This window comes from Actinacidiphila acidipaludis (genome assembly GCF_019890725.1).
GTDB lineage: Bacteria > Actinomycetota > Actinomycetes > Streptomycetales > Streptomycetaceae > Actinacidiphila > Actinacidiphila acidipaludis.
In genome coordinates this window covers 1-57,011 of the sequence record NZ_JAINZZ010000020.1, presented here as the reverse complement: position 1 = coordinate 57,011, position 57,011 = coordinate 1, and the positions used below count along the sequence as shown (strand labels likewise).

At 72.4% G+C, this 57,011-nt stretch carries 50 protein-coding genes, 2 pseudogenes and 1 riboswitch (1 of these 53 running past the window's edge); of the genes and pseudogenes, 11 read left to right on the top strand and 41 right to left on the bottom strand.

Features of this window, described 5'->3' with window-relative positions; translation table 11 throughout:
• A protein-coding gene (locus tag K7862_RS17830) for a gamma-aminobutyraldehyde dehydrogenase (protein ID WP_222963610.1) crosses the window boundary here: on the bottom strand, positions 1-186 show its beginning. 1,251 nt of this gene lie to the left of the window's left edge; the window shows 186 of its 1,437 coding nt (coding positions 1-186); its start codon is at positions 184-186; the stop codon falls past the left edge of the window.
• Positions 187-391: 205 nt separating this feature from the next.
• Between K7862_RS17830 and K7862_RS17825 the strand changes: the two genes are divergently transcribed.
• The 5 genes from K7862_RS17825 (at position 392) to K7862_RS17805 (ending at position 5,610) form a co-directional block, all read left to right on the top strand.
• Positions 392-853 (top strand): Lrp/AsnC family transcriptional regulator, encoded by a 462-nt coding sequence (locus K7862_RS17825; protein WP_222963662.1) that lies wholly within the window; start codon positions 392-394, stop codon positions 851-853.
• Positions 854-855: 2 nt separating this feature from the next.
• A complete protein-coding gene (locus tag K7862_RS17820) occupies positions 856-2,226 on the top strand; it encodes an aspartate aminotransferase family protein (protein WP_222963609.1) in 1,371 nt (456 codons plus the stop codon).
• A 163-nt stretch (positions 2,227-2,389) separates the two neighbouring features.
• The gene (locus K7862_RS17815; protein WP_222963608.1) at positions 2,390-3,118 is read left to right on the top strand and encodes an ABC transporter ATP-binding protein; all 729 of its coding nucleotides are present in this window, start codon (positions 2,390-2,392) and stop codon (positions 3,116-3,118) included.
• A gap of 67 nt (positions 3,119-3,185) precedes the next feature.
• Entirely contained in the window at positions 3,186-4,298 is a 1,113-nt protein-coding gene (locus K7862_RS17810) for a hypothetical protein (protein ID WP_222963607.1), read from the top strand.
• A 169-nt stretch (positions 4,299-4,467) separates the two neighbouring features.
• Positions 4,468-5,610 (top strand): LOG family protein, encoded by a 1,143-nt coding sequence (locus K7862_RS17805; protein WP_222963606.1) that lies wholly within the window; start codon positions 4,468-4,470, stop codon positions 5,608-5,610.
• 144 nt (positions 5,611-5,754) lie between these two features.
• Here the strand turns inward: K7862_RS17805 and K7862_RS17800 are convergent, their stop codons facing one another.
• The 9 genes from K7862_RS17800 to rpsB all read right to left on the bottom strand — a co-directional run bounded on the left by K7862_RS17800 (position 5,755) and on the right by rpsB (position 15,686).
• On the bottom strand, positions 5,755-6,792 hold the full coding sequence (locus K7862_RS17800; RefSeq protein ID WP_222963605.1) for an ABC transporter ATP-binding protein: 1,038 nt from the start codon (positions 6,790-6,792) through the stop codon (positions 5,755-5,757).
• Positions 6,793-8,436 carry an ABC transporter permease gene (locus K7862_RS17795; RefSeq protein WP_262413357.1) on the bottom strand — a complete coding sequence of 548 codons (1,644 nt, stop codon included), beginning with the start codon at positions 8,434-8,436 and terminating at the stop codon, positions 6,793-6,795.
• A gap of 116 nt (positions 8,437-8,552) precedes the next feature.
• Positions 8,553-9,662, bottom strand: a complete 1,110-nt coding sequence (locus K7862_RS17790; RefSeq protein WP_222963603.1) for a thiamine ABC transporter substrate-binding protein — start codon at positions 9,660-9,662, stop codon at positions 8,553-8,555.
• Positions 9,652-9,770, bottom strand: a riboswitch (TPP riboswitch). (Overlaps the previous gene by 11 nt.)
• Before the next feature lie 114 nt (positions 9,771-9,884).
• Positions 9,885-10,991 (bottom strand): dual-specificity RNA methyltransferase RlmN, encoded by a 1,107-nt coding sequence (gene rlmN, locus K7862_RS17785; RefSeq protein ID WP_222963602.1) that lies wholly within the window; start codon positions 10,989-10,991, stop codon positions 9,885-9,887.
• Positions 10,992-11,192: 201 nt separating this feature from the next.
• On the bottom strand, positions 11,193-12,170 hold the full coding sequence (locus K7862_RS17780; RefSeq protein ID WP_372461584.1) for a phosphatidate cytidylyltransferase: 978 nt from the start codon (positions 12,168-12,170) through the stop codon (positions 11,193-11,195).
• Positions 12,171-12,254: 84 nt separating this feature from the next.
• A complete protein-coding gene (frr, locus tag K7862_RS17775) occupies positions 12,255-12,812 on the bottom strand; it encodes a ribosome recycling factor (protein WP_222963661.1) in 558 nt (185 codons plus the stop codon).
• Between the two features lie 94 nt (positions 12,813-12,906).
• The gene (pyrH, locus tag K7862_RS17770) at positions 12,907-13,698 is read right to left on the bottom strand and encodes a UMP kinase (RefSeq protein ID WP_262413346.1); all 792 of its coding nucleotides are present in this window, start codon (positions 13,696-13,698) and stop codon (positions 12,907-12,909) included.
• Positions 13,699-13,857: 159 nt separating this feature from the next.
• Positions 13,858-14,694 (bottom strand): translation elongation factor Ts, encoded by an 837-nt coding sequence (gene tsf / locus K7862_RS17765; RefSeq protein WP_222963600.1) that lies wholly within the window; start codon positions 14,692-14,694, stop codon positions 13,858-13,860.
• A gap of 95 nt (positions 14,695-14,789) precedes the next feature.
• Positions 14,790-15,686 (bottom strand): 30S ribosomal protein S2, encoded by an 897-nt coding sequence (rpsB, locus tag K7862_RS17760; RefSeq protein WP_222963599.1) that lies wholly within the window; start codon positions 15,684-15,686, stop codon positions 14,790-14,792.
• 267 nt (positions 15,687-15,953) lie between these two features.
• Here rpsB and K7862_RS17755 point away from each other — a divergent pair, with 267 nt between their 5' ends.
• Entirely contained in the window at positions 15,954-16,673 is a 720-nt protein-coding gene (locus K7862_RS17755) for a murein hydrolase activator EnvC family protein (RefSeq protein ID WP_222963598.1), read from the top strand.
• 75 nt (positions 16,674-16,748) lie between these two features.
• Here the strand turns inward: K7862_RS17755 and K7862_RS17750 are convergent, their stop codons facing one another.
• The 3 genes and pseudogenes from K7862_RS17750 to K7862_RS37655 form a co-directional block, all read right to left on the bottom strand.
• Positions 16,749-17,330: a TetR/AcrR family transcriptional regulator gene (locus K7862_RS17750; protein ID WP_222963659.1), complete on the bottom strand. Its 582-nt coding sequence runs from the start codon at positions 17,328-17,330 to the stop codon at positions 16,749-16,751.
• Between the two features lie 55 nt (positions 17,331-17,385).
• Positions 17,386-18,222, bottom strand: coding sequence for an RNA polymerase sigma factor WhiG (gene whiG, locus K7862_RS17745; protein ID WP_222963597.1), 837 nt, complete (start codon positions 18,220-18,222; stop codon positions 17,386-17,388).
• Between the two features lie 314 nt (positions 18,223-18,536).
• Positions 18,537-19,037, bottom strand: a pseudogene (locus tag K7862_RS37655) (DNA-processing protein DprA); the annotation flags it as partial.
• A gap of 147 nt (positions 19,038-19,184) precedes the next feature.
• On the opposite strand from K7862_RS37655, the gene K7862_RS37650 reads away from it, so the two are divergent.
• A complete protein-coding gene (locus K7862_RS37650) occupies positions 19,185-20,186 on the top strand; it encodes a hypothetical protein (protein ID WP_262413343.1) in 1,002 nt (333 codons plus the stop codon).
• A gap of 110 nt (positions 20,187-20,296) precedes the next feature.
• Here the strand turns inward: K7862_RS37650 and K7862_RS17730 are convergent, their stop codons facing one another.
• The 17 genes and pseudogenes from K7862_RS17730 to proS form a co-directional block, all read right to left on the bottom strand.
• A complete protein-coding gene (locus K7862_RS17730; protein ID WP_308012043.1) occupies positions 20,297-22,780 on the bottom strand; it encodes a tyrosine-type recombinase/integrase in 2,484 nt (827 codons plus the stop codon).
• Positions 22,773-23,969 carry a tyrosine-type recombinase/integrase gene (locus K7862_RS17725; protein ID WP_262413342.1) on the bottom strand — a complete coding sequence of 399 codons (1,197 nt, stop codon included), beginning with the start codon at positions 23,967-23,969 and terminating at the stop codon, positions 22,773-22,775. Before K7862_RS17725 ends, K7862_RS17730 begins: the two co-directional genes overlap by 8 nt.
• A 59-nt stretch (positions 23,970-24,028) precedes the next feature.
• Positions 24,029-24,733 (bottom strand): annotated as a pseudogene (locus tag K7862_RS17720) (DNA-processing protein DprA); the annotation flags it as partial.
• Positions 24,734-24,942: 209 nt separating this feature from the next.
• Positions 24,943-26,568 carry a YifB family Mg chelatase-like AAA ATPase gene (locus tag K7862_RS17715; protein ID WP_222963594.1) on the bottom strand — a complete coding sequence of 542 codons (1,626 nt, stop codon included), beginning with the start codon at positions 26,566-26,568 and terminating at the stop codon, positions 24,943-24,945.
• Positions 26,568-26,930, bottom strand: coding sequence for a YraN family protein (locus K7862_RS17710; protein ID WP_222963593.1), 363 nt, complete (start codon positions 26,928-26,930; stop codon positions 26,568-26,570). The genes K7862_RS17715 and K7862_RS17710 overlap by 1 nt, the downstream gene beginning before the upstream one ends.
• A 198-nt stretch (positions 26,931-27,128) precedes the next feature.
• A complete protein-coding gene (locus K7862_RS17705) occupies positions 27,129-27,455 on the bottom strand; it encodes a DUF2469 domain-containing protein (protein WP_136723187.1) in 327 nt (108 codons plus the stop codon).
• Positions 27,456-27,555: 100 nt separating this feature from the next.
• Positions 27,556-28,296, bottom strand: a complete 741-nt coding sequence (gene lepB, locus K7862_RS17700) for a signal peptidase I (RefSeq protein ID WP_222963592.1) — start codon at positions 28,294-28,296, stop codon at positions 27,556-27,558.
• Positions 28,297-28,330: 34 nt separating this feature from the next.
• On the bottom strand, positions 28,331-29,200 hold the full coding sequence (gene lepB, locus K7862_RS17695) for a signal peptidase I (protein WP_222963655.1): 870 nt from the start codon (positions 29,198-29,200) through the stop codon (positions 28,331-28,333).
• Positions 29,201-29,429: 229 nt separating this feature from the next.
• Complete coding sequence (gene lepB, locus K7862_RS17690) at positions 29,430-30,599, bottom strand: signal peptidase I (RefSeq protein WP_222963591.1); 1,170 nt, start codon at positions 30,597-30,599, stop codon at positions 29,430-29,432.
• Positions 30,592-31,389 carry a signal peptidase I gene (gene lepB, locus K7862_RS17685; RefSeq protein ID WP_222963590.1) on the bottom strand — a complete coding sequence of 266 codons (798 nt, stop codon included), beginning with the start codon at positions 31,387-31,389 and terminating at the stop codon, positions 30,592-30,594. Before lepB (K7862_RS17685) ends, lepB (K7862_RS17690) begins: the two co-directional genes overlap by 8 nt.
• 45 nt (positions 31,390-31,434) lie before the next feature.
• Positions 31,435-31,785: a 50S ribosomal protein L19 gene (gene rplS, locus K7862_RS17680; RefSeq protein ID WP_222963589.1), complete on the bottom strand. Its 351-nt coding sequence runs from the start codon at positions 31,783-31,785 to the stop codon at positions 31,435-31,437.
• A gap of 131 nt (positions 31,786-31,916) precedes the next feature.
• The gene (trmD, locus tag K7862_RS17675) at positions 31,917-32,738 is read right to left on the bottom strand and encodes a tRNA (guanosine(37)-N1)-methyltransferase TrmD (RefSeq protein WP_222963654.1); all 822 of its coding nucleotides are present in this window, start codon (positions 32,736-32,738) and stop codon (positions 31,917-31,919) included.
• Position 32,739: 1 nt separating this feature from the next.
• On the bottom strand, positions 32,740-33,381 hold the full coding sequence (rimM, locus tag K7862_RS17670) for a ribosome maturation factor RimM (RefSeq protein WP_222963588.1): 642 nt from the start codon (positions 33,379-33,381) through the stop codon (positions 32,740-32,742).
• Between the two features lie 193 nt (positions 33,382-33,574).
• Positions 33,575-33,814: an RNA-binding protein gene (locus K7862_RS17665; protein WP_222963587.1), complete on the bottom strand. Its 240-nt coding sequence runs from the start codon at positions 33,812-33,814 to the stop codon at positions 33,575-33,577.
• 2 nt (positions 33,815-33,816) lie between these two features.
• On the bottom strand, positions 33,817-34,266 hold the full coding sequence (gene rpsP / locus K7862_RS17660; protein WP_222963586.1) for a 30S ribosomal protein S16: 450 nt from the start codon (positions 34,264-34,266) through the stop codon (positions 33,817-33,819).
• Positions 34,267-34,498: 232 nt separating this feature from the next.
• Positions 34,499-35,089 carry a hypothetical protein gene (locus K7862_RS17655; RefSeq protein ID WP_222963585.1) on the bottom strand — a complete coding sequence of 197 codons (591 nt, stop codon included), beginning with the start codon at positions 35,087-35,089 and terminating at the stop codon, positions 34,499-34,501.
• A gap of 233 nt (positions 35,090-35,322) precedes the next feature.
• Entirely contained in the window at positions 35,323-36,735 is a 1,413-nt protein-coding gene (gene proS / locus K7862_RS17650) for a proline--tRNA ligase (RefSeq protein ID WP_222963584.1), read from the bottom strand.
• A gap of 228 nt (positions 36,736-36,963) precedes the next feature.
• Here proS and K7862_RS17645 point away from each other — a divergent pair, with 228 nt between their 5' ends.
• A complete protein-coding gene (locus K7862_RS17645) occupies positions 36,964-37,794 on the top strand; it encodes an SAM-dependent methyltransferase (RefSeq protein WP_372461583.1) in 831 nt (276 codons plus the stop codon).
• 194 nt (positions 37,795-37,988) lie between these two features.
• A complete protein-coding gene (locus K7862_RS17640; protein ID WP_308012042.1) occupies positions 37,989-38,471 on the top strand; it encodes a ribonuclease FAU-1 family protein in 483 nt (160 codons plus the stop codon).
• A 95-nt stretch (positions 38,472-38,566) separates the two neighbouring features.
• Here the strand turns inward: K7862_RS17640 and K7862_RS17635 are convergent, their stop codons facing one another.
• From K7862_RS17635 to nsdA, 6 genes are all read right to left on the bottom strand, one after another.
• Entirely contained in the window at positions 38,567-39,082 is a 516-nt protein-coding gene (locus K7862_RS17635) for a GNAT family N-acetyltransferase (RefSeq protein ID WP_222963582.1), read from the bottom strand.
• Positions 39,082-40,632, bottom strand: coding sequence for a signal recognition particle protein (gene ffh, locus K7862_RS17630; RefSeq protein ID WP_222963581.1), 1,551 nt, complete (start codon positions 40,630-40,632; stop codon positions 39,082-39,084). Before ffh ends, K7862_RS17635 begins: the two co-directional genes overlap by 1 nt.
• Before the next feature lie 127 nt (positions 40,633-40,759).
• Positions 40,760-43,198, bottom strand: a complete 2,439-nt coding sequence (locus K7862_RS17625) for a [protein-PII] uridylyltransferase (RefSeq protein WP_222963580.1) — start codon at positions 43,196-43,198, stop codon at positions 40,760-40,762.
• Between the two features lie 64 nt (positions 43,199-43,262).
• On the bottom strand, positions 43,263-43,601 hold the full coding sequence (locus K7862_RS17620) for a P-II family nitrogen regulator (protein ID WP_222963579.1): 339 nt from the start codon (positions 43,599-43,601) through the stop codon (positions 43,263-43,265).
• Positions 43,598-44,941 carry an ammonium transporter gene (locus tag K7862_RS17615; RefSeq protein ID WP_222963578.1) on the bottom strand — a complete coding sequence of 448 codons (1,344 nt, stop codon included), beginning with the start codon at positions 44,939-44,941 and terminating at the stop codon, positions 43,598-43,600. The genes K7862_RS17620 and K7862_RS17615 overlap by 4 nt, the downstream gene beginning before the upstream one ends.
• Before the next feature lie 200 nt (positions 44,942-45,141).
• Entirely contained in the window at positions 45,142-46,599 is a 1,458-nt protein-coding gene (gene nsdA / locus K7862_RS17610) for a transcriptional repressor NsdA (RefSeq protein WP_443611931.1), read from the bottom strand.
• Positions 46,600-46,940: 341 nt separating this feature from the next.
• Between nsdA and K7862_RS17605 the strand changes: the two genes are divergently transcribed.
• Complete coding sequence (locus K7862_RS17605) at positions 46,941-47,672, top strand: bifunctional DNA primase/polymerase (RefSeq protein WP_222963576.1); 732 nt, start codon at positions 46,941-46,943, stop codon at positions 47,670-47,672.
• 89 nt (positions 47,673-47,761) lie between these two features.
• On the opposite strand, the gene ftsY is transcribed toward K7862_RS17605, so the two are convergent.
• The 5 genes from ftsY to K7862_RS17580 form a co-directional block, all read right to left on the bottom strand.
• Positions 47,762-48,979 carry a signal recognition particle-docking protein FtsY gene (gene ftsY, locus K7862_RS17600; RefSeq protein ID WP_222963575.1) on the bottom strand — a complete coding sequence of 406 codons (1,218 nt, stop codon included), beginning with the start codon at positions 48,977-48,979 and terminating at the stop codon, positions 47,762-47,764.
• Positions 48,980-49,072: 93 nt separating this feature from the next.
• On the bottom strand, positions 49,073-50,488 hold the full coding sequence (locus K7862_RS17595; protein WP_222963574.1) for a sugar porter family MFS transporter: 1,416 nt from the start codon (positions 50,486-50,488) through the stop codon (positions 49,073-49,075).
• Positions 50,489-50,729: 241 nt separating this feature from the next.
• On the bottom strand, positions 50,730-54,566 hold the full coding sequence (locus K7862_RS17590) for an AAA family ATPase (protein ID WP_222963573.1): 3,837 nt from the start codon (positions 54,564-54,566) through the stop codon (positions 50,730-50,732).
• A gap of 231 nt (positions 54,567-54,797) precedes the next feature.
• On the bottom strand, positions 54,798-55,001 hold the full coding sequence (locus K7862_RS17585) for a hypothetical protein (RefSeq protein ID WP_222963572.1): 204 nt from the start codon (positions 54,999-55,001) through the stop codon (positions 54,798-54,800).
• A 302-nt stretch (positions 55,002-55,303) separates the two neighbouring features.
• Positions 55,304-55,585 carry an acylphosphatase gene (locus tag K7862_RS17580; protein ID WP_222963571.1) on the bottom strand — a complete coding sequence of 94 codons (282 nt, stop codon included), beginning with the start codon at positions 55,583-55,585 and terminating at the stop codon, positions 55,304-55,306.
• A gap of 223 nt (positions 55,586-55,808) precedes the next feature.
• Here K7862_RS17580 and K7862_RS17575 point away from each other — a divergent pair, with 223 nt between their 5' ends.
• A complete protein-coding gene (locus K7862_RS17575) occupies positions 55,809-56,582 on the top strand; it encodes a CAP domain-containing protein (RefSeq protein WP_262413338.1) in 774 nt (257 codons plus the stop codon).
• Positions 56,583-57,011: the final 429 nt, after the last annotated feature.

Sequence of the window (57,011 nt, the reverse complement as noted above, 5' to 3'; positions counted from 1 at the left end):
GTCGCGCCAGCCGGGGAAGGCGGCGGCGGCCGCGGCCATCGCCGCGTCCACGTCTGCCTGCCCGGACAGCGGCGCCTTCGCGTACGCCTGGCCGGTCACCGGGCTGATCACCTCGGTGGTCCGGCCGTCGGCGGCGTCGCGGAATTCTCCGTCGATGTAGTTGCGCAGAGTACGGAGTTCGGTCACGGCGCTTGCTCCCTGGTCCTACGAGTCGTGTCCATGTACTGAGACGCAGCCCAGCCTACCCGGATGACTACGGTATTCGACACACCCACCTCGCCGAAACAACCGATTCAGTGTTACGGGAAGGCTACGGCAACGGATTTCATCGTTGAGGGCTTGCGTGACCGTCGACCTCTCCTGCACAGTGGTGCGCGTGGCCACTCGAGACATGAACACCGCGTCGAGCTCGATAGACGCGGTGTCGAAGGCGATCATCGAACAGCTCCAGGAGGACGGACGCCGCCCGTACGCGGCGATCGGCAAGGCCGTGGGCCTCTCCGAGGCCGCCGTGCGCCAGCGCGTGCAGAAGCTCCTCGACCAGGGCGTCATGCAGATCGTCGCCGTCACCGACCCGCTCACCGTGGGCTTCCGGCGGCAGGCGATGGTCGGCATCAACGTCGAGGGCGACATCGACCCCGTCGCCGAGTCGCTCGCCGCGCTCGACGAGGTCGAGTACGTGGTGATCACCGCGGGCTCCTTCGACCTGCTCGTCGAGATCGTCTGCGAGGACGACGACCACCTGCTGGAGATGATCAACAAGCGGATCCGCGCCCTGCCCGGCGTGCGCTCCACCGAGAGCTTCGTCTACCTCAAGCTCCGCAAGCAGACCTACACCTGGGGAACCAGATAGCCATGGACACCAGCCCGGCAGACCTCTCCACGACCGCGTACGACCACCTGTGGATGCACTTCACCCGCATGTCCTCGTACGAGAACGCCCCCGTGCCCACCATCGTGCGCGGCGAGGGCGCGTACATCTACGACGACCGCGGCAAGCGGTACGTCGACGGCCTGTCCGGGCTGTTCGTGGTCAACGCCGGGCACGGCCGGCACGAACTGGCCGAGACCGCCTACAAGCAGGCCCAGGAGCTGGCGTTCTTCCCGGTGTGGAGCTACGCCCACCCCAAGGCCGTCGAGCTGGCCGAGCGGCTGGCGCAGTACGCGCCCGGCGACCTGAACAAGGTCTTCTTCACCACCGGCGGCGGCGAGGCGGTCGAGACCGCCTGGAAGCTGGCCAAGCAGTACCACAAGCTGACCGGCAACCCGACCAAGTACAAGGTCATCTCACGGGCCGTCGCCTACCACGGCACCCCGCAGGGCGCGCTGTCCATCACCGGCCTGCCCGCGCTCAAGGCGCCCTTCGAGCCGCTGGTGCCCGGCGCGCACAAGGTGCCGAACACCAACATCTACCGCGCCCCCCTCCACGGCGACGACCCGGTGGCGTTCGGCCGCTGGGCCGCGGACCAGATCGAGCAGGAGATCCTCTTCGAGGGGCCGGAGACCGTCGCCGCGGTCTTCCTGGAGCCGGTGCAGAACGCCGGCGGCTGCTTCCCGCCGCCGCCCGGCTACTTCCAGCGGGTCCGCGAGATCTGCGACCGCTACGACGTGCTGCTCGTCTCGGACGAGGTGATCTGCGCGTTCGGCCGGCTGGGCACGATGTTCGCCTGCGACAAGTTCGGCTACGTGCCGGACATGATCACCTGCGCCAAGGGCATGACCTCCGGCTACTCGCCGATAGGCGCGTGCATCGTCTCGGACCGGCTGGCCGAGCCGTTCTACCGCGGCGACAACGTCTTCCTGCACGGCTACACCTTCGGCGGTCACCCGGTGTCGGCCGCGGTCGCCCTGGCCAACCTCGACATCTTCGAGCGCGAGGGCCTCAACCAGCACGTGCTGGACCACGAGGACGCCTTCTTCGGCACCCTGAAGAAGCTGCACGACCTGCCGATAGTCGGCGACGTCCGCGGCAACGGCTTCTTCTACGGCATCGAGCTGGTGAAGGACAAGGCCACCAAGGAGACCTTCACCGACGAGGAGACCGAGCGCGTCCTGTACGGCTTCCTCTCCAAGAAGCTCTACGACAGCGGCCTGTACTGCCGGGCCGACGACCGCGGCGACCCGGTGGTGCAGCTCGCGCCGCCGCTGATCTCCGACCAGGCCCTGTTCGACGAGATCGAGGGGATCCTGCGCGCGGTGCTGACGGAGGCGTGGACCAAGCTCTGACCGGGCGGCCGTCGATCGTCCGTACGGACGATCCGGGACTGCCCCGCCGTCGCGCCTGCGCGCCCGGCCACCCGTCGCCCGCCTAACGTGCCGGGGAGTGACCGCCCACTCCCCGGCTCGTTTTTCTGTACACGCGCCTGGGAACGAACCCGCGGAGGTACGGATGGTGGCCCCGCCCGACAACGACGTGCTCTGGGCCCGCGCCCTGCGGCACTCCCACCGGGGCGACCCCGCCCTGATCGGCGTCTCCGTGAACGTGCGGGCCGGCGAGATCCTGGCCGTCCTCGGCCCCCGCGGCAGCGGGAAGACGACCCTGCTGCACTGCCTGTCCGGCCAGCTCGTCCCCGACGAGGGCGAGGTCTGGTTCAACAGCGCGCCCGTCCACACCCTGGCCGAGCCGGCCCGCGAGCGGCTGCGCCGGGACCGGTTCGGCTGGATCGGCGGGGACGCCCAGCTCATGCCCGAGCTGAACGCCTGGGAGAACGCCGCCCTGCCGATGCTGCTGCGCGGCGACGGTCACCGCAGGTCCCGCCGCACCGCGCAGGAGTGGCTGGAGCGCCTCGACATCGGCGACGTCGCCCGCAAGCGGCCCGCCGATCTCACGCAGGCGCAGCGCCAGCGGGTCGCGGTGGCCCGCTCCCTGGTGACCGCCCCCGCGGTGGTCTTCGCCGACGAGCCGACGGCCGCGCTGCACCGGCCCGACCGTGCGCACGTGCTGCGCACGCTCACCAGCGCAGCCCGCTCGCACGACATCACCGTGGTCCTGACCACCAGCGACCCCGAGATCGCCCGGCACGCCGACCGCACGATGACCCTGGTCGACGGCCGCCCGGGTGCGCCCATGCCGGTCCGCGACCGCGAGTCCGCCAGCCCGTGGCCGGCCTCGGTATGACCGCACGCCGGGCGGAACACGCACGTGCCGGACGGCACACGGGACTTCAGGGAAGGGTGACGGCGCCGTGCTGAGCCTGCGGGTGCTGCGCGGGGCGGGGCCCGCGGTCCTCGGCCGGTGGGCGCTGGCCGCCGCCGCCTCGGCCGGCACCGGTCTGCTGCTGCTGTCCACGCTGGGCTGGGCGCTGGCCCACCCCGGCGGCGACGCCTCGCACGCCGCCGTGCGGCTGGTGTGGTGCGTGGTGCCGGTCGTGGTGACCGTCCAGCTCGCCGCCGCGGTCGGGCGCACCCAGTCCGCGGCGTGGCCGCGCGAGGGGCTGTCCTCGGTGGGCCTGGGCAGGACCGGCCTGCTCGCCCTCGCCGCGGTGACCACGGCCGTGGTCTGCCTGGTGGGCAGCGCGGTCGCCCTGCTGGTCTTCCTGCAACTGCGCGGGGACGTCACCGGCGTCGAATGGAACGGTGTCGGGCCCGGGCTGCTGGCGTCCGGCAAGGCGCTGCCGCCGGCCGGCGTGGCGACCCTGCTCGCCGTCGTGCCGGCCGCGGCGGCCGGCACGATGCTGGCCGGGCTGCGCTCGGGGCACACCCGGGTCCGCGACGCGCCCGGCAGCCTGCCGTGGGGTGTCGCGCTCGTGGCGGTCGGGCTGTCCGTGGAGGTGGCCTCGCCCAGGGGCGACGGGCTGCCGCTGCCGAGCGGCCTCGGCGTGATCGCGCCGGCGGCCGTCGGCGGCTGGATCGTCACCACGGCCGGCATGGTGCTGGCCGGGCCGGGGCTGGTGCACGTGATCGGGCGGCTGCTGGCCGCGTACCGTCCGGGCCCGGTGCGGCTGCTGGCCGGCCGCACCCTGCAGCACGAGTCCCCTCGCCTCGGCCGCCCGCTCGGGCTGCTCTGCGCGACGGCGGCGGCGGCCCTGTCGGCGTACACGCTGCAGTCCGGCGACGGGCACCGGCTGGGGCCGGTCTCGGTCTTCGCGTTCACCCTGATCGCGGTGTGCGTGCTGGCCACCGCCGCGGTGAGCCTCAACGAGACCGCGAGCTCCCGGACCGAGGCCCGCAATGCCCTGCACGAGGTGGCGGCGTCGCCCACGACGCTGCGCGCCGCGCTCGCGGTGCGCGCCACGGCCCTGCTGGCGGTCCTGGTCCCCCTGGCCTTCCTCGTCGCGGCGCTCAGCACGCTTCCCTAGCCGCGAGCTGGGCAGGCGCGGGGTACGGCCGGCCCGGGCACGGCGGGGCGGACCCGCGGGGCCTGCCGCGTCGTGGTCGTGCCGGAGCGGCGCCGCCGCCATCCGGTCCGGCGGACCTCCGCGGCCCGGCCACAGGTGGGGCGGCTAAGGTGCAGGTGTGCCCGCTGACATGCCTTCCGACGACGTCGACCACGACCCTTCCACGGAAGCAGGGGGCATACCCATACGGGAGATCCAGAGCCTCGAGGAGTTCGATCAGGCCGCGCTGAGCGGCAGCCTGGCCGGCTGCCGCATCCAGGCGCTCGACCTGACCGAGCGGACCTTCGCGCTGCTGGTCGTCGACTCCTCGCAGGCGGTGTTCCTGGGGTGCCCGATGGAGCCGCAGGCGCTGGCGCACATCCGCGCGGGCGGCGCCCTGGTCTTCCCGCCGGTGCCGGACCTGCCTTTCGATCCTTACCGCGGCGCCCCCTACACCCCCGACGAGCTCTACGCCGGGCTGGAGACCGAGGGCTACGCGGGCACGCCCGACGCCCGGACCTACGCCTGGTACCGGCGCACCGGCCACAACGGGGACGTGCTGGCGTCGATGCTGCGCTCGGTCCACGACGACGCGCTCTCCGACGCCCTGGACGAGATGCTGCGCGGCAGCCGGGTGGTCGGGGTGATGGGCGGCCACGCCATGGAGCGCGGCAGCCGCGCCTACGCGGGCGCGGCCCGGCTCGGCCGTGACCTGGCCAGGTCCGGCCTGACCGTGGCGACCGGCGGCGGCCCCGGCGCCATGGAGGCGGCGAACTTCGGCGCGTACGCGGCGCCGTACGACGACGTGATGCTCGGCAAGGCCCTGGAGGTGCTGGCCCGGGTGCCGTCCTTCGGCCCGTCGGTGGACGACTGGGCGGCCGCCGCCATGGCCGTCCGCGACCGCTGGCCGGACGGCGGGCCCTCCTACGGGCTGCCGACCTGGTTCTACGGGCACGAGCCGGCCAACCCGTTCGCCGCCCACATCGCCAAGTACTTCGCCAACGCCACCCGCGAGGACGGCCTGCTGTCCCGCTGCAACGCCGGCGTGGTCTTCCTGCCGGGCGCCGCCGGGACCGTGCAGGAGGTCTTCGACGCGGCCACCACGAACTACTACGGCTCGCGCGGCGAGCCGGCGCCCATGGTGCTGGTCGACCGTGCGCACTGGACCACGGAGCTGCCGGTCTGGCCGCTGCTCACCCGGCTGGCCGGGGAGCGGCCGATGGCTGACCGCATCGCCCTGGTCGAGAGCGTCACCGAGGTCCCGGCCGCGCTGGCCCGCCTCGCCTGGGGCTGACCGGCTCGGCGGCAGGGCCTGCGGGGCATCGGGAGGGACGACCCGCGGCGCGTCCGGCGGGCGAGCGGCGGGCTTACGGCGGGCGAGCGACCGGCTTACGGAGGGCGAGCGGCGGGCCTCCGGCGGGCGGCCGGCGGGCGGAACTCACCGGTCGAGGACGACGATCTCCGCGGGGTCGAAGGTGACGCCGATCCGCTCCCCCTCGGCGGGGGCGTCGCGCAGGGTGCACTCGGCCTCCAGCGCCGGACCGCGCTCCGCGCCGACGACGCCGAGGATGACGGCGACCCGGCCGCCGCGGAAGGTGCGGGCGCGGACCTCGCAGAGCAGGCCCTCGTCCGCCGGTCCGAGCAGCACCCCGGGCGGGCGCACGAGCAGCCGCACCGGTCCCTCCGGTGTCCCGTCGGGCACCGGCAGCTTGCCCCAGTCGGTGACGGCGACGCCGCCGCTGACGGCCCCGTCGGTGATGGTGTCGAAGCCCAGGAAGCGGGCGACGAACTCCGAGGCCGGCTGCTGCCACACCGCGAGCGGCGTACCGGTCTGCGCGATCCGGCCGTCGCGCATCACCACGACCCGGTCGGCGAGCGCGAACGCCTCGCCCTGGTCGTGGGTCACGGCCAGCACGGTGGTGCCCAACTGCCCGAAGAGCTGGCGGAGTTCGACGACGAGGCGTTCGCGCAGCGAGCGGTCGAGCTGGCCGAGCGGCTCGTCGAGCATCAGCAGGCGCGGCTCGGGGGCCAGTGCCCGCGCCAGCGCGACCCGCTGCTGCTCGCCGCCGGACAGCGTGCCCACCTCGCGGCCCGCCGCGCCCGGCAGGCCCACCAGGTCCAGCAGTTCGGCCACCCGCCGGTCACGCCGGGCGCGCGGCACCTTGTGCATGCGCGGGCCGAACGCCACGTTGCCGCCGACGTCGCGCTGCGGGAAGAGCTGGTGGTCCTGGAACATCAGGCCCACTCCGCGCCGGTGCGGCGGCGTGCCGGCCTGGTCGGCGCCGTCGAGCAGGACGCGCCCGCCGTCGAGCGGCTGCAGCCCGGCCACGGCGCGCAGCAGCGTGGACTTGCCGCTGCCGCTGGGCCCGAGCACGCACACCGTCTCGTGCGCGGCCACGTCCAGGTCGACGCCGTCGAGTGCGGCGCGGTCGCCGAACCGTACGGTGGCGGATGCGATCCGCAGCAGCGCCGTCATCTAGAACTCCCCGGTCGGGTCGCTGAGCCGGCGGCCGTCCCCGCGGCGGCGCCAGGTGGTCTCCAGGACGAGCAGGCTGGCCGCGCAGACCACCATGAGGATGGTGCTGAGGGCCATCGCCTGCCCGTAGTTCATCTCCCCGGCCCGGCCGAGCAGGCGCGCGACCGCCACCGGCAGGGTGGGGCTGTCCGGCCGGGCGATGAACACGGTCGCGCCGAACTCGCCGAGCGACACCGCGAAGGCGAAGCCGGCCGCGATGCCCACCGCCCGCGCCACGAGCGGCAGTTCGACCTCGCGCCAGACCCGCAGTGGGGAGGCGCCGAGCACGGCGGCGGCCTCCCGCAGCCGGTCGTCGACCGCCCGCAGCACCGGCAGCATGACCCGCACCACGAACGGCACGCCCACCAGGGCCTGCGCGAGCGGCACCAGCAGCCAGGAGTCCCGCAGGTCCAGCGGCGGCTTGTCGAGGGTGATGAGGAAGCCGAAGCCGACGGTGACGGCCGAGGTGCCCAGCGGCAGCATCAGCAGCGCGTCGAAGCCGCGCAGCACCCGACCGGCCCGGCGCACCAGCGCGGCGGCGGCCAGCGCCCCGACCGCCAATGCGATCACAGTGGCGACGGCGGCGTAGCGCAGCGAGTTCCAGACCGTCTCCAGCGGCGAGACGAGGAACGTGCCGCCGTCCCCGGACCCGTCGGCCGACGACAGCGCGCGGTAGAAGGCGAAGCCGTAGCCGTTCGGGCCGCCCAGGGACCGGGCGGCCAGCACACCGAGCGGCAGCAGGATCAGCAGCGCGACGACCGCCAGGACCGCGACCAGCAGGGCGCGTTCGCCGCCCCGCGGACGGTGTGCGGTCCGGGCGGCGTCCACCAGCCGCAGCGTGGACTCGCGGCGCCGCACGGTCCAGGCGTGCACGCCGAGGATCACGGCGACGGCGGCGAGCTGCAGCAGGGTGAGCACGGCGGCGGTCGGCAGGTCCAGCAGTTCGGCGGTCTGCCGGTAGATCTCCACTTCGAGGGTGGAGCGGGTGGGGCCGCCGAGGATCTGGATCACGCCGAACGAGGTGAAGGTGAACAGGAACACCATCAGCGCGGCGGCGGCCACGGCGGGTCCGAGCGCGGGCAGGGTGACCTGCCGCCAGGCGGCGAACCGCCCGGCGCCGAGCATCCGGGCGGCCTCCTCCTGGCGGGGGTCGAGCTGCGCCCACAGGCCGCCGACCGTGCGCACCACGACCGCGTAGTTGAAGAAGACGTGCGCGATGAGGATCGCCCACACGCTGGTGTCCAGGCGGAAGCCGAACAGGCTGTCGGTGAACCCGTTCTGGCCGAGGAGGGCCAGGAACGCCGAGCCGGCCACGACCGTCGGCAGCACGAACGGCACCGTGACGACCGCCCGCAGCAGCCGTTTCCCGGGGAAGTCGAGGCGGGCGAAGACATAGGCGCCGGGCAGCCCGACCGCCAGGGTCAAGGCCGTCGAGGCCGCGGCCTGCCAGCAGGTGAACCACAGGACGTGCCGGATCGACGGATCGCCGAGCACGTCGCCGATCGCGCCCAGCCGCCACCGCCCGCCCTGGTGCAGCCCGCGGGTGACGATCGCGCCGACCGGATAGGCGAAGAACACGGCGAAGAAGGCCAGCGGCACCACCATGAGGGCGAGCCGCACGACCGTCCCCCGCGATCCCCCGGCCGCGCCGCCGAGGAACCGCGTCCACGGTTTCTGCGGGCGCCGCGGCGGGCGCGGCTCCGGGTGGGCCGGGGCGGGTGCTACAGGACGGTCGACGTCCATGCCTTGACCCAGTCGTCGCGCTTGGCCGCGATCTCGGACGGCGGCAGCGTCGTCGGGTGGTCGACCTTGGCGCCGTACTTCACGAACACCTCGGGCTCGACGGCGCCCTTCACGACCGGATCGACGTACATCTGCAGCGGCATGTCCTGCTGGAAGGTCTTCGTCAGCATGAAGTCGATGAACGCCTTGCCGCCCGCGGGGTTCTTCGCGCCGTGCAGCAGCCCGGCGAACTCGATCTGGCGGAAGCAGGTGCCGGTGGCCACCCCGACGGGCGACTCGGCGGGCGCCGGGGTGACGCCGACGACCTCGGCCGGCGGGCTGGAGGCGTAGGAGACGACCAGCGGCCGGTCGCCCTTGGCCTTCTTGCCCGCGGAGGAGCCGGAGAACCGGTCGTTGTACGCCTGCTCCCAGCCGTCGACGACCTGGACGCCGTTGTCCTTCAGCTTCTTCCAGTACGCCTGCCAGCCGCCGTCGCCGTAGGTCGCCACGCTGCCGAGCATGAACGCCAGGCCCGGCGAGGACGTCGCGACGTTCTCGGTGACCAGCAGGTTCTTGTACTCCGGCTTGACCAGGTCGGCGAAGGTCTGCGGCGGGGCGAGGTGGCGCGCGGTGAAGTAGGCGCGGTCGTAGTTCACGCAGACGTCACCGGAGTCGATGGGCGTGGCGCGGTGGCGGGCGGCGTCCAGCTGCACGTCCGAGGGCACCTGGTCCAGGCCCTTGGCCGTGTACGGGTCGAACAGGCCGTTGTCGAGGGCGCGGGACAGCAGGGTGTTGTCGACGCCGAAGAAGACGTCGCCGCGCGGGTGGTCCTTGGTGAGGATCGCCTGGTTGACCGCCGCGCCCGCGTCGCCGCCGCGCAGCACCTTGACGGTGTAGCCGGTCTCCTTGGTGAACTCGGCGAGCACGCTCTTCGACGCGGCGAAGGAGTCGTGGCTGACGACGGTGACGGTCTTGCCGCCCGTGCCGGCCGAGCTGCCGGCGGCGGAGCTCTTGCCGCCGGACGAACCGCCGCACGCGGCGAGCGCCGTGGCGCAGGCCGCGGCCAGGACGACCGTGCCCACGGCACGCCTGCGGATGGTGCTGTTCATGCTGACTCCCTACGCCGGTATGACCCGGATCAGGTTCGAGGGTCTGCGGCCTGGGGTCTTCCCAGCCGCACTCTCAGCGCCGTCTCAGGCGCTCCCCTGTCGGATGTTCACTTGTCGTGCGCAAGCACGGTACCAGCAGCTTTTCCCTCCGGGGTGCCACCGGGGGGCCGGCGCCGCGGGTACGGCGCCGGGGACACGCTACCGAGGACGCGGTAGCGCGGTTCAGCGCTCGGCGGCGGCGAGCTGCCCGCAGGCGCCGTCGATCTCCTGGCCGCGGGTGTCCCGCACGGTGACCGGGACGCCGTGCGCCTCCAGGGCCGCGACGAACGCCCGCTCGTCCTCGGGCCGGGAGGCCGTCCACTTGGAGCCGGGGGTGGGGTTGAGCGGGATCAGGTTGACGTGCACCCGGTGGTTCTTCAGCAGCTTGCCCAGCCGGTCGGCCCGCCACGCCTGGTCGTTGATGTCGCGGATCAGGGCGTACTCGATGGAGACCCGGCGGCCGGAGACGTCCGCGTAGTGCCAGGCCGCGTCGAGCACCTCGCGGACCTTCCAGCGGGTGTTGACCGGGACGAGGGTGTCGCGCAGCTCGTCGTCGGGGGCGTGCAGGGAGACCGCGAGGCGGCACTTGAAGCCCTCGTCGGCGAACCGGTGGATGGCCGGGACGAGGCCGACCGTGGACACGGTGATGCCGCGCTGGGACAGGCCGAGGCCGTCCGGCTCGGGGTCGGTGAGGCGCCGGATGGCGCCGATCACCCGGTTGTAGTTGGCGAGGGGCTCGCCCATGCCCATGAAGACGATGTTCGACAGGCGTGCGGGGCCGCCGGGCACCTCACCGTCGCGCAGCGCCCGCATGCCCGCGACGATCTGGTGCACGATCTCGGCGGTGGACAGGTTGCGGTCCAGGCCGGCCTGGCCGGTGGCGCAGAACGGGCAGTTCATGCCGCAGCCGGCCTGCGAGGAGATGCACATGGTGACGCGGTCCGGGTACCGCATGAGGACGGACTCGACGAGGGTGCCGTCGAACAGCCGCCACAGGGTCTTGCGGGTGTCGCCGTCGTCGCACGAGGCGTGCCGGACGACCGTCATCAGCTCGGGCAGCAAGTCGTCCGCGAGCCGCCCGCGGGCCGCCGCCGGGATGTCCGTCCACGCCGCCGGGTCGTCCGCGTACCGGGCGAAGTAGTGCTGCGACAGCTGCTTGGCCCGGAACGGCTTCTCCCCGAGCGCGGCCACCGCCTCCTTCCGCTCCGCGGGCGAGAGGTCGGCAAGGTGCCGCGGGGGCTTCTTGGCCCCGCGCGGCACGGCGAAAGTCAGTTCTCCGGGTGCAGGCATGATGTTTTCCAGTGTCGCAGATGATCGCGCGAAGCCTGTTCGGAGTGCTGGCGGGGTGGCTGGGGCGGCTGCGGTGGCTTGTGGTGGCCGCCACAGGCGCCAGGAGCGCGTGACGTGACGGGGGCAACGGCCGCGTCGTGCGGTCGGCCCGGACGTGCGGAACGGCTCTCGGCGGCCTGCGCCTGCGCCTGCGCCGCCGCGTCAGCCCTTGCCGACGAAGGCGACGAGCAGCAGCCAGACCACGGGCGCGGTGGGCAGCAGGCTGTCGAGGCGGTCCATGATGCCGCCGTGGCCGGGGAGGAGGGCGCCCATGTCCTTGATCCCCAGGTCCCGCTTGATCATGGACTCGCCGAGGTCGCCGAGGGTGGCGCTGGTGGCGGCGGCGAGGCCGAGCAGCAGGCCCTGCCACCACTGGCCGCCGTCGATGAAGAACTGCATGAGCAGCGCGCCGGCCACCATGGCGAACGCCATCGCGCCGGCCAGCCCCTCGCGGGTCTTGCCGGGGCTGATGCGCGGGGCCAGCTTGTGGCGGCCGAACCGCCAGCCGACGGCGTAGGCGCCGGTGTCGCTGACGACGGTGAGCAGCAGGAACGTCAGCACCCGGCGCGGGCCGTCGTCCGCGGCCAGCATCATCACCACGAAGGTGGCCAGGAACGGCACGTAGAACGCGGCGAACACACCGGCCGTGACGTCCCGCAGGTAGTCCTCCGGCGGCTGGGCCATCCGCCAGACCAGGACCGCGAGGGCGGTCAGGGCCATGGCGATCCAGGCGCCGTCCGCGCCGCTGAGGTAGCCGGCCACGACCATGGCGGTGCCGCCCAGCGCGAGCGGCACCAGCGGGGCATGGATGCCCTTGCGCTCCGCCAGCCGCGAGGTCAGCTCCCACAGGCCGGTCACCACGGCGGCCACCACGACGCCGACGAACACCGCCTTGACGATGAACAGCGCCGCGACGATGACCACGCCGAGCCCGATCCCGACCCCTATCGCCGCCCGCAGGTTCCGCCCCGCGGACTTCTTCGCCGGAGCGGGTGGAGCCGGGTCCTGGGCGGGCGGCGGCTCTGCGGCCGGCGGCGGGGATGGCGGCATGGGCGGAGTCTTCCTGCTGGCCCCGGATTCCGTGGCGGAACCCGCCGCGTGCGCGGCGCGTGGCGAAGCGCCCCAGGAAGAGTCGTTCACGGAGCTTCGCCTCGCGTCGTCAGGTGGTGGTGGGCCGGGGAATGGGCGGGTGCGGATGCGGGTCGGCGGCGGACTGCGGGGAGGTCAGACCTCCAGCAGCTCCGCTTCCTTGTGCTTGAGCAGCTCGTCGATCTGGGCCACGTACTTCGCCGTGGTGTCGTCGAGCTCCTTCTCCGCGCGGCGCACCTCGTCCTCGCCGGTCTCGCCGTCCTTGACGAGCTTGTCGAGCGTCTCCTTGGCCTTGCGGCGGACGCTGCGGATCGAGATCTTCGCGTCCTCGCCCTTGGTCTTGGCGACCTTGATGTACTCGCGGCGGCGCTCCTCGGTGAGCTGCGGGAACACCACCCGGATGATGCGGCCGTCGTTGCTCGGGTTGACGCCGAGGTCGGAGTTGCGGATCGCCTCCTCGATGTTGCGCAGGCTGCTGCTGTCGAAGGGGGTGATCACCGCCATCCGGGGCTCGGGCACCGCGAAGGACGCGAGCTGGTTGATCGGGGTCACGGCGCCGTAGTACTCGGCCACGATCTTGTTGAACATCGCCGGGTGCGCACGGCCGGTGCGGATCGCCGCGAAGTCGTCCTTGGCGACGGCCACGGCCTTCTCCATCTTCTCCTCGGCCTCGAGGAGGGTTTCTTCAATCACCATGTGCTCCTGGTATTCAGAAGGCGGACGTCAATGTGACGGCGGACGTCATTGTGGACGACGGTCGTGGCGGCTGTCGTGACGGCGGGGGCCATCACGCCCGGGTGCCCTGGTCGTTGACCAGCGTGCCGATCTTCTCACCCTTCACAGCCCGCGCGATGTTGCCTTCGGCGAGCAGCTCGAAGACCAGGATCGGCAGCTTGTTGTCCTGGCACAGGGTGATCGCGGTGAGGTCGGCGACCCGCAGGTCGCGGGCGATGACCTCGCCGTACTCCAGCGCGTCGAACATGACCGCGTCCGGGTTGTGCTTGGGGTCGGAGTCGTAGACCCCGTCGACCCCGTTCTTGCCCATGAGCAGGGCGGAGGCGTCGATCTCCAGGGCACGCTGGGCGGCGGTGGTGTCGGTGGAGAAGTAGGGCATGCCCATACCGGCGCCGAAGATCACCACGCGGCCCTTCTCCAGGTGCCGGACGGCCCGCAGCGGGATGTAGGGCTCGGCGACCTGGCCCATGGTGATGGCGGTCTGCACGCGGGTCTCGATGCCCTCCTTCTCCAGGAAGTCCTGGAGGGCGAGGCAGTTCATGACCGTGCCCAGCATGCCCATGTAGTCCGAGCGGGCGCGGTCCATGCCGCGCTGCTGGAGTTCGGCGCCGCGGAAGAAGTTGCCACCGCCGATGACGAGGGCGATCTCGTAGCCGTCCCGGACGACCGCGGCGATCTCCCGGGCGATGGCGTGCACGACGTCCGGGTCGACGCCCAGGCCTCCTCCCCCGGCGAACGCCTCGCCGGACAGCTTGAGCAGGTAACGGCCGGGGGCCACACCGCTGCGGGCAGCGGGGGCGTGCGCCTTGGCGGCCTTGGCGACGTTGTCGGCGCCTTCGTCCATGGGGTTCTCCTCGTGCACGTACAAAGGAGGCCATTGCCGCGGGTCCTCTGGGGTTCCCTCTACGGCAACGGCCTCCTCGTCACATCTGCGGCCGGCCGGCGGACGGCCGGCCGCGTACGACCCTAGCGGGGCCGCGGGTCTTTCGCTGCTCCGACGACGTCAGACGCCGACGCGGAAGCGCGCGAAGCGCTTGAGCGTCACGCCGGCCTCGTCGAGCACCTTCTGGACGGTCTTCTTGGCGTCCTTGGCGAACGCCTGCTCCAGAACGACGTTCTCCTTGAAGAAGCCGTTCACCCGGCCCTCGACGATCTTCGGCAGCGCGGCGTCGGGCTTGCCCTCCTCGCGGGCGGTGGCCTCGGCGACACGGCGCTCGTTCTCGACGGTCTCGGCGTCGATCTCGTCGCGGGTCAGGAACTTCGGGGCGAACGCGGCGATGTGCTGCGCGACGTCCTTGGCGGTCTGCGGGTCGGCCTTGTCCAGCTCGACCAGCACGCCGACCTGCGGGGGCAGGTCCGGGCTGGTGCGGTGCAGGTAGGAGGCCACGTAGCCGTCGGTGAACTGCGCGAAGCGGTCGAGCACGATCTTCTCGCCGAGCGTCGCGTTCGCCTCGTCGACGTACGCCTGGACGGTCTGGCCGTCCTTGATCTCGGAGGCGAGCAGCGCCTCGATGCCGGCCGGGTGGGTCGCGGCGACGTGCGCGGCGATCGCGTCGGCGACGGCGACGAACTTGTCGCCCTTGGCGACGAAGTCCGTCTCGCACTTCAGCTCGAGCAGGACACCCTCGGTGTTGCCCTCGGCGATCAGGGAGACGACGGCACCGTTGGAGGCCGAGCGGCCCTCGCGCTTGGTGACGCCCTTCTGGCCCTTGACCCGGAGGATCTCGACGGCCTTGTCCAGGTCGCCCTCCGCCTCGGTGAGGGCGTTCTTGCAGTCCATCATGCCCGCGGCGGTCAGCTCGCGGAGCTTCTTGACGTCGGCGGCGGTGAAGTTCGCCATGGGTTTGAGTCTCTTCCCGAATGGTCGGTGGATCTACGGGTGAACGGCGGGGGCGTGCGCCCCCGCCGTCGTCACGCGTGGAACTTCTGAAGGCGTCAGGCCTGCGAGTCGCCCTCGGCGGCGGGGGCCTCGGCGGCGGGCGTCTCGGCGGCGGCCGGAGCCTCGGCAGCGGCCGGAGCCTCAGCGGCGGCGGGCGCCTCGGCGGCGTCGTCGGCCTTCTTCTCGCCCTCGAGCAGGTCACGCTCCCACTCGGCGAGCGGCTCGGCCGCACCCTCGGCCTTCTTGTCGCCGAGCGCGGCGCCGGAGCGGGCGATCAGACCCTCGGCGACGGCGTCGGCGATCACGCGGGTGAGCAGGGTGACGGAACGGATCGCGTCGTCGTTGCCCGGGATCTTGTAGTCGACCTCGTCGGGGTCGCAGTTGGTGTCGAGGATGGCGACGACCGGGATGCGGAGCTTGCGCGCCTCGCCGACGGCGATGTGCTCCTTCTTGGTGTCGACGATCCAGACGGCGCTGGGCACCTTCTGCATCTCGCGGATGCCACCGAGGGTCTTCTCCAGCTTCTCCTTCTCACGGGAGAGAACCAGGAGTTCCTTCTTGGTGAGGCCGGACGCGGCCACGTCCTCGAAGTCGATCTCCTCGAGCTCCTTCAGGCGCTGCAGGCGCTTGTAGACGGTCGAGAAGTTGGTGAGCATGCCGCCCAGCCAGCGCTGGTTGACGTAGGGCATGCCGACGCGGGACGCCTGCTCGGCGATGGCCTCCTGCGCCTGCTTCTTGGTGCCCACGAACATGATGGAGCCGCCGTGCGCGACGGTCTCCTTGACGAACTCGTAGGCGCGGTCGATGTACGACAGCGACTGGAGCAGGTCGATGATGTAGATGCCGTTGCGCTCGGTGAAGATGAAGCGCTTCATCTTCGGGTTCCAGCGGCGGGTCTGGTGCCCGAAGTGGACGCCGCTCTCCAGCAGCTCCCGCATCGTGACGACGGCCATGGCCGTACTCCTTGAGATACTCGGTTATCGCGGCCTCCGGACGGCGGCCGCGCCTGACGCCCCGGCGCGCCGTGCCGCGAAGGACCGAGGGGCGCGGCCACCGCCCCGGTGACGGGGGTGGGTGGCGGGGCGTGCGAAGTCGACCCGGTGACCCGGATCGCCAGAGAAAGTGTACGGGACCGGTGGAGCGCCGGGCGACCACCAGGTTTTCCACAGGCCGCCGACCAAGATCGTCGCGAACCCCCCGCCGTCGGCCATCGTGGACCCATGATCTTCACGACGACGTGGTGGACGACAGTGACGGCGGCGGCCCTGCTGGTCGCGGCCCCGGTGACGGCTGTGCTGACGGCGGCGGGCGGGCCCGGGCCGGGCGGTGTGGCGACGGCAGCGCGGGCCGGCGCGGTGGCGCGGACAGCGGATGCGAGGCCTCCGGCCCGGGGCGCGCCGGGTGCCGCGGGCGCCCCGGACGACGGCCGGGCGACGCAGCCGGTGGGGGCGGGCTGCGCCGGACCGCCGGGGCCGGGGGCGCGGTGCTGGCCGGTGACGGGGCCGGGGGCGCGCGGCCGGCCCGAAGTGCTGAGGGGGTTCGATCCGCCGGCCGAGCCCTGGGCGGCGGGACACCGCGGGGTGGACCTGCGGGCCGGGCCGGGGGCTGCCGTGCGGGCCGCGGCGCCGGGAGTGGTGGCCTTCGCCGGACAGGTGGCCGGGGTGCCGGTGATGGTGCTGGCCCTGGAGGGCGGGCTGCGGACCACCTACGAGCCGGTACGGGCGGGCCTGGCGGTGGGTACCCGGGTGGCGGCCGGCCGGCAGGTCGGCGTCCTCAGCGGTTCCGTGCCGCACTGCCCGGGGCCCTGCCTGCACTGGGGGCTGCTGAGCGGTGACCTCTACCTCGACCCGTTGTCGCTGCTGCCGTCCACACTGCGGCGGTCCGGACCGTCCCGGCTGCTGCCGCTGTCCCGAGGACCGGGCCGCGAGCTGCCTGGGTGAGCGGAGGAGCGGGGCGGGGAGGGAGGGTGGGGGGCGGGGGGGGGGAAGGCCGAGCGACGGATCCCCCCGCGTCCGTCACTCCTGCGGCGCGGGTCCGCCCTGACCGGTGACGCCGTGCAGCGCGGTGTTGACGGCCGCCTCCACGATGGCCTCGGGCGACTCCGCCGCGCCGAGTTCGATGCGGCGCACCGCGGCGTCGACGATGCCCTGGAGCAGCATCGCGGTCAGCCGGGGTTCGTCGTGGCCGAGGGCGGAGAGCGCGGCGACCACCATGGCCACCAGTCCGCCGTGCGCGGCACGGATCTTCTCTCGGGCGCCGGCCTCCAGCTCGCCCGCGGAGATCGCCACCACGGCCCGGTGCCGGCGGTCGCCGACCAGGGTGAGCTGGCTGCGGACGTACGCCTCGATCTGGGCGGCCGGGGTCTCGGCCGCCTCCATCGCCGCTTCGACCTCGGCCGCCCAGACGGGGAAGTCGACCGCGCACAGTTCCTCGACGACGGCCGCGCGGGACCGGAAGTACTCGTAGACCGAGGAGCGGGCCAGGCCGGTGCGCTCGGCCAGCGCGGGGAACGTCAGGGCGTCGGTGCCGCCCTCGGACAGCAGGGAGCGGGCGGCGTCGAGCAGGGCGCGCCGTTGCATGGACCGGTGCTCGGCCACGGAGGCCGCTCGAATCCTGGGCATGCCCTCCACTGTAGAAGGTGCCGGGGACGGCTCACCGGCCTACGTCGGCGAGCTTTGCCCGGAGTTGGAGGACGGACTTGGTGTGGATCTGGCTCACCCGGCTCTCGGTGACGCCCAGGACCTGCCCGATCTCCGCGAGGGTCAGGCCCTCGTAGTAGTAGAGGGTGACCACGGTCTTCTCGCGGTCAGGCAGGGTGTTGACGGCACGGGCGAGCAGGCGGCGCAGCTCGCGGTCCTCCGCGACCTCGACCGGGTTGTCGGCGCCGGTGTCCTCCAGCGTGTCGACGAGGCTGAGCCGGTCGCCGCCCTCGACGCCGACGTGCAGCAGCTCTTCCAGCGCCACCACGTTGGCCAGCGACAAGGCGCTGAAGACCCCGTGCAGTTCCTCGATCGGCACCCCCATCTCGGCGGCGACCTCGGGCTCGGTCGGGGTGCGGCGGAGGGTCGCCTCCAGGGTGGCGTAGGCGCGTTCGACGGCGCGGGCCTTCTGCCGCACCGAGCGCGGGATCCAGTCCAGGGCGCGCAGTTCGTCGATCATGGCGCCGCGGATCCGGGTGATGGCGTAGGTCTCGAACTTGATCGCGCGGTCGGGGTCGAACTTCTCGATGGCGTCGATCAGCCCGAAGACACCGGAGGACACGAAGTCCGCCTGCTCCACGTTGGCCGGCAGGCCCACGCTGACCCGGCCGGCGACGTACTTCACCAGCGGCGAGTAGTGCAGGATCAGCTGCTCGCGCAGGCGCTTGTCCCCGGTGGCCTTGTAGGTCCGCCACAGCGCGTCCAGCGACGTGGGGGCGGCGGGCCGAGCGGCGGCGCGGGCGGCGGTCGCTGCCGTCGTCCGTTCGGTCCCGGGGCTGTACTGGGGCATGCGTCGTGAAGTGCCGTTCTGCGGAGCGGTGAACGATCGGGGCGATCGCGTACGGGTGGGTGCGGCCGGGGAATCAAGCCTTCGCGAGCGTAGCGTGACCACGGCGTCGCTGGCTGCTACGTCATCGGTCTGCAATATGCGCAGATACGTTCCTCTGTGAAAGCCGTCCCGGCCGGCCCGCGGGCGGTCCCCTGGCGGGGGCCGCGTGGCGGGCCTGTGGGCCATGATGCGCATCCTCCGCGGGCGCCGCCGCGGCTTCCGCGATCACCCCAGGTCACGGCGTTGTGCTGTCACCTGATGGTGTGTCCATAGCGTCAACCGGTCCGACCGGGCCGCCCTTCGTGGGCGGTACGGACCAACATCCACCCGGTGTCCGTGCGTTCGACGAACCCCAGTGCACGCAATTCGTGGAGTCGCCCGAGCGTGTCGGGGACACCCGCTCCGGCGGCCGCGGCGAGGTCCTCGGCGGTGGCCGTCCCGTGCCCAGGAAGGGCCTCGAGGACCCGGGCCGTCGCGGCGGGCAGCCGGTCCCGGGGCAGCGCCGCTCCTCGGCGCACGGGAGCCAGGTCGGCGCCGATCTCCCCCACCATCTCCAGCACTTCGGCGGCGTCGGTGACCACCACCGCGTCCTTGCGCAGGAGTTCGTGCACGCCCTCGGACAGGCCGCTGGTGCACGGGCCCGGCACTCCTATGGTGATCCGGCCCAGGGCCGTGGCGCGGCGGGCGGTGATCAAGGAACCGCTGCGGTAGCGGGCTTCGACCACCACCGTGCCGCGGGTCAGCGCGGCGATGACCCGGTTGCGGAGCACGAACCTTCTCTGCACCAAGTCAAGTGGGCTGGCCATGGTGATCCGAGTCGGCGCCGAGGGCTGAAAACTCCCTGCGGTCGTTTGTGCGACAGACGTAGTGTGGCTCGGTTGCCGTGCAGCGTCCGACCTCCGGCATGATCTCGAAGGACACCGATGAACTCGCCGAACCTCTTTCCCTCGCTCACGGCCTGGATGGGTGCCACTCCCGCCTCCCATCCCCTGCGGGATCTTTTCGACACCGCGGAAGATGGCGACCACCCCACGAGCTTCCGACGGTCCGTCCTGCAGGCGTTCGACGACATCATCGGGACCTTGGAGCGCGCCCAGCCCCTGCACCTCGGGCAGCCGAAGAGGGACTTCCTCAGGGCCAAGACGGACGACGACCTCATGATCGTCCGCGCCGAGCTGGTTGCCGGCGCGAAGCTCGCTCGCGCCGGTGTCCCGTTCGACTTCGGCACTCGGAACGGGAGTCCCGAACCGGATCTGATCTTGCGGGAGGCGAATCTCAGCATCGAGGTGAAGGCGCGTCGGCTCAACGGCTTGAAGGATCTGGAGAAGGAGCTGACGTCCACCCTTGATGAGGCCGGGCTCCCGGCGATCGTCCATCTCGTCTGCCGCGAACGGCCGCTTGAGATCAAGAAGGACGTTCGCGAGGCGATCGTCGAGGAGACGCTCACCCGAGTCCGCAACCGCGCGTGGGGGTCCGCGGTTACCCAGCTGGAGCGGCCGTGGGCGGCCACTCCGCAGCTGGCTCTCACTGTGCGGGTGTTCGAGGCTCCGGCTGAGGCCGGGACGTCCGTGGTAGTCGAGGACGGGTTCGAGCTGTCCGGGCATCTTGAGGATGTCGAGGGCCAGGTGCTGGCCGTGCTGAACGACGAGCAGAAGGTCAAGCAGGCCGAGGCCAGGCCGACCATCCTGTTGGTCGACATCGCCCGCACCGGCATGTCCTGGATGAGATCACCGATGAGCTGGGCTCCCCGCCTCGCCGAGTTGCTGCCGGACGACACCCCCTTCGTGGGCGTCGGGGTGATGCTGCAGACGCTGGACAATGCGGACGTGCCGATCTCCTTCGCTCTGCGGGCGAACGCCGATGCGGCCGACTTGGACGCCGCCAAGAAGCTGGCGGTCGATCTCGGGCTCACGTTGACCGAGTAAACGCTGCCGCGGATGTGGGGTGGTCCTGGCGACGGCGGTCGTCAGGACCATCCCCGTTCGTGCCGGGCCTGCGGGCACCTGCTCGTCGGGCGGGGAGCCGATTGCGGCTGTCAGTCGGATTGCGGGCGGGTGGTCGGGATTCCGAGGGTGACGGGGGCACGACGTGTGAGCCGTGCTGCGTCGGCCTGTTTGGTGCGGACGAAGGTCAGGGTCAGGTCGATGCCTTCGACCTCGCCGAGCCACTGCTCGTCCTCTGCTCGTTTGCGGCGGAGGAGCAGGTCTTTCTCGATCTCGGCGAGCCGCGGCAGCATCTTGGGATTGATCTGGAGCATCGGGCATCGGATGCACGCGTGCTCATGCTGGCAGGGTGATCCGTAGGGTCGAGCGCAGCTGCCGAGCTCGACCTTGCGCTTGTCGAAGTGCTCTTCGAACTCGGCCCACTCCTGCGCCGTGACCTCCGGGTACTCGTGTTCGGGTCGCAGGGTTCGGCGGTGGTTCAGGAACTCCTGGTAGTGCTGCACGATGTCCTCGGCGAAGACGGCGACGTAGCCCTGCGTGGTCTGAAGGTTCAGGTGTCCGAGCAGGGCGGCGCCGATGTGGATCGGCAGGCCGCTGTTGACGATCTCGGTGGCGAACAGCCGGCGGAAGTCGTGCGGGGTGAACTTGGTGCCGGCGAAGTCCAGGTTGTATTCGGCGATCTCCTCGCAGCTGCGGGCGAGCATGCTCAGAACCGTGCCGGGTGCCATGACGTTGCGGGCGGAGCCGAGTTGCCGCTGGAACAGGAAGGGCATGGGCTCTGACCAGTTCTTTTCGTGTCCGTCGTAGCGGCTGAGGAGTGGAACGGCCTGACCGTTTCGGGTTTGTCGCCGGATGATCTGCGCGACGGCGTGGAAGAGCTCGGCGGACATGGGGATGACACGCTCGCGTTCGCTCTTCGAGGGTGCGACGACCAAGAGGGCGATCACCTCGCCGCTGGGCCGTTCGTATTGGCGGATGCTGAGGTGGGTCAGCTCCACGAGTTCCTCGACGCGGATGCCGCTGTGCCGTAGAACCTCGATTGCCACCCACTCCCAGAACGCTGCGTCCTCCGCCATGGTCACGTTGATCATCTCGCCCGTGTCGTCGTCGATGACGCGGACGGACGGCTCGGTGAGGATGTTGGCCCGCCTGCGGTCCTCGCGGGAGTCGGTGCGGGTGTAGGGGCGCCCCTGGTGCTCGAACGGCTGACCCAGCGGGACCGGACGGGCCGCCTCCAGGAGGCCGGCGAGGTGCTCGTGGCGGTCCTCGACGTGGCGGGCAAGGACCGGCAACAGAGGCTGGCGGACGCGGGTGCGGTCGGCCATCCGACGGTTCACTTCGCGCCGGCGCTTGCCGAACCCCTTAAGGTCGCGGGGCAGGATGGGGCAGGGAGCCACCCACTGTGCCCAGCGCTCCGGCTCTGCGATGGCCCAGCTGTGCAGATCGACGTAGAGGCCGCGGACGGCCAGCAAGATGGCGGCGTCGTCCTTGCGGAACCGGGTCCGGTCGGCCTTGCCGTCCTTCCTCCAGTAGCGCAGCTCGGCCCTCCATTGGTCGTAGAGCTCCTGGCTGAGGTGCAGGTCCTCCTGCTGGGGGTTGAGTTCCTCGATGACAGACCAGAACAGGCTGGTCAGGTTCCGGGCCAGTCCTTCCAGGGTGATGTAGTCGGTGTCCGCCTTCCGCCTGGTCAGGTAGTCAATCAGCAGTTGCCGGACACCGGCGTTGGTGATGCTGTAGCGGTCGACCAGTTCCTCGACGGTCCGCTGACCGTCGTAGATGTAGGTCCGGAGGGTCGGGGCCGTCCCGGGTGGGAAATGCCCCATCTTGTGCAGGATCTCCCAGGCGCCCAGCGCCGCGAAACGGGTGGTGTCCTTGTTTGCGCCGTGGGTGAGACCCAGCCGCTTGTTCTCCAGGGAGTAGTGCAGCAGGGCGGACGGGGTCAGGTGGTCCAAGGCGATGCCCTGCGTGGTGAGGGCGCAGGCGATGTCGAACTTCGCGCGCTGCCGGTGAACCACGCTGAGCTGCTGCTGGGCGTCCGCCGTCTTGAAGAACTCGTCCAGCCGGACGTCCCGTTGAACCTTGCGGAACGGCTCGGGGTAGTCGGAGAACTTGTTCGCCCTGAATCCCGGGAGGCTGGGCTGGATGATGCGCGCGGCGAAGGCCATCTTCAGCGCTGAGAGCATGTTGCTGCTGTCGTAGCCGACCCCGGGCCGCGCGAGGACGTTGATCGCGGGCGCGTTCTCCTCGTTGAAGCCGCTGGCCTCCCAGCGTTCCTGCCAGGTCTCCCCCGGCTGTGTTTCCAGGTGGCCGAAGAGCATCCGGATTCCGGCCCTGCGCTTTTCGACCGCGGATCGGGTCTGGGCGGGCAGCATGTCGGCGGCGAGATCACACAGGTCGTTGACGCTGGCCCTCGACAGGTCCCCGAACGGTGCCGGAGGCTTCGCGGGCCGTGGCGCCGGGGCTGCCTTCACTGCGGCTCTGGTGAACCGCGTGGGGTCCTTCGGCCTGGGCGTCTTGTCGTAGCGCTGGCGCCGGTTGCGGACCGTGTAGGTCTCGACCGTCGTGCGGCTAGGCACCGAACACCGCCTTGATGTCCTCGGGGTCGTAGCCGGCGGTGAACGTGCGCTGGACGCGCGGCCGGTTGTAGTGGGCCTGCAGGGCGTCGAAGAGGTCCTCGACCCGGGCGTTCAGGTAGCGGCCGGTGGTGGCCAAGTCGGTGTGCCGCATGATCGCGCGGACCTCGGCGAGTGTGAGATTGGGGTCGTTCGCCATCCTGGTCGCGGCAGTGTGCCGCAGGTCATGAAGGGTCCAGTTGGTGCCGAGCTTCTCGTTCGCCCGCTGGATGACCCGCCGCATCGCCCAGTAGGTCAGCGGCCGGTCTGGTCCTCGCCGTGCGCGAAGGATCGGTTCGCCGGCGGGCGGCAGTCCGATGTGGTCGAGGTAGGCGGCCAGGACGGTCAGGGCCTGCGGGCTGGCCGGCACCTGCTCGCGGTCGTCGGTGCCCTTGGTGACCACCCAGATGAGCTGCTTGGGCCAGTCAATGTCGCCGGGGGTGACGCCGAGCAGTTCGCTCGCGCGGGAGCCGCTGGAGACGTAGAGCAGGGTGGCGGCCCGGTCGCGGTCGCACGTCATAGCCTCGAAGAACTCGTCCCACATCGCGTCGGGGATCGAACGGGGGTCGCCCCGGCGGACCCGCTGCCGCAGCCGGGCCCGGCGAAGCTCTGGCACCTCGCTGTCCGGTGCCCTATGGGCCAGGGCTCGGCGCATGGTGCGCGATTCAGGGACCGGATTGACCAGCGGGCCGCGGTTGTAGTACCGGTGGTAGGCGTAGAAGCTGCAGACCACGGTCAGGCAGTGGTTGATCGTGCTGGGGGCGTACCCGGGTTTGAGGTATGGCTTGCCGGTGCGTGGGTTGACCGAGCCAGGCTGCGGAGCGTTCGGGTTCCGGCGGCGCCGCTGTGGGTTCGGGGCGACGCGGAGCCAGCCCACGAGCGCGGACGCTTCTGCCTCGGTCGCCCGGTCCCAAGGGACGTCGAGGAACCACAGCAGCCGGTACCACCGCAGGAGGTCGTACGCGTAGCTCTTCGCGGTCAGGGGCCTGTTGTCGTCCAGGATCAAGTTCCGGAGGTACGAAACGACGGGGGCAACGTGAGTCCCATCCGGGGCGAGAACGGCGTGCCCGGGTACGTGCTCCAGCTCGACGACCGAACCGATACGCGGCACGTCGGTCAGGCCCTCGATCAGCTGGTGGCGCAAGTCTTGCAACTGAAATCCCTCGCAGGCGTAGATCATCTCCTCCACGATCGGAGATGCTTGGTGCAGTTAACACACCGGCTGCGGGTCGGATGATCGCCGGGCGGCAACTCCCCGATCAGCAGACCGTGTTCGGCGATCCGCCCGATGAGGTCGGCGTTGCCGCGCGGATACGCCACGTCGACCCCGCCGGCCACCACGCCGATGGTGGCTCCGCCCGCCGCCAGCGCGGCCCGGTGGGCCGCGCCGTCGACTCCGTAGGCGGCCCCGGAGACCACCACCCAGCCGGCCGCCGCCAGGCCCGACCCGAGCAGGGCGGCCATGTGGACGCCGTAGTCGGTGCAGGCCCGGGCGCCGACCACCGCGACGGAGCGCAGCGCCCACATCCGCAGCGAGGCATCACCGCGGACCCACAGCCCGTAGGGGCGTTCGTCGCCGAGGTCGTCCAGCTGGCCTGGCCAGTCGCCGTCGCCCGGGCAGACGAAACGGCCGCCCACCCGCAGGGCCGCCGCCAGGTCACCGACCGGGTCGGCGCGCGGCGCCCGCAGCAGATAGCCCTCGGTGCGGCGCGGGCCGGCCCCCAGGAACTTCCTGCCGGTCCGCGCGGCCCGCAGTGCCTCCTCCGCGCCCAGTTCGCGCACCGCCCGCCCCATCACCGGGTCTCCCGGCTCGGCGACCCTGGTCAGGGCCACCCGGGCGAGCCGCTCCTGCCATCCGGCGGTCGCGTCCAGGCCGTCCCGCCCGGCGGCCCCGCCCCGTGCGTAGTAGCGCCGCAGCTCCTCCTCCACAGCCGCCGCTCCCGGCCCGAGCCGGTTCGGTGGCGGGCCCGGCACCTGCGCGGGTCCGTCGCCCGGCCCGGCGTACGGCACGGCCCCGGGCGACTGCCCGGGCACGGCCCCGGCCCAGAGCCCTGGCCCCGCTCCCTGCGCGCTCTCCGAGGCTTCCTCGGGCCCCGGCCGGGGCCCGGACGCCTCCTGCCGGGGGCTCACGCCGTGCTCGCCAGGGCCGCGCCGCGGTTGAAGCCGCTGCGGAGCTGGAGGGCCTTGAGGACGTCGCCGGCGTCGGGCCTGGGGTGGGCGGCGAGGTCGGCGAGGGTCCAGGAGACGCGCAGGACACGGTCCAGGCCGCGGGCGGTGAGCAGACCGCGTTCCATGTCGCGCTCGGCGGCGTGCAGGGCGCCGGGGGCGGCGTGCCAGCGGGTGCGGATCTCGTGGCCGGGGACCTCGCTGTTCATCCGCCAGGGGGTGTCCCGGTAGCGGGCGGCGGCCCGGGCGCGCGCCTCCTGCACGCGGGCCGCGACCTGCGCGCTGGACTCGCCGCGGCCGTGGCCGATGAGTTCGCTCCGGCTGACCGTGTCGACCTCGACCCGCAGATCGACCCGGTCGAGCAGCGGGCCGGACAGCCGGGCCTGGTAGCGGCGCACCGCGTTCGGCGAGCAGTCGCAGCCGCCGAGCAGCGAGTAGCGCCCGCAGGGGCAGGGGTTGGCGGCCAGCACCAGCATGAACCGGGCGGGCAGCCGCATCACCCCGGCGGTCCGCGCGACCACGATGTGCCCCGACTCCAGCGGCTGCCGCAGGGCGTCCAGCGAGCGGACGCTGAATTCCGGAGCCTCGTCCAGGAAGAGCACCCCGCGGTGGGCCAGGGACACCGCTCCGGGCCGGGGAAGGCCGCTTCCGCCGCCGACCAGGGACGGCATGGTGGCCGAGTGGTGGGGAGCGCAGTAGGGCGGTGTGTCGACCAGCGGGCGGCCGGGCGGAAGGATGCCGGCCACCGAGTGGACCGCCGTGACCTCCAGGGACTCCTGCCGGCTGAGCGGCGGGAGGATCCCGGGGAGGCGCTCGGCCAGCATCGTCTTGCCGGCGCCGGGCGGCCCCTTGAGGTAGAGGTGGTGTCCGCCGGCCGCGGCGACCTCCAGGGCGAGCCGGGCGGCCGGCTGCCCGGCGACGTCGGCGAGGTCCCGGCGTTCGGCTGCGGCCGTGCCGCCGCCCAGGCTGCTCACCAGGCCGTCCCCGGTGCCGCCGGGCACGGTGAGCCCGGCCAGCATCGGATCGGGCCGGCCCTCCAGGTCGAGGCCGTGCCCGTCCTCCTCCGGGACGGGTTCCTCGTTGAGGACGGCGATGAGCTGCCGCAGGGAGCGGACGCCGAGCACGGACACCCCGGGGACCAGCGCGGCCTCCGCGGTGGTCCGTTCGGGCACCACCACCTGCCGGTATCCGGCGTCGGCGGCGGCGAGCACCGCCGGCAGGACGCCCCGGACCGGCCGGACCCGACCGTCCAGGCCGAGTTCGCCGATCATCATCAGGTCGGCGATGGAGGCGGGGGCGATGCGGTCGTTCGCCGCCAGCACCGCGCAGGCCACCGCCAGGTCGAAGCCCGAGCCGCCCTTGGGCACGGAGGCCGGGCTGAGGCCGACGGTGAGCTTCTTCTGCGGCCAGGTCTCGCCGCTGTTCACGATGGCGGCGCGCACCCGGTCCCGGCTCTCGGTGAGGCTCTTGTCGGGCAGGCCGACCAGGGCGAAGGCGGCGACGCCGGGTTCCAGGTCGGCCTGGACCTCGACCACGACGCCTTCGACGCCGACCAGCGCGACCGAGCAGGTGCGGGCGAAGCCCATCACGCCACCCCCCGGGCGTGCTCGACGCGTGCCGCCCCGCGGGCGGGCAGCGTCACCCCGACCAGGTCGATGCGGATCCCGCCCGGCGGCGCTCCGCCGTGTTCCGCGGTCCAGCGCTCGGCGAGCGAGCGCAGTCGGGCGAGCTTGGCGGGTGTCACGGCGGCCATGGGCGGCTGGAAGCCGCCCTCACGGCGCGTCTTGACCTCGCACACCACCAGGGCGTCCCCGTCGGTCGCGAGGATGTCGATCTCCCCGCGCCGCCCGCACCGCCAGTTCCTGGCCAGGACGTCGAGCCCCGACTCCTGCAGCATCCGGGCGGCCACGTCCTCGCCGTACCGCCCCAGCGCGCCTCGCGCGTTCATCCGAGCCACCTCCGTCACTCACGGTGAAGTACCGTGAGTTCACTGTGACAGAGGGATTCCGCCCCGCGATGATCTTGAACGTCGGCCTGTGGATAACCCGGGAAACGAGCCCGGGGAAGCCCGAGGGAACCCGAGGCAGCCTGCGAGAGGCCCGGGGAGGCCCGGGGAGGCCCGGCGGCCCCGGGCGACCCCCGCGGCTCAGCCGTTGAAGCCGGAGTTGTCCGAGGGGAGGTCGAGGTCCGCCTTGTTCAGCTCCTCGATGTTCACGTCCTTGAAGGTGAGCACGCGGACCTGCTTGACGAAGCGGGCCGGCCGGTACATGTCCCACACCCAGGCGTCGGCCATGGAGACTTCGAAGAAGACCTCACCCTGCACCGAGTGCACCTGCATCTCGTAGTCGTTGGTGAGGTAGAAGCGCCGCTCGGTCTCGATCACGTACTTGAAAAGGCCGACGACGTCGCGGTACTCCCGGTAGAGCTTCAGCTCCATCTCGGTCTCGTATTTTTCGAGGTCCTCGGCGCTCATGGCATGTTCCCCTTCAGCCGTACGTGCCCCCCATTGTGCGTCACACCGTCTCATGTGGGAGGCGAAGTTCGACGCGGGTCACCTCCGCCGGGTCACCCGGTCATCTGCGCCGCGTCACCAGCTTCGCCACCGGCTCGTACGCCGCGCCGCCCAGGATGAGCACCGCGCCCGCGATCACCATCAGCACGATCCAGGGCAGCGGCCCCTGCGGGGACCGGCCGCCGCCGGGCAGCGCGTCGAACGCGGCCGTCGTCGGCAGCATGCCCATCCGGCCGGCCGGCCAGGCCAGCGCGTCGACCCGGCCCTTGACGTCGGAGGCGGGGACGGCGCCGCCCTCGGCGTCGTCCAGATGGAGGCGGGAGTCCTCGGAGACCGAGCGGTTGTCGCCCAGCATGAACAGCTCGCCCTTGGGGACGGTCGTGTGGAACGAGTCGAGTGACGCCGGGCCTCCGCCGCGCACATACGTCTCGTCGACCGGCTTGCCGTTCACGGTCATCCGGCCCTGCTTGTCGCAGCAGGCCACGACGTCGCCGCCGACCGCGACGACCCGCTTGACCAGCGGCGAGTTGCCCCACAGCTTGTCCCGGAAGACCACCACGTCGCCGCGGTGCACCTCGGAGCCGGACACCTTCTGGGCCAGCACCTTGTCGCCGGGGTCGACGGTGGGCTGCATGGAGGCGGTCGGCACGGTGTAGGGGCGGTACTCCACCGCTGCCCAGGCGAACCCGCCGAGGAAGAGCACGCAGCCGAGGGCGACGGCCAGCCCGGACACCATGCGTCCTGGCCGGCCTGCGCGGTCCCTGCGTATCGCGGCGGTGCCGCTGGTCGTCGTGGCGCTCATGGACCGGAACCCTACCGGGCGGTACGAGCCGCGGTCAGCCCTCGGTGGACGAGTTCCGCAACAGCCGCCTCCTGCGCACCAGCACCAGCGGCAGGGCGCCCGCCACTCCGGCGGCCGCCGGCACGCCCGTGTTGAGCGCGTTGATCCCCGGCTGGGAGAACGTGGAGGGGATGGACAGCCAGTCCCAGCGGTTGATCGGCCAGGCGATCACGATGGCGCGGCCGACGACGTCGCTGTCGGGGACGAAGCCGTGGCCGGCCTGCGTCATGTGGAAGCGCGAGTCCAGCGAGTCCTGGCGGTGGTCGCCCATCACCCAGATGTGGCCCTTGGGCACCTTGACGTCGAACGGCATCCCCGGGGTGCACGCCGTGTTACCCGGGTACACGTACGGCTCGTTCAGCGGCTTGCCGTTGACCATGACCGGGCCGCTGCCCTTGCAGGAGACCTCGTCGCCGCCGACGCCGATGACCCGCTTGATCAGGTCCTTCTCGTCCGCCGAGGGCATCAGGCCGATGAAGCTGAGGCCCTTCTGGATGCCGCGGACCACCGGGTTGCTGCTGGCCGGCGGGTTCTCCGGCAGCCAGCCGCCCGGGTCGTGGAAGACGACGACCTCGCCGCGGCTCGGCGTGGAGCCGAACCAGGGCGTCAGCTTGTCCACCAGCACGCGGTCGCCGCGCTGCAGGGTGTCCTGCATGGAGTCGGACGGGATGGAGAACGCCTGGACCAGGAACGTCTTGATCAGCAGCGCCAGCACCAGGGCGATGCCGATGAGCAGCGGGAGTTCCTTCCAGAACGAGCGCTGCTTGCTGCCGGAGTCGGGCGTGGGTCCGTCGCCGTCGTCGCCCCCGTCGCCCTGGGGAGGGTCGGCGGGGCCGCCGGCCCCCGCGCGGTGGGCGCCGGCCATGGCGAGGCCGGGCGCCGGCTCGTGCGTCAGCCCGTGCTGGCCGCCCAGGCCGTTGCCCTGGGCCGTCCCGTCGCCCTGGGCCACGCCGCCGCCCTGGGCGAAGGCGTTGCCCGCCGCCAGGCCGTTGCCGGACGGGAAACCGTTACCGGCAGCGTAGCCGTCCCCGGGTCCGTAGCCACCGGCCTGCGGGGCGCCGTTGCCGGACGCGTAGCCGCTGTCCTGCGGGGCGTCATAGCGGGGGGCGCCGCCGTGACCGGGTCCGGCACCGTAACCGGGGGTCGCGCCGTGCGCGGCCTCCCCGCCGGGACCGGGGACGCCGCCGTCGGAATCCGCGTTGTCGACCGGGGGCACCTTGGCTTCCTCCTTCTCGGGCTCGCCGGATCCAGACCGCGCGCCGACCACCAGGTCCCCCACATCCACTCCTCACTCCAGACTTCCGCCTGCCCCGAATTCGGCGCAGGCCCACCACCCCGATAACGATCGGGAGTTCCGCAGGAGTCGGCAGCTGGTTCGTCCTTTGACCATTGTTGGCCGAGCCCACCCTAGTGGGCGTACCTGTGGCCGTCGTGCTTGCCGCGCCCGGGCCCGGGACCGAGGCGTACGTCCCTGGCTCCTGGAGCCGGCGCCAGTGGCCGACCGGCCAGGCGATCACGAAGGCCCGGCCGACCACCAGGTCCTCCGAGATCGTGCCGCCTCCGGGCTGGTCGGTGTGGTATCGCGAGTCGGCCGAGTCGGAGCGGTGGTCCCCCATCACCCACAGGTGCCCGGGCGGGACGACGATGGAGAACTTCATCATCGACGGCGGATTCCCGTCGTACACGTACGGCTCACTCAGCGGCGTGCCGTTGACGGTGATGCGGCCGTCCTTGTCGCAGCAGGCGACCGTGTCGCCGCCCACGCCGATGACCCGCTTGATCAGATCCTGCTCACCGGAGGCGGGCAGCAGTCCGATGAAGGTGAAGAACTCCTTCACCTGTTTGACGACCACCGGGTCGGGCTTGGGCGCGGGCTCGCCGCTGAGCCAGCCGCCGGGGTCCTTGAAGACCACGACGTCGCCGCGGTGCGGCTCGGCGCCGAACCACGGGGTGAACTTGTCGACCAGCACGCGGTCGCCGATCTTGATGGTCTGCTCCATCGACCCCGAGGGGATCACGAACGCCTGGAGCAGGAAGGTCTTGAGCACCAGCGCGATCAGCAGCGCCACCATGACCAGCAGCGGCACTTCCCGCGCCAGCGAGCGGCGGCGCTTGCGGCGCACCTTGCGGGCCAGCTTGCGGCGCTCCACCCGACTGGTGCCGGTGCGCAGCGGCGGCGCGGCGGAGGCGTCGGTGGGGCCGTCCGCGGGCTCGGGCACTGGGGCCTTGTGGTGCCCGTAGCGCGGCTTGCCGCGGTTACCCATGCCGTCCGGCCGAGGGCTCGGGCGCGGCGGTGGTCACGGGTGTGGCGGTGGCCACGGCGGTCGTCCCGGGCACGGCGGGGGGTTCGGGCGCCGCGGCCGCCGGTGCGGGGACGCCGGAGAACGTCGCGGGGCGGTGCAGCCGGGTCCAGTGGCCGACGGGCCAGCCGATCCAGTCGGCGCGGCCGATCACCTTGCCGACGGGCACGGTGCCGCCGCCGGGGTCGCCGAGGTGGTCGCGGGAGTCGCGGGAGTCGTCGCGGTGGTCACCCATCACCCACAGCCTTCCCTCCGGGACCTCGATGTCGAACGGTACCCGGGAGGGCTGGTCACCGGGGTGCAGATAGGGCTCGTCGATCGGGTGACCGTTGACCAGGATGCGCCCCTGCCTGTCGCAGCAGGTGACCCGGTCGCCGCCGACGCCGATGACGCGTTTCACATAGTCCGTGCCGCCGGTCGTGGAGAACGAGTCCTCGCCGTCGAAGACGATGACGTCGCCGCGGTGCGGCGTGCCGCCGAACCGGTAGGCGAGCTTGTTGACGAGCACCCGGTCGCCGACCCGCAGCGTGTTCTCCATGGAACCGCTCGGGACCTCGAAGGGCTCCACCACGAAACGGCTGACCAGCAGCAGCGCGAGGGTGCAGCCGACGGCGAGCAGCAGGGTGCGCCGCCACTCCGACCACCAGCGCGCGGCGCGGGGCCACCGGACGACGGAACGCGACCGCTCCTCCGGATCCGCCTCGTCGGCGGGGAGGGAACGGTCGCGTCCCGGTGCCACTGCTTCGCTGTCCATCGCGGCGGAAGCTTATCCGGCCCGCGCCAAGGACAGGTCAAGCGCTCAGTTCTCGCGCTTCTCCTTGATCTTCGCGGCCTTGCCGCGCAGGTCGCGCAGGTAGTACAGCTTGGCGCGACGGACGTCACCGCGGGTCACGACCTCGATCTTCTCCACGATCGGGGTGTGCACCGGGAAGGTGCGCTCCACACCGACGGAGAAGCTGACCTTGCGGACCGTGAAGGTCTCGCTGACGCCCGCGCCCTGGCGGCGGATGACGACGCCCTTGAACTGCTGCACACGGGAGCGGTTGCCCTCGATGACGCGCACGTGGACGTTGACGGTGTCGCCGGGGCGGAACGCCGGGACGTCGGTGCGCAGGGAGGCGCTGTTGACGCCCTCGATCAGGTTGGTCATGGTGTTTCTGCTTCCTCGCCGATGCCACAGGTCATCGACGGAACGTCGTCATTCGTCGGGGATGCCGCCGGGGACCCGGTGGACGTCGTTCCCCCTGTGGCAGGGGCGCACGCCGGACGGGCAGCAGCCGCTCATTCTTCCACGGCGTCGGGGTTGCGCCCAAATCGGCCGTCGGGGCCGGGCTGCCAGCCGAGGATGCTGAGCATCTCGCGGTCCTTCTTGTCGAAGGCGGCCGGGTCGGCGCGGCGGATCAGGTCGGGGCGGTGGGCGGTGGTGCGGCGCAGCGCCTCGTCGCGGCGCCAGCGGGCGATCTTCCCGTGGTGGCCGCTGAGCAGCACGTCGGGGATGCCGCGGCCGCGCCACTGCGGGGGCTTGGTGTAGACCGGGCCCTCCAGCAGGTCGGCCATCGGGCCGGGGGCGAAGGAGTCGTCGGCGTGCGACTGGGCGTTGCCCAGGACGCCCGGCAGCAGCCGCGCGACGGCCTCGGTGATGACCAGGACGGCGGCCTCGCCGCCGGCCAGCACGTAGTCGCCGATGGACACCTCGTGGACGGGCAGCCGGGTGGCGTACTCGGCGGTCACCCGCGTGTCGATGCCCTCGTACCGGGCGGGGGCGAAGATCAGCCAGGGGGATGCCGCGAGCTCGACGGCGAGCGCCTGGGTGAAGGGCCGGCCGCTGGGCGTGGGCACGACGAGGGCCGGGCGGGCGGCGCCGGTCTCGTAGCCGTCGGCGAGGACGTCGTCGAGGGCCTCGCCCCAGGGGCCGGTCATCATGACCATGCCGGGGCCGCCGCCGTACGGGGTGTCGTCGACGGTGTTGTGGCGGTCGTGCGCCCAGCCGCGGAGGTCGTGCACGCGGACGTCGAGCCGCCCGGCGGCGCGGGCCTTGCCGACGAGCGAGACGTTCAGCGGTTCGAGGTACTCGGGGAAGATGGTGACGACGTCGATCCGCATGTCAGGCGTCACCAGCCGGGTCCTGGCCGCCGCCCGCGCGGGTGCCGTGGCCGGTGCTCGCGCCGTCGCCGGTGCTCGCGCCGTCGCTCTCGTCGGCGCCCTGCTCACCGCGGCTGGTCGCCACCTCCGCCTCGGCGTCGTCCAGCAGGCCGGGCGGCGGGTCGATGACCGCGCGCTGCTCCTCCAGGTCGATCTCCGGGACGATCTCGGAGACGAACGGGATGAGCACCTCGCCGCCCTCGGGGCGGGCCACCACCAGCAGGTCCTGGTACGGCAGATGCGTGATCTCGGAGATCCGGCCGACCGTGCGGCCGTCGCGGGTGACCACGTCCAGGTCGATGAGCTGGTGGTCGTAGAACTCCTCGGGGTCCTCCGGCCGTTCCTCCGGGTCGACCTCGGCGATCAGCAGGATGTTGCGCAGCGCCTCGGCGCCGGTACGGTCGCTGACGCCCTCGAACCGCAGCATCAGGCGGCCGCTGTGCACCCGCCCGGTGGCGATGGTCAGCGGGCCGGCGGAGGCGGGGTCGGTGTCGAGCACCGCGCCGGGCGCGAGCCGCAGTTCCGGCTCGTCGGTGCGCACCTCGACGCTGACCTCGCCCTTGATGCCGTGGGCGCGGCCGATCCGGCCGACTACGAGCTGCACGGAAGACTCCTGCTCCTGGAAAAGCCGCTGGTTGCGTGGGTGGGGTGCCGCCGGACGCGCCGCGGGGGGATCCGGCGGCGGGCGCGGGCCGGGTGGCCCCCGCCGTGCCGCGACGAAAAGCGCGGGCCGGGGGCGGCCTTCGCCGCCCCCGGCCCGCGCCGGTGTTCCGATGTGCCGAGCGCCGGACGGGTCCTCAGCGGACCTGGTCCACGTCGACGAGGTCGACGCGCACGCCACGGCCGCCCAGGGCACCCACGACGGTACGCAGGGCGCGGGCGGTACGGCCGTTGCGGCCGATCACCTTGCCGAGGTCGTCGGGGTGCACCCGGACCTCCAGCACGCTGCCGCGCCGCAGGTTGCGCATGTCGACCTGCACATCGTCGGGGTTGTCGACGATGCCCTTCACGAGGTGCTCAAGGGCCTCCTCGAGCATGCTCAGGCCTCGGTGGACTCGGCCGGGGCGGCAGCCTCGGCGTCGTCGGCCTTCTTCTCGGCCTTGTCAGCCTTCTTCGCCTTCGGGGTGATCGCCTCACCCTTGGGCTCGTCGGCGGTGTCCTTGGCGGCGGCCTCGAAGAGGGCGCGCTTGTCGGCCTTCGACTCGGCGACGAGCAGCGGCGCCGGGGCGGGCTCGCCCTTGTACTTCTGCCAGTCGCCGGTGAGCTTCAGGATGGCGAGGACGGGCTCGGTCGGCTGAGCGCCGACGGAGAGCCAGTACTGCGCGCGCTCCGAGTCGACCTCGATGCGCGACGGGTTCTGCACCGGGTGGTACAGGCCGATCTCCTCGATCGCCCGGCCGTCACGGCGGGTGCGGGAGTCGGCGACGACGATGCGGTAGTGAGGCGAACGGATCTTGCCCAGACGCTTCAGCTTGATCTTGACTGCCACGGGAGTGGGTTCTCCTGGTGTTGACGTGTTTGGGCGCGACGAACGGCCACGTGGGGTTGTGGAATCGTGCGCCCGGTGGACGCGTCAGCCGAAGGAGAGAGGGTTCCTGCACGGCTGTCGAGTTCTCAGCTGAACATTCTGCCATACCCGGCCGGGGCCCACGCACCCCGGCCGGGGACCTGTCGGTGCCGGCGCGGTGGCGGCGGTGGTGGCGGCGCGGGCCACGCCGCCGTCACGCCGCCCCCACGACCTCCGGGATGCGGAACGGCTGGCCGCAGGCGCCGCACATGATGGGGGCCTGGGCCAGGACGGAGGGGACGACGCGGACGTTGCGCCCGCAGTCGCACACCGCCTTGACCCGGACGCCGCCGCCGGACGAGCCGTGGCGGGCGGCCGGCCCGCGGAAGGCGCGGGTGGTGTCGGCGGTGGTGGCGACGGAGTGCGCCTTCAGGGCGCGCTGCAGCCGGTCGATGGTGCCCCGGTAGCGCTTCCGGGTGTCCGGCCGCATGACCACGAGCGAGAAGCCGCTGCTGGGATGCGGCTCCTCGGCGTGGTCGAGGCCCATCTCGTCGGCGATCGCGAGGAATCGGCGGTTGTGGTAGCGGCCGGCGCGGGAGGTGTCACGGATGCCGCGGGCGGCGGCGATACCGTGCACGGCCTCGTGCAGCAGCCTTTCGAAGGAGAGTTCCGTGCCGCACGCGGACGACGACTCTCCGATCAGGGACTCGGGCGCGGCCAGGTCGGGCAGCTCGGGGTGGTGCCGTTGAATGTCGGCCCACGCGACTGCCAGCTCGGCGGCGAGAACAGGTGGTGTCGTGCTCACGCCGTATCAACGAGCCGGACCGCCCCGGTGTTCCGATTCCGGGCCAGTCCAATTATTTTGCACTGATCGGTCAGTTCCGGATGATGGGCATGACGAGGGCGGGTGCGGAGGAGACCGGAGAAGCCGGAGAAGACCGGCGCACCCGGAGAAGCCTGCCGCACCCGCCCCAAGACAGGATGTTTGCCGCTTTCCCTACGTTTTCCCCGGCGATCCTCCGGCCGGGGCCCCGGACGTCAGTACGCCCGGGCGACGATCGCCACGGTGCCCGGGGCGTCGTCCGCGGTCGGCACCGAGCCGTCCTCGGCGACCAGGCAGCGCACCGACACGCCCTGCTCGGCGAGCTTGGCCTCGCCCTCGGGACCGAGGTCGGCCCACGGGATGCGCGCCCAGCCGGTGGCGGCGGCCTCGGCCGCCTCCTCGATGGTGCTCACCTCGACGGTGCGGGCCAGCCGGCGCTCGCGCGACTCCTGCAGCAGCCGCGCCTGGTCCTCCTCCAGCACTTTGGGCAGCAGGGTGTCCAGGATGTCCAGGGCGACCGGCTCCTTGCCGCCCGGGATGCGGCGGGCCAGCATCGCGGTGCCGCCCTCCAGGTCGCGCGGGCCGACCTCGACCCGCAGCGGGACACCCTTGAGCTCCCAGTCCACGGCCCGGCGGCCGAAGGGGGTGTCGGTCCGGTCGTCGACGACGACCCGCAGCCCGGCCGCGGTGAGCTTCTCGCCGATCTCACGGACCTTGGCGACCACCGCCTCGTCGTCCTTGATCGCCAGGACGACGACCTGGACGTGCGCGAGCCGCGGCGGCACCCGCAGGCCGTTGTCGTCGCCGTGCATCATCACCAGGGCGCCGATCATGCGGGTGGTGCTGCCCCAGGACGTCTGCCAGACGTGCTCCTGGGCGCCGTCCTTCGACAGGTACTGGGTCTGGAAGGCCTTGGCGAAGTTCTGGCCCAGCTCGTGGCTGGTGCCGAGCTGCAGCGCCTTGCCGTCACCCATCATCCCTTCGAGGGTGAGGGTGTTGATCGCGCCGGCGAAGCGCTCCTTGACCGTCTTGCGGCCCAGGACCACGTCCATCGCCAGGACGTTCTCCATGAAGTCGGCGTAGACGTCGCGCTGGATGCGGGAGGCGAAGGCCTGCGCGTCGGCCTGGGTGGCGTGCGCGGTGTGGCCCTCCTGCCAGAGGAACTCGGTGGTGCGCAGGAACAGGCGCGGGCGCAGCTCCCAACGCACCACGTTCGCCCACTGGTTGATCAGCAGGGGCAGGTCGCGGTAGCTCTGCACCCACTTGGAGAAGTACTCGTTGATGATCGTCTCGGACGTGGGCCGGACGACGATCGGCTCCTCGAGGTCCTTGCCGCCCGCGTGCGTGACGACGGCGAGCTCCGGGGCGAAGCCCTCGACGTGCTCGGCCTCCTTGGTCAGGTAGGACTGCGGGATGAACAGCGGGAAGTAGGCGTTCTGCACGCCGACCGCCTTGATCCGCGCGTCCATGTCCTGCTGCATCCGCTCCCACAGGCCGTAGCCGTACGGCCGGATGACCATGGTGCCGCGCACCGGGCCGTTGTCGGCCAGCTCGGCCTTGTTGATCAGGTCCTGGTACCAGCGCGGGAAGTCGTCCGCCTGGGGGGTGAGAACGGGAGCCTTAGCCATGCAGGCGATGGTACGGCCCGCCGCGGCCCGAGCGTGAATCGGCCACTGGTACCTGCCGGTAGCCGGAAGTTAACAAGAACGCCCCATCCGGACCCTGGACGGGACGCCCGATCCGGAGTTGTCTGGCTTTCGGGGACACCCGCTGCACTTCGGCGGAAAGTCCCCGAAAAGGATCACGGGGGCACAGCGCACGGCGTGAGGAACGAACGGCGGCTGATGGGGGCTTCCATGGCACCTACGCTCTATCGCGGATCCAGGCCCGGTGCGGAGGGCAGGGCGCGGGACTGGGCGGAAATCCAGGAACGGATGCTCGTTCCCCTCTACGACTCCGTGTACGACCGTCTCGAGGTCGGCACGGGAACCCGGCTGCTGGGCCTGGGCTGCGGCTCGGGCCTCGCCCTGTTGCTGGCGACGGCGCGCGGCGCGGCCGTCACCGGCTGCGAGCCGGACCGGCACCGGCTGGCCCTGGCCCGGCGCCGTTTCCGGCCGGAACCCTCGTGGGGACGCCGGGCCCGGCCGGCCGGCGGAACCACCCTGCTGGACTGCCTGCCGGACGGCAGCACACCGGCCATCGGCGACAGCGACGTCGTCACCGCCTTCGACCCGGCGGAGCCGGCCGCCGAACTGCGGCCCGCGCTGCGGGCGGTGGCCGCGAGGGCCCGGCACGGAACGGCGGTGGTGCTGGCCGGCTGGGGCCCGCCCGAGCGGTGTTCGGCGTCCCGGGTGCTGCGGGTCGCCGAGCGCCTGGCCGAGCCGCGCGGTCCCGCCTCGTTCGGTTACGGGATGCGGCTCAGCGGCCGCGACGACCTGGAGAACCTGGCCCGCGAGGCGGGTCTGCGGCCGGACGGCTCGGGACGGGTGGCCTGCCCGTTCGGCTATCCGGACCTGGACAGCGCGGTGCGCGGACTGCTGTCGACCGGGCTGTTCGACGCGGCGGTGGCCGCCACCGACCAGCAGCAGGTCGACAAGGAGATCGCCGAGGCACTGCACCCCTACCGCCGCGCGGACGGCTCGATCCGGATGGAGAACGTCTTCCGCTACGTCATAGCCCGCGTCTGATCCCCCCCGGCGGAAACCCGGTGGCCGGGGCCCGGCACGTGCGCGAGGCTGGCGCCATGCCCGAGTCCCGGCCGTACCGGTCCCAGCCGCAGTCACCGTCGTCCCCAGCGTCACCGACGTCCCCCGCGTCACCCGACGAGTCCGGCGCCCGGCCGGGGCCCGGCGGCGCGCCCGTGCTCCTGTCCCCCGGCGCCGTGACGTCCGTGCGCCTGGTCAAGGCGGGGCGCGAGAAGGTCCGCTACGACGCCCGCGTGCTGGGCGACGACGGCGTGCGGGTGACCGTCGAGGCGCCGTGGTCGCTGCCCACCACCCGCGACTTCGGGTTCGTGCGCTTCGAGCCCGGCGACGTCTTCACCGAGCACTACTGGCGCGACCGCTGGTACGCGGTGAAGGAGGTGCGGGACGCGCACGGCGGGCTCAAAGGCTGGTACTGCGACATCACCCGGCCGGTGGTGGCGACCGCGGACGGCGCGCTTGTCTCGGAGGACCTGGACCTGGATCTGTGGCGGTCGGCGGACGGCTCGGACGTCCGGCGCCTGGACGAGGACGAGTTCGCGGCCGGCGGCCTCGCCGAGCGGGACCCGCTCGCCGCCGCCCGCGCCGCCGGCGCCCTGGACGAACTGGAGGCGCTGGCCCGCGGCGACGGCTTCACCGCGCTGCTCGCCCCGCGCCGCTAGAGCCCTGTCGGACGCATCCCGCCTGCCCCTGCGGCGCCCGGCACCCAGCGGCCAGGCCGGCTCAGTGTCCAGATCGGCTCAGCGGCCAGATCCGCTCAGAGGCCCGGCCACTCCTCTGCGGTCAGGGCGAACCGCTCGTGGTCGCGCCAGGCGTCGTTGATGTAGAGCATCCGGGGCGAGAAGCCCTCGTGGCGGAAGCCCAGCCGCTTGGCCATCCCCACCGAACGGCTGTTGTCCGGCTGGACGTTGATCTCCAGCCGGTGCAGCCCGAGCCCGTCCGGCCAGCTCGCGAAGCAGCGGTCCACCACCAGCCGCATGCCCTCGCTCATCCGCCCGGTGCCGTTGTAGGGCCGGTAACTGTCGTATCCCAGCGCTCCGTTGCGGAAGCGCGCGCGGACGATGTTCGCCACGTTGCACTTCCCCACCAGGCCGCCGTCCTCGTCGTTGATGATGAGGAAGGTCTGCAGCTCGGGACCCTGGCGCCGCAGCAGCTCGTGGAACCCGTCGGGGTCGACGGGGTTCCACGGGCTGAGGTGGTCCGCGGAACGCAGGACCGCTGCGCGGTGTGCGGCGTCGTCCTCGGGCCGGGGCGGCCTGATCGAGACGCGCATCAGCCCATGAACTTCTTGAACTCGTCGGGCAGTTCGAAGTCCTCGCCGGGCATGCCGAACGCGTTGCCGTTCTCGCCCGCGCCCGGCCCCTGCTGCTCGCGGCGGGCGGCGGCCGCCGCGGCATCCGCCTTGCGCTTCATCGGGTTGCCGGACTGGCGCTTGCCCTTGGCCTGCTTCTGCTGCTTCTTCTGCCGGCCGGGGCCGCCGCCCATGCCCGGGATGCCCGGCATCCCCGGCATGCCGCCACCCTGCGCCATGCGCGACATCATCTTGCGGGCGTCGAAGAACCGCTCCACCAGGCTCTTGACCGCGCTGACCTCGACACCGGAACCCTTGGCGATGCGGGCCCGGCGCGAGCCGTTGATGATGTGCGGATCGGCCCGCTCGGCGGGCGTCATGGACTTGATGATCGCCGCGGTGCGGTCGACGTCGCGCTCGTCCAGGTTGTTGATCTGGTCCTTGATCTGGCCCATGCCCGGGAGCATGCCGAGCAGCTTGGACAGCGAGCCCATCTTCCGGACCTGCTCCATCTGCTGGAGGAAGTCGTCGAGCGTGAACTCCTTGGGGCCCTTGGCCAGCTTGGCGGCCATCTTCTCGGCCTCGGCCTGGCTGAAGGTCTGCTCGGCCTTCTCGATGAGCGAGAGCATGTCGCCCATGCCGAGGATCCGGGACGCCATCCGGTCCGGGTGGAACGCGTCGAAGTCGTCCAGCTTCTCGCCGTTCGACGCGAACATGATCTGCTTGCCGGTGACGTGCGCGATGGAGAGCGCGGCACCACCGCGGGCGTCGCCGTCGAGCTTGGAGAGCACCACGCCGTCGAAGCCGACGCCGTCGCGGAAGGCCTCGGCGGTGTTCACCGCGTCCTGGCCGATCATCGCGTCGACGACGAACAGGATCTCGTCGGGGTGGACCGCGTCGCGGATGTCCGCGGCCTGCTGCATCATCTCCTGGTCGATGCCCAGGCGGCCGGCGGTGTCGACGACGACGATGTCGTACTGCTGGGACCGGGCGTAGGCCAGGGAGTCCTGGGCGACCTTCACCGGGTCGCCGACGCCGTTGCCGGGCTCGGGCGCGAAGACCGCGACGCCGGCGCGCTCGGCGACCACGCTGAGCTGGTTCACGGCGTTGGGGCGCTGCAGGTCGCAGGCGACGAGCAGCGGGGTGTGGCCCTGCTTCTGGAGCCACTGGCCGAGCTTGCCGGCCAGGGTGGTCTTACCGGCGCCCTGCAGACCGGCGAGCATGATCACGGTCGGCGGCTGCTTGGCGAACCGCAGCCGGCGGGTCTCCCCGCCGAGGATGGTGATCAGCTCGTCGTTGACGATCTTGATGACCTGCTGCGCCGGGTTCAGCGCCTGCGACACCTCGGCGCCCAGCGCGCGGTCCTTGACCTGCTTGATGAACGCGCGGACCGCGGGCAGCGCGACGTCGGCTTCGAGCAGCGCGATACGGATGTCGCGCGCGGTGGCGTCGATGTCCGCCTCGGAGAGACGGCCCTTGCCCCGGAGGTTCTTGAAGGTGGCTGCAAGGCGGTCGGAGAGGGTGTCGAACACGTCGGTCGCGGATCCTCGCGTCGGGAGTGGGAAGTATCGGCTCCCAGGGTACTGGGAGCCGCCAGGTGCGGTCTGCACCCAGGTCTCACCTCAGGCCCTCCTCGACCTGCCGCGCCACCTCCGCGGCTCACCTCAGGCCCTCCTCGACCTGCCGCGCCACCTCCGCCGCCCGTGCGCTGGGCAGCGCCCCGCCGTCCTTGCCCACCACGTAGAAGGCGTCGACCGCGTCGGCGCCCAGCGTGGAGATGCGGGCCGAGCGGACGGTGACACCGGTCGCGGCCAGCGCCAGGCCGATGCGGTGCAGCAGGCCGGGGGCGTCGTGCGCCCTGACCTCCAGGACCGTGGCGGTCTGCGAGGTGTGGCCGGGGGCGACCGTCACCCGCGGCGGCGGCGCGGTGATGCCGCGGCGGCGCGGGTAGGCGGCCTCGCGCTCGGCCAGCCGGGCCTCGATGTCCAGGCTGCCGTCGAAGGCCCGGGCGAGGTCGGCGCGCAGCCGCGTGGCCTCGGGCAGGGCGCCGTACTCGGCCGACACCCGCCAGCCCAGCAGGGCGACCTGGCCCTCGCCGACCGGGTCGAAGGAGCGCAGGTCGGCGGCGCGGACGGTGAGGCGGTGCAGGGCCAGCACCCCGGCGGCCTGGGCGACCAGGCCCGGCCGGTCCGGCACGGCGAGCAGCAGTTCCACGCCGAGCTTGCGGTCCTGCTCCTCGCCGTCGGTGCCGGGCTCGGTGCGCGCGCGCAGGGCCAGGACCGGACCGCCGGTGCGGGCGGCCTCGATGGCCAGCCGCTCCTCCTCGGCGGTCGGCTCCCCGTCGCCGCTGTCCGGCAGCTCGCCGGTGTCCAGGGCGTCCGCCACCCGGCCGGTGAGGTCGGCGAGCAGCGACGCCCGCCAGGTGCTCCAGGCGGCGGGGCCGGTGGCCAGCGCGTCCGCCTCGGTGAGGGCGGCCAGCAGTTCCAGGGTGGAGGTGTCCCGTACTGCGGCGGCGACCGTGCGGATGGTCTCGGGGTCGTCCAGGTCGCGCCGGGTGGCGGTGTCGATGAGCAGCAGGTGGTGGCGGACCAGCAGGGCCAGGGTCTCGACGTCGGCGGGGCCGAAGCCGATCCGGGCGGCGACGTCGCGGACGATGATCTCGCCGGCCTCGCTGTGGTCGCCGGGCCAGCCCTTTCCGATGTCGTGCAGCAGCGCGGCGGTCAGCAGCAGGTCGGGGCGGCCGACGCGGCGGGTGAGGCCCGCGGCCTGCACGGCGGCCTCCACCAGGTGCCGGTCGACGGTGAAGCGGTGGACGGCGTTGCGCTGCGGGCGGCAGCGCACCCGTTCCCAGTCCGGCAGCAGCCTGGTGACCAGGCCCTCGGCCTCCAGTGCCTCCCAGACGGGGACGGTGGCCTCGCCGGAGCCGAGCAGGGACAGCAGCAGTTCGCGGGCCTCGGCGGGCCACGGCACCGGCATCGGCGGGGCCGCGGCGGCCAGGCGCCGCACGGCGTGCAGGGACAGCGGCAGTCCGGCCTGGGCGGCCGCGGCGGCGGCGCGCAGGGGCAGCACCGGGTCGCGGTCGGGCTTGGCGGTGAGCGCCAGCACGGCCTCGCCCTCCTGCTCGACGACGCCTTCGGCGAGCGGGACGCGCTCGGGCGCCGGCTGGGGCATGGGGCCGCGGCCGCGGCCGAGCAGTCCGCGGCGGCGCGGGCGGCTCTGCCGGGCCCGCAGCACCCGGCCGACCTCGCGCCAGGTGACGTCGGAGGCGTAGGCGATGCGGCGGGCGGCCTCGTACACCTGGCGCAGCAGGGTGTCGGCGTCGAGCAGGCCGAGGGCGGCGGCGACCTGGTCCTGCTCCTGCAGCGCGAGCCGGTCGGTGGCCCGGCCGGTGACCAGGTGCAGGGCGTCCCGGGCGTCGAGGAGCTGGGCGCGGGCGCGTTCCAGGCCCTCGCGGGGGGCGTCGGCCAGCCAGGAGGCGGCGACGGCCCGCAGCGCGGTGGCGTCGCGCAGCCCGCCGCGGGCCTCCTTCAGGTCGGGTTCGAGGAGGTAGGACAGCTCGCCCTGGCGTTCGGCGCGCTCCTGGCACATCTCGTGCAGGGCGGGCAGCCGGGCCGGCGCCTGGTTGCGCCAGTCCGCCAGGACGGCGCTGCGCAGGCCGGAGGTGAGGGCGGGGTCGCCGGCGATGTGGCGGGCGTCGAGCAGGCCGAGCTGGACCTTGAGGTCCTCGCCGGCGGCCTTGCGGGCTTCGGCGGGGGTGCGCACCGAGTGGTCCAGGGCCAGGCCCTGGTCCCACACCGGGTACCAGACGCGGTCGGCGAGCGCGGCGATCTCGGTGGCGCCGTCGTGCAGCAGCACCAGGTCGAGGTCGCTGCGCGGGGAGAGTTCGCCCCTGCCGTAGCCGCCGACGGCCAGCAGCGCCCAGCCCTGGCCGCCGCCCGGGCCGGGGCCGGCCGCGGCGCCCGCCAGCGCGGCCAGCCACCGGTCGGTGAGCGCGGCCAGGGCCGCGCGGCGCGGCGGCCCGGACTCCGCCTCCTGGGTGAGGAGGCGGAGCCGGGCCGCCGCGTAACTGCCGTCCTGCTCGTCGACGCTGTCGGTCACTGGCTCTCCAGCGCTGGTGGGTGGGTGTCCGGAACCGACGTTACGTCCGCCCGGCGGACCGGGCTCAGAGTGCGTCGGGGCCGCGCTCGCCGGTACGGACGCGGACGGCGGTCTCGACGGGCAGGCTCCACACCTTGCCGTCGCCGATCTTGCCGGTCCTGGCGGCCTTCACGACGACCTCGATGAGCTGGTCGGCGTCGGCGTCCTCGACCAGGACCTCGATCCGGACCTTCGGGACGAGGTCCACGGTGTACTCGGCGCCCCGGTAGACCTCGGTGTGGCCGCGCTGCCGGCCGTAGCCGCTGGCCTCGGTGACCGTCAGGCCGTGCACGCCGAACGCCTGCAGGGCTTCCTTGATCTCGTCGAGCCGGTGCGGCTTCACGACGGCGGTGATGAGCTTCACGCGTCCACCTTCTTGACCGGGGAGGCGCCCGCCTCGCTGGAGGTGCCGGGCAGGTCGGCGGCGTTGCGCGCTCCGCTGACGCCGGCGAAGTCGTATGCGGTCTCGGCGTGCAGGACCTGGTCGACGCCGGTGACCTCCTCGTCCTCGGTGACCCGGAAGCCGAGGGTGAGATCGATGAGCTTGGCGAGGATCGCCGCGCACACCAGCGAGTAGCCGAGCACCGAGCCGACGCCGATGAACTGCAGCCCGAGCTGGTGCCAGCCGCCGCCGTAGAACACGCCCTTGGCGGTCTGCCCGACGCCGCCGGTGGCCAGGAAGCCGATGGACAGCGAGCCGACGATGCCGCCGACCATGTGGACGCCGACCACGTCGAGCGAGTCGTCGTAGTTGAACCGGTACTTCAGGCCCACCGCCGCGGCGCAGATCACGCCGGTGACCAGGCCGAGCAGGATGGCGCCGAGCGGGGAGATCGAGCCGCAGGCGGGGGTGACGGCGACCAGGCCGGACACCGCGCCGGAGGCCGCTCCGAGGGTGGTGAACGAGCCGTGCCGCAGCCGCTCGTAGATCAGCCAGCCGAGCATGGCGGCCGCCGTGGCGACCTGGGTGTTGGTGAAGGCCACCGCGGCCACGCCGTCCGAGCCGAGCCAGGAGCCGGCGTTGAACCCGAACCAGCCGAACCACAGCAGGCCGGCGCCGAGCATCACCAGCGGCAGGTTGTGCGGGCGCATGGGGTCGCGCTTGAAGCCCTTGCGCTTGCCGATGACCAGGATCACGCCGAGGGCCGCGGCGCCGGCGTTGATGTGCACCGCGGTGCCGCCGGCGAAGTCGATGACGCCCTTCTTGTACAGCCAGCCGTCCGACGCCCACACCCAGTGCGCCACGGGGAAGTACACCACCGTCGCCCACAGGGTGATGAACAGCGTCCAGGCGGTGAACTTCACCCGGTCCGCGAGAGCGCCGCTGATCAGCGCCGGGGTGATGATCGCGAACATGAGCTGGAAGACCGCGAAGACGTAGACCGGAATTCCGTAATTGGGCCAGAGTTCGGAGATGCCGATGTGGCGCATACCGAACCAGTGCGTCCCGCCCATGAATCCGGTGCCGGAGCCGAACGCGAAACTGAATCCGTAGAGTGTCCACAGAACGGTGATGATGCCGAGGCTGATGAAACTCATCATCAGCATGTTCAGGGCGCTCTTGACCCGCACCATACCGCCGTAGAAGAAGGCGAGACCGGGGGTCATCACCATCACCAGGGCGGCGCTGATCAGCATGAACGCCGTACTTCCCGTGTCGAGCCTGGGCGCATCCGCGGCCAGCGTCATGATGGCTGGTGCCATCGGCGTCTCCTCGTCGTCCGGACGGCCCGTGCGGGGCGGTGCAAGGTGTGGGCCGCTTTTCGCCACGAGATTGACTCAGCCGGGTTTCCGTCGATGCCGAACGGTGTTTCACCGCCGTGACGAAGAAGACACCCGTGTTACGCCGAGGTGAACCGTCCCGAGGGGACGGTGAGGCTGTATACGGGTGGGAAAGAAGTCCGTCAGGCGGACTCGGCCACCTCGGGGAGCTCCACCGCGAGCCGGTCGGCGAGCCGGACGACCTCCGGTACGTCGCCGAAGTCCCGCAGCGCGGTGTGCGTGGTCTTGCGGATCCGGGTGTTGACCCGTTCTGACCGGACCCGCTTGGCCACGGTTATGGCGTGGTCGGTGAAGTGCGCGGCCTGCTCGGGTTCCTTCATCAGCAGGTGCACGGTGCCCATGCCGACCAGGTTGAGCGCGTAGGCGCGCTGGTGCACCGGGTCGCCGCTGAAGCCGTCGACGGCCTGGACCATCTCGGGGTGCGCGAGCGAGGCGTACGTGGGGCTGCGGCCGGCGACATAGGCCAGGTCGCGGTACGAGTGGGCGTTCTCCGCGTGCAGCTCGGCCTCGTTGAAGAAGGTGATCCAGGCGGGGTCGTCGGTGGGCCGGGAGTCGGCGAAGGTGTCCTCGGCCATGCGCACCGCGCGGTGGCACTTGTTGACCTGGCCCATGTTGGCGTAGGCGCGGGCCTCCAGGGCGTGCAGCATCGCCTGGGTGGTCGCCGAGGCCGAGTCGCGGCTGCCGTACTGCGCCAGGTGGATGAGCTCCAGCGCGTCGTCGGGCCGGTCGAGGTGGATCATCTGCCGGCTCATCGACGACAGGATGAACGCGCCCAGCGGCCGGTCGCCGGCCTCCTTGGCCGCGTGCAGGGCCAGCACCAGGTACTTCTGCGCGGTCGGGTGCAGGCCCACGTCGTAGCTCATCCAGCCGGCGAGCGCGGCCAGGTCGGCGGTGATCCGGTAGAGGCGCTGGGCGACGGTCTCGGGGTGGGCCTCCTGCAGCAGGTCGGTGACCTCGTGCAGCTGGCCGACGACGGCCTTGCGGCGCAGCCCGCCGCCGCACTGGCTGTCCCACTCGCGGAACATCACCGTGGTGGCCTCCAGCAGCTCCAGCTCCTGCTCGGACAGCCGCGAGGGCCGGCCGCCGGCGTCGCGCGGCGGGGCCGCCGCGGCCGGGTGCGCACCGGGACCGGCCGGGACCAGCCAGCGCTGCAGGGGTTCGAGCAGGGCCGGCCCGGCGGACAGGGCGAGCGAGGTGCCGAGGAAGCCGCGGCGGCCGAGCATCAGGTCGCTGCGGGAGAACTCGTTGATGAGCTGGACGGTCTGCGGGCCGGCCCACGGCAGGTCGATGTCGCCGCCCGCGGGCGGCTGGTGCGCGGAGCGCAGGCCGAGGTCCTCGACGGGCACGACGCAGCCGAAGCGCTCGGAGAACAGCTCGGACAGGATGCGCGGGATGGGCTCCCGCGGCTGCTCGCCGTCCAGCCAGCGGCGGACCCGCGAGGTGTCGGTGCTGACATGGTGCGCCCCGAGCTGGCGCGCCCGGCGGTTGACCTGGCGTGCGAGCTCGCCCTTGGACCAGCCGCTGCGCATGAACCAGGAGTTCAGTTGCGCGTTGGGCTGCTTCTCCGCTGTGCCGCCCACGGTCAAGCCCCCATCCACTTCTCTCAACCCCTTGGATACCAGGGTCGGTTGAGCCCTGTGGCCCGAATCACGGGATCCGCACCGCCGGATTGTGCGGAACGCCGGTGCCTCCGGCATACGCCGGGGGGGCGCGCGGACCACCACCATGAACTCACGAACCGAAAGTAGTCCTACGGTCACCCGCCCGGCGAGCATGGTTGCGGAAACGCCACCATTCGCCACCCCTTCGGATGAACTCACCTCCAGCAACAGACGATTCACTTGACACATGCCGGTCGTCCGAGGTCGGACGGGCAGTGCGGGAGCGTAACCATCGGCGGCGGCAATCCGTTGGAGGGGTCATGGTGTTCACGATCGGCAGCATGCGGGAGATGCGCGCGGACCGCTCAGGAATGCGCAACGCCGCCCGGATCGCGATGCTCTCCGGAGCGCGGACCGGCGCGCGGCGCCGTACGCACGCCTCGGCGTGCTCCAGTGTCGCCCAGTACACGGGACTCTTCGGCTGGGCGGTGCGGCCGGGCGCCCGCGCGGCCCGCGGCGGCTCGGCCTGCTCCTGCGGCGACGTCCGCTGCGCGCGGCCGGGCGCGCACCCGCTGTCGTTCGCCGACGAGGTCCCGGCGGGGGCCTCGGCGGAACAGGCGGCCGAGGCGTGGGCGCAGGTCCCGGGCGCGGCCGTGCTGCTGCCCGCCGGACGCTCCTTCGACGTGATCGACGTCGCGGAGCAGCCGGGCCGGCGGGCGCTGGCCCGGCTGGAGCGGATGGGGCTGCGGGTGGGTCCGGTGCTGCTGACCCCGGACGGGCGCGCGCAGTTCTTCGTCGCGCCGGGCGCGGCGGACGAGCTGCCCGCGCTGCTGTACCGGATGGGCTGGGACGACGCGCGGCTGGATCTGCGCTGTCTGGGCCCCGGCGACCACGTCACCGCTCCGCCGTCGGACCACGGCGGGCTCGGCCCGGTCCGGTGGCTGCGCGAGCCGCGGACCAGCGCGCGCGAGGGTCTTTCCCAGCCGCCCGAGGCGCGGCTGCTGCTGGGCACGCTCGCGTATGTGAGCCACCGGGCCCGCGCCTGCGCCTGACCCGTCCGGCCTCGTGTCCCGCCATGCGTAAGGGGCGCCCACATTCCGTGGACGCCCCTTACGGCTTTCTCGGTTCTCAGGTGAGCCCGTCAGTCGCCGATCAGCGCGTCGACGAAGGCGCCCGGCTCGAAGGGCGCGAGGTCGTCGGCGCCCTCGCCGAGGCCGATGAGCTTGACCGGGACGCCGAGCTCCCGCTGCACCGCGACGACGATGCCGCCCTTGGCGGTGCCGTCGAGCTTGGTCAGCACGATGCCGGTGATGTCCACCACCTCGGCAAAGACCCGGGCCTGGACCAAGCCGTTCTGGCCGGTGGTGGCGTCCAGGACCAGCAGCACCTCGTCGACCGGGCCGTGCTTCTCCACGACCCGCTTGACCTTGCCCAGCTCGTCCATCAGGCCGGTCTTGGTGTGCAGCCGGCCGGCGGTGTCGACCAGGACGGTGTCGGCGCCCTCGGCGATGCCCTCCTTGACCGCGTCGAACGCCACGGACGCCGGGTCGCCGCCCTCGGGACCGCGCACGGTCCGGGCGCCGACGCGCTCGCCCCAGGTCTGCAGCTGGTCGGCCGCCGCCGCGCGGAAGGTGTCGGCGGCGCCGAGCACCACGCTGCGGCCGTCGGCGACCAGGACCCGGGCGAGCTTGCCGGTGGTCGTGGTCTTGCCGGTGCCGTTGACGCCCACGACGAGCACCACGGCCGGGCTCTCCTCGTGGCTCTCGGTGCGCAGGGTGCGGTCGAGAGTGGGGTCGACGAGGGTGACGAGCTCCTCACGCAGCAGCGCGCGCAGCTCCTCGGGGGTACGGGTGCCGAGCACGCGCACCCGGGTGCGCAGCCGCTCGACGAGCTCCTGGGTCGGGGTCACGCCGACGTCGGCGGTGATGAGGGTGTCCTCGATCTCCTCCCACGTCTCCTCGTCCAGGCGCTCCCGGGACAGCAGGGTGAGCAGCCCCTTGCCGAGGGTGGTCTGGGAGCGGGACAGCCGGGACCGCAGGCGCACCAGCCGCCCGGCCGTCGGCTCGGGCTGCTCGAGGACCGGCGGCGGGAGGACGTCCAGCTCCTCCAGCGCCTCGGGCACTGCGGTCGCGCCGGCACCGGGCAGCGGGACCTCTTCGATGGTCCTGCGGGCTTCCTCCCGCGGGGCCTCGGCCTCGTCCCCGACGTGGGGTTCGGTGGGAGGCGCGGTGATCGTCGGAGTGCTGGGCGGGGCGCTGGGCAGCTGCTGCTTCTTCTTGCGGCGGCTGCCGACGACCAGCCCGCCGGCCCCGAGGATCACGACCAGGGCGATGACGACGGCAAGGATGACGATTTCCATAACCCGACCAGTATCTCTGCTTTTCGGTTCCGTACGGCCAAGGTCGCGGCCCGGAACCCGTCCGAGCCGCGACCGCGTCCTGCCGGGAGAGCGCTAGCCCATCTCCTCCAGGGACTTGCCCTTCGTCTCCTTCACGAACTTCAGGACGAACGGGATGGAGAGCAGGGCGAAGCCGGTGTAGATCATGTAGGTGCCGGACAGGTTCCAGTCCGACAGGCTGGGGAAGCTCGCCGTGATCGCCCAGTTGGCGATCCACTGCGCGGCGGCGGCGACGCCCAGGGCCGCGGCGCGGATCTTGTTCGGGAACATCTCGCCGAGGAAGACCCAGACCACGACGCCCCACGACAGGGCGAAGAAGAGCACGAAGACGTGCGCGGCGATCAGCGCGACCGTGCCCTGTGTGCTGGGCAGCGTGTCGCCGTGGCGCGAGGAGAACGCCCACGCCTCCAGGGCCAGCGCGACCGCCATGCCGGCGGAGCCGATCAGCGCGAGCGGCCTGCGGCCGATCCGGTCGACGAAGATCATCGCGATGACCGTGCCGATGATGTTCACGATCGACGTGGTGAACGAGTAGAAGAACGAGCTGCTCGGGTTGATGCCGACCGACTGCCACAGCGTGGACGAGTAGTAGAAGGCCACGTTGATGCCCACGAGCTGCTGGAACGCGCTCAGGCCGATACCGATCCAGACGATCGGCAGGAAGTAGGCGCGCCCGCCGAGCAGGTCACTGAAGCTGGCCTTGTGCTCGCGGCGCATCGCGTGCTCGATCTCGGAGACCCGCGCGTCGAGGTCGGTGTCCTTGCCCTCGACGTCGGCGAGCACCTCCCGGGCTTCCTTCTGGCGGCCGACGCTGAGCAGGAACCGCGGCGACTCCGGGATGGCGAACGACAGCAGCCCGTAGATCACCGCCGGGACCACCATGACGCCCAGCATGACCTGCCAGGCCTCCACGCCGAGGAGGGAGCCGCGCTGCTGGCCGTGCGCGGCGTTCAGGATGCCCCAGTTGACGAGCTGGGAGACGGCGATGCCGAGCACGATGGCCGCCTGCTGGAACGAGGCCAGGCGTCCGCGGTAGGCCGGCGGGGCGACCTCGGCGATGTAGGCGGGGCCGATGACGGAGGCCATGCCGATGGCGAAGCCGCCGATGATCCGCCAGAAGGCCAGTTCCCACAGGGCGAACGGCAGGGCCGAGCCGATGGCGCTGATGGTGAAGAGCACCGAGGCGATCTGCATGCACCGGATGCGGCCGATGCGGTCCGCGATCCGGCCCGCGACCGCGGCGCCGATGGCGCAGCCGATCAGCGCGATCGCCACGACCTGGGCGAGGGCCGCCGAGCCGATGCTGTAACGGTCGCGGATCGCTTCGACCGCGCCGTTGATGACAGAGCTGTCGTAACCGAAGAGAAAGCCACCCATCGCCGCGGCCGCGGTGATGAAGATGACATGGCCGAGGTGTTCTGTCGCGGTGGTGTGCCGGGCCGGCTCCGTGTTGGGTGCGGTGCTCGTCAAGGTTCGTCTCCTCGGGCTCGACGGTGAGCCCTCACATGAGGGTGTGGATCTTCAAGTGTTCGGCCGCCCGGGAGGGGCCACCACCCGAACGTTTTGCCAACAACCCGGAGACTATGCCTTCACGTTTCGAAACTAAAAACCGGAGATCACCAAGGAAACCGGCCTTCCCCCACTCCCCTGCCTTCACATCTCGAAGACAGGGCTCCTCGCGCCGGGGATACGCAGGCCGGACGAGCAGGCGTCAGGCGCTCTGCTGCTTGCCGTTCCGCAGGCGCTGGCTGATCACCTTGGACACACCGTCGCCCTGCATGGATACGCCGTACAGGGCATCGGCGACCTCCATCGTGCGCTTCTGGTGCGTGATGACGATCAGCTGGGAGCTTTCCTGGAGTTCCTCCATGATCCGGATCAGTCGCTGCAGGTTGGTGTCGTCCAGCGCGGCCTCGACCTCGTCCATGACGTAGAACGGACTCGGCCGGGCCTTGAAGATCGACACCAGCATCGCCACCGCGGTCAGCGACCGCTCGCCGCCGGACAGCAGTGACAGCCGCTTGACCTTCTTCCCGGGCGGGCGGGCCTCAACCTCCACGCCCGTGGTGAGCATGTTGTCCGGGTCGGTGAGCAGCAGCCGGCCCTCGCCGCCGGGGAACAGCCGCGAGAAGACGCCCTCGAACTCCCGTGCGGTGTCGTGGAACGCCGCGGTGAACACCTGCTCCACCCGCTCGTCGACGTCCTTGACCACCTGCAGCAGGTCGGCCCGCGTCTTGCGCAGGTCCTCCAGCTGCTCGGTGAGGAACTTGTGCCGCTCCTCCAGCGCCGCGAACTCCTCCAGCGCCAGGGGGTTGACCTTGCCGAGCTGCGCGTAGGACTTCTCCGCCGCCTTCAGCCGCTTCTCCTGCTCGGCCCGGACGAACGGGCGCGGCTGGTTGCGCGGATGCTCCGGGTCCTCCGGCAGCGTCTCGCCCTCGGCCGGCGGGGAGGGCGGCACCAACTGGTCGGGGCCGTACTCCGCGACGAGCCCGGCCGGCTCCATGCCGTGCTCCTCCAGCGCCTTCGCCTCGAGCTGCTCGATGCGCAGCCGCTTCTCGGCCCCCAGCACCTCGCCCTTGTGGACGTCGTTGGTGAGCTTGTCCAGCTCGGCCTTCAGTTCACGGCCGCGCCTGCGCTCCCGGGCCAGCTCGGCCTCACGCTCCGCCCGCGCCGCCTCGGCCGCGGCCCGCTCGGCCTCCGCCCGGCCGACCGAGACCTGCACGTACTGCAGCAGGCCCCGGGCGCCGGTGAGCACCGCTGCGGCGACCGCGGCCTCGTACTCCAGCCGTGCCCTGCGCCGCTCCGCCCGGGCGCGCGCCTCGCGTTCGGCGCGGGCCGCCCGGTCCAGGCCGTCGGCCCGGCCGGCCAGGCCCTTCACCCGCTCCTCGTGGGTGCGCACCTGCAGCCGCGCCTCCATCTCGGTCTGCCGGGCGTTGGCGCCGTCCGCGGCGAGCCGGTCACGGGCGAAGGTGTCGGGCTCCTCCTCGCCCGGCTCCTCCTGCGCCTCGCTCAGCCGGTACGACAGCTCCTCCAGTTCCTCGCGCGCGGCGGCCAGCGTCTCCTGCGCCCGGAGCACCGCGGCCGCGGCGCGCTCGGCCTCGCCGGCGGCCGCTCTCGCCTGTCCGCCGTGGCGGCCGAGCTGCTGGGCGACCGAGGACTTCTCCTTCTCCGCGGCGCGGCGGCGCTGGGACACGTCGTCGACCGTCCGGGCGGCCGCCGACCGGCGCTCCTTCGCCTCCTGCTGACGGCCGGCCAGCTCGGCGCACTGCTCCTCCAGCCGCTGCAGCTCGGCCTCGGCCTCGTCGACCTGGGCCTGCACCTCCAGCAGGCTGGGCGCCTTGGCGGAGCCGCCCTGCGCGGTGTGCGCGGCGAGCAGATCGCCCTCGGCGGTGACGGCGGTGAGGTGCGGGTGGGACGCGACGATCTCCTCGGCCTCCTCCAGCGCACCGACCACGACGACGTCCCGCAGCAGCCGGCGCACCGCGGGCAGCAGCTCGCCGTCGGCCGCGACGAGTTCGGCGGCCCAGCGCGCGCCCGCCGGGAGCCCGGCGGCCGGTTCCGGACGCGGCGCGGGCACGCCGGCCGGCGCGGCGCCGGGGTGTCCGACGGCGACGCCGGCGGCCGGGACGCCGGAGGCGGCGGCCGTGCCCGGCGTTCCCGGGTCGCGCGCACCGGAGTCGCGCTCGGAGGCCGGGCCGCCGGGGGCCGGAATCCCGGGGACGCCCGGGGTGCCGTGGCCGGTCCGATCGCCCGGCGTGCCGTGGCCGGTGGTGTGCGGGCCGTCCGGGTGGGCGGAAGGACCGTCGGGCTGCGGGGCGTTGGCCAGCAGGAGCGCCGCGCGGCCCGCGTCCTCCTTGCGGAGCAGCCGCAGCGCCTCGGCCGCGGCCGCGGGACCGCTGACGGCGACGGCGTCGGCGGCCGCGCCCAGGGCCGCCGCTATCGGGATCTCGTACCCGGCGGTGACGCGCAGCATGGTCGCGGCCGACCCGAGCACTCCGGCGATCCGGCCCTCCCCGTCGCTGCCCGAACCCGCCAGCAGCGCGCCGCTGCCGTCCTTGCGGCGCAGGGCCGGGGCGAGGGCGTCGCGGCGGGCGGCGACCGCGGCGCGCTGCCGTTCCGCGGCGGTGGCCGCGTCCCGGGCGGCGGTGAAGTCCTCCTCGGCCGACGACTGTTCGGCGCGGGCGGCCTCGAAGAGCGCGTCCAGCTCGGAGTCGTCGGCGTCCAGGCCCTCGACCTGGGCGCGCAGCTCCTCGTAGTCGGCCTGTGCGGACTCCGCGCGGTCGCGGGCCTCGTCGCGGGCCGAGGCGAGCCGGCCGATCTCGGCCTCGGCCGCGGCGGCCTTGGAACGGGCGGCGTTGACCTGGCCGTTGAGCCGGGCCAGGCCCTCACGGCGGTCGGCGATGGCGCGGGCCGCGGCCCGCAGCCGGTTCTCCTCCTCGGCCAGGCGGTGTTCCAGCTCCGCGCGGTGGCCGACGGTGTCGTCCAGGGCGCGCTGTGCCGCGTCGAGGGCCTCGGTCAGCTCGGCCTCCTGCTCGCGGATGCGGGCGGCCTCGCGTTCCATGTCCTCCGGGTCGCGGCCGCGGCGCTCCTCGGCGGGCTGGCCGGTGGCGTGCCGGTGCCGCTGCTCGGCCAGGCCGATGGTGCCGCGGACCCGTTCGGCGAGCTGGGACAGCTCGTACCAGGTGGACTGAGCCTCGTTCAGCCGCGGGGTCAGCGCCCGCACCTGCTCCTCCAGGCGGGCCTCGCGCTGGAGGGCGGCGGCCAGTTCGGACTCGACGGCGTCCCGCCGCTCCTTGAGGGCGGCCTCGTCGGCGACCTCGGCACGCAGCGCGTCGCGCAGCGCCACCAGGTCGTCGGCGAGCAGCCGCAGCCGCGCGTCGCGCAGGTCGGCCTGGATGACGGCGGCCCGGCGGGCGACCTGAGCCTGCCGGCCGAGCGGCTTGAGCTGGCGGCGCAGTTCGCCGGTGAGGTCGGTGACGCGGGCCAGGTTCGCCTGCATCGCGTCGAGTTTCCGCAGCGCCTTCTCCTTGCGCTTGCGGTGCTTGAGGACGCCGGCGGCTTCCTCGATGAAGGCGCGGCGGCCCATCGGGTCGGCGTGCAGGACCGAGTCGAGCTGGCCCTGGCCGACGATGACGTGCATCTCACGGCCGATGCCGGAGTCGGAGAGGAGTTCCTGGATGTCCAGCAGGCGGCAGGTGTCGCCGTTGATCTGGTACTCGCTGCCGCCGTTGCGGAACATGATGCGGGTGATGGTGACTTCGGCGTACTCGATCGGCAGCACGCCGTCGGTGTTGTCGATGGTCAGCGACACCTCGGCGCGGCCCAGCGGCGGGCGGCCGGTGGTGCCGGCGAAGATGACGTCCTCCATCTTGCCGCCGCGCAGCGACTTGGCACCCTGTTCGCCCATGACCCAGGACAGCGCGTCCACCACGTTCGACTTGCCGGACCCGTTGGGTCCCACGACGCAGGTGATGCCGGGTTCGAAGCGCAGCGTCGTCGCCGAGGCGAACGACTTGAAGCCGCGCAGTGTGAGGCTTTTCAGATGCACGCCGGTCGACTCTACTCGCCGTCCCCGGTTTCACCCATGAATGTGCAGGGCACATCAGACGTTAAGAGCGAGCCGGGTGTGAGCCAGGACACGGTACGGGGAGGCCAGACGGGGCAGGGGAGGCAATGACGAAGGGACGCCGAAGCGTCCCTTGCATGCATGTACTGCAGATGCGGTTGCTGCAGTTCTCACACGGTGGTGTGGGGTTCCTGTCCGGCGGATCGCGTCGGATCAGGCCAGCACGGGCTCCGCGTGAGCTACGTCGATGCTGCTGAGCAGCGACTCGTCGCGCGACGGGACAGTCAGCGTGTCGTTCTCGGCCTGCATCCGGAGAATCTCGGCTTCCAGGTCCTGAACACGCTGCTGCAGCCTTCGCATCTCGGCGAGGAGTCGCGGGTCGGGACCGCCGACGTAACCGAGAAGCGCCTTTGCCATGATGGATGGTCCTCCACGCTGAGTGACCGACCGGAGCGGTTTGGGTCGTGGGTGAGGGGTACACTCCCGCGCACGGTGCAGTTACTACCGTGACCGCTGCATGGGTTCTGTGGAGCCACGATGCGCGGGGCTTCCAGCGTCTCACCAAATAAGGGGACGGTCAACACGATCACAGCCCAGCCGTCGGGTGTGCCTCAGAAAACACGGCGCTGACGGCGCCGCGGGCTGCCCGGTGTGGCATCGAGATCATCCTCGATGGGGGCAGCCTGACACGGCATCCGCCGTATGGCAACAGTCTGTGCTCACCGGATCTGGAAACCGTCGTAGCCGCCGCGGGGGTCACCCCATATTTCGGTCACTCCGTCGACGCGCCCGGGCGTGTCGCCGTGCCGCAGCCAGTCGAGCAGGCGTTCGCAGCGCTCCCGGCCGCCCTCGGCGACGACCTGCACCCGGCCGTCGGCGAGATTGCTGACGTACCCCGTCATGCCACCGGTCTCCAGGGCGGTGGCCCTGGTCCACCAGCGGAAGCCGACGCCCTGGACGCGGCCGCGGACCCACGCGGTGAGCCGGACATTTTCGTTCATGTGCGCACGCTATCCCTCCGGTTCCCGCCGCGGCGCCGCGCCTCCCGACGCCATTCGCTACAGTCGCCCCCCAGCAAGACTTCACTCGTTCGGGTGAACGACAGCGTGAGGAGCGCGGCAGATGGGGCGTCACAGCCGTCATGCGCAGCCCGCGGTACCGCAGCAGGGACCGGGGCCGCGGGGCCATCGTGGCCGGCGCAGGCACCACCCGGTCCGCACGGGCATGCTGGCCTCGTCGGCCGCGATGGCCGCCGGCGCGGTGGCCCTCTCGTCGGGGCTGCTGTCCGGCGTGACCGGTGGACTGTCCTCCGGCGACGGCGGCAGCACCGGGACGCAGGCGGACGGCCTGCCGCCCACGCAGCCGGGCAGCGACGCGCCCTCACCGCAGGGCGGCAGCGGCGCGCCCACCACCGGCGGGAGCAGCACGCCGGCCGGTTCCCCGTCGGCGGGCGGGAGCCGCACCCCGACCGCGAGCGCGTCGATGAGCCCGGGCCGGACGGCCGCGACGACGGCCGCGCCCACGCCGACGCGCACGACGGCCGCGCCGACCCGTCCCGTGGTGACGAAGGCGCCGGCGCGCACCACGCAGCCGGCTTCCACCCCGGCGACGCTGGACACGGTGGCGGCGGCTCGCGCGCAGATCCTCACCCTGGTGAACCAGCAGCGGGCGACCGCCGGCTGCCACCCGCTGACCGCGAGCTCGGCGCTGAACGAGCTGGCGCAGAACTTCAGCGACGACATGGCGGCGCGCGGGTTCTTCGACCACACCGACCCGGACGGCCACACACCGTGGGACCGGGCCAAGGCCCTCGGCATCAGCAATCTGGGCGGCGAGAACATAGCCCGGGGCCAGGCGGACGCGGAAGCCGTGATGACCGCCTGGATGAACAGCCCCGGCCACCGGGCCAACATCCTCGACTGCGACTACACGACCCTCGGGGTCGGCATCCACTTCGGCCCGGGCGGGCCGTGGTGGACGCAGGACTTCGGCTTCTGAGCCCCTCTCCGAGGGCCCGCCACTCCCCCGGGGCGTTCCCCCGGGCCGTCATGCGGTGAGGCGGGGGCTCCGGGTACGCACCGGATGCACGGCGGCGGGGCCGCATATGCAGCGAGCTTCGAACCGTTCTGAGCGGAGCGCCACGAACCATGGGACTGGACGTCCTCCGTCTGAGCATCGTGTGTCCTCCACCTGACCTGGGCGGCGTGGAGGTCCGACCGGTCGTCAACGGCCGGGATCTTCTGGCCGAGGTGGTTCCCGGTGGCACAGGAGGCTCCCGGTACCGGGGAGTGAGCCCCAGATATCTGCTGGACGAGGACGGGCCGTTGCATGCCACGGCCGCGCCTCACGAGGTGCGTCTCGCCAGGTCCGGGTGCGGCGTCGAGGAGTGCTGTGGCGCGCTGTCCATGACGGTCAGCCGTGACGGGG

Bases quoted from the DNA above. Each gene is read 5' to 3' on its own strand.
- K7862_RS17825 (WP_222963662.1), top strand. From the start codon at position 392: ATGAACACCGCGTCGAGCTCGATAGACGCGGTGTCGAAGGCGATCATC.
- K7862_RS17820 (WP_222963609.1), top strand. From the start codon at position 856: ATGGACACCAGCCCGGCAGACCTCTCCACGACCGCGTACGACCACCTG.
- K7862_RS17815 (WP_222963608.1), top strand. From the start codon at position 2,390: ATGGTGGCCCCGCCCGACAACGACGTGCTCTGGGCCCGCGCCCTGCGG.
- K7862_RS17805 (WP_222963606.1), top strand. From the start codon at position 4,468: ATGCCTTCCGACGACGTCGACCACGACCCTTCCACGGAAGCAGGGGGC.
- K7862_RS17800 (WP_222963605.1), bottom strand. From the start codon at position 6,792: ATGACGGCGCTGCTGCGGATCGCATCCGCCACCGTACGGTTCGGCGAC.
- K7862_RS17795 (WP_262413357.1), bottom strand. From the start codon at position 8,436: ATGGTGGTGCCGCTGGCCTTCTTCGCCGTGTTCTTCGCCTATCCGGTC.
- K7862_RS17790 (WP_222963603.1), bottom strand. From the start codon at position 9,662: ATGAACAGCACCATCCGCAGGCGTGCCGTGGGCACGGTCGTCCTGGCC.
- rlmN (WP_222963602.1), bottom strand. From the start codon at position 10,991: ATGCCTGCACCCGGAGAACTGACTTTCGCCGTGCCGCGCGGGGCCAAG.
- pyrH (WP_262413346.1), bottom strand. From the start codon at position 13,698: ATGGACGAAGGCGCCGACAACGTCGCCAAGGCCGCCAAGGCGCACGCC.
- tsf (WP_222963600.1), bottom strand. From the start codon at position 14,694: ATGGCGAACTTCACCGCCGCCGACGTCAAGAAGCTCCGCGAGCTGACC.
- rpsB (WP_222963599.1), bottom strand. From the start codon at position 15,686: ATGGCCGTCGTCACGATGCGGGAGCTGCTGGAGAGCGGCGTCCACTTC.
- K7862_RS17755 (WP_222963598.1), top strand. From the start codon at position 15,954: ATGATCTTCACGACGACGTGGTGGACGACAGTGACGGCGGCGGCCCTG.
- whiG (WP_222963597.1), bottom strand. From the start codon at position 18,222: ATGCCCCAGTACAGCCCCGGGACCGAACGGACGACGGCAGCGACCGCC.
- K7862_RS37650 (WP_262413343.1), top strand. From the start codon at position 19,185: ATGAACTCGCCGAACCTCTTTCCCTCGCTCACGGCCTGGATGGGTGCC.
- K7862_RS17715 (WP_222963594.1), bottom strand. From the start codon at position 26,568: ATGGGCTTCGCCCGCACCTGCTCGGTCGCGCTGGTCGGCGTCGAAGGC.
- K7862_RS17710 (WP_222963593.1), bottom strand. From the start codon at position 26,930: ATGAACGCGCGAGGCGCGCTGGGGCGGTACGGCGAGGACGTGGCCGCC.
- K7862_RS17705 (WP_136723187.1), bottom strand. From the start codon at position 27,455: ATGAGCGCCGAGGACCTCGAAAAATACGAGACCGAGATGGAGCTGAAG.
- lepB (WP_222963592.1), bottom strand. From the start codon at position 28,296: ATGAGCGCCACGACGACCAGCGGCACCGCCGCGATACGCAGGGACCGC.
- lepB (WP_222963655.1), bottom strand. From the start codon at position 29,200: ATGGCCGGCGCCCACCGCGCGGGGGCCGGCGGCCCCGCCGACCCTCCC.
- lepB (WP_222963591.1), bottom strand. From the start codon at position 30,599: ATGGGTAACCGCGGCAAGCCGCGCTACGGGCACCACAAGGCCCCAGTG.
- lepB (WP_222963590.1), bottom strand. From the start codon at position 31,389: ATGGACAGCGAAGCAGTGGCACCGGGACGCGACCGTTCCCTCCCCGCC.
- rplS (WP_222963589.1), bottom strand. From the start codon at position 31,785: ATGACCAACCTGATCGAGGGCGTCAACAGCGCCTCCCTGCGCACCGAC.
- trmD (WP_222963654.1), bottom strand. From the start codon at position 32,738: ATGCGGATCGACGTCGTCACCATCTTCCCCGAGTACCTCGAACCGCTG.
- K7862_RS17665 (WP_222963587.1), bottom strand. From the start codon at position 33,814: ATGCTCGAGGAGGCCCTTGAGCACCTCGTGAAGGGCATCGTCGACAAC.
- proS (WP_222963584.1), bottom strand. From the start codon at position 36,735: ATGGCTAAGGCTCCCGTTCTCACCCCCCAGGCGGACGACTTCCCGCGC.
- K7862_RS17645 (WP_372461583.1), top strand. From the start codon at position 36,964: ATGGCACCTACGCTCTATCGCGGATCCAGGCCCGGTGCGGAGGGCAGG.
- K7862_RS17635 (WP_222963582.1), bottom strand. From the start codon at position 39,082: ATGCGCGTCTCGATCAGGCCGCCCCGGCCCGAGGACGACGCCGCACAC.
- K7862_RS17615 (WP_222963578.1), bottom strand. From the start codon at position 44,941: ATGGCACCAGCCATCATGACGCTGGCCGCGGATGCGCCCAGGCTCGAC.
- K7862_RS17605 (WP_222963576.1), top strand. From the start codon at position 46,941: ATGGTGTTCACGATCGGCAGCATGCGGGAGATGCGCGCGGACCGCTCA.
- ftsY (WP_222963575.1), bottom strand. From the start codon at position 48,979: ATGGAAATCGTCATCCTTGCCGTCGTCATCGCCCTGGTCGTGATCCTC.
- K7862_RS17585 (WP_222963572.1), bottom strand. From the start codon at position 55,001: ATGGCAAAGGCGCTTCTCGGTTACGTCGGCGGTCCCGACCCGCGACTC.
- K7862_RS17580 (WP_222963571.1), bottom strand. From the start codon at position 55,585: ATGAACGAAAATGTCCGGCTCACCGCGTGGGTCCGCGGCCGCGTCCAG.
- K7862_RS17575 (WP_262413338.1), top strand. From the start codon at position 55,809: ATGCTGGCCTCGTCGGCCGCGATGGCCGCCGGCGCGGTGGCCCTCTCG.